The organism is Bacillus sp. SRB_8 (assembly GCF_003264205.1).
In the GTDB taxonomy this organism is placed as follows: domain Bacteria; phylum Bacillota; class Bacilli; order Bacillales; family Bacillaceae_G; genus Bacillus_A; species Bacillus_A mycoides.
On record NZ_NADT01000005.1, the window covers coordinates 1 to 57671 of the forward strand.

Here is a 57671-nt window from a genome sequence, read left to right on the forward strand (position 1 = left end):
GTTGCTAAGAGTGAAACTAAGGGTACGGGTAATGGTAATAGTAATAGGATTATTCCTGGTACTCCGGGTGTTGTAACAGGAGGAAACTCTACTAAATTAGGAAAAAATATGATGACAGAAATGGGGCTTAAACGTTCAACTAAATGGAGTGGATATCAAGCACAGCATATTATTCCTTCTGAAATGGCAGATAATCCTGTAATTGAAAAGATAGGTATGAACTTTGATGACTCATCAAACGGTATTTTTCTAAGAGTACCAGATGATAATATAAGTACAATGGCTAGACACAGAGGATATCATTCTGTTTACAATGAAGTAGTTGCAAGAGCGTTAAATAAAATGGATATTAACCAAAGTATTGATAGTTTACAAAAGCAGGTATATGATTTGCAAAAAAATTTAAGAAAATTACAGGGGAATGGTTTACCATTGTATCCAAGCCAAGGTGCAACAGTAGAACTTTGGGAAAGAAAGCTAAAACAATTGGAAATACAAAATAAATAAATATCAGTAAGGTGGTAAGGTGTAATGGAAAATAAAGATATTAGTTTGCTTGAAGAATTACTTTATAATACAAATAAAGAGGATACAATTAGCCGAATAAAGAATATAGATAATCCAATAATCCTTCATTGTTTTGCAGCAAATTATAATTGGAATAGTGGATTTGATATACCAAATGCAATTCTTGAAAATAAAGATTGTGACTTAGGAACGGGATTACTAATGTTTCATTATGCGGATGGATATCGACTATTAGAAAGTCCGGAGGAAGTTTTGAATTCTCCATTACAAGAATGGAAGATTTTTATATTAAAAATTCAAAATAAAATTATGAATTTGGAGTTTAAAACACAAAATGTATCATTTAACCCTGAATTAACAAAAATTCAAATATTCAAGTTGAAAAAAAGCAACCCAAGTATTTCAGATATTCTTATTAGTGAGTCACCAGGAAATATAATTGATATTCCTAAAATATAAATAAGCATAAAAAACTCATTACAGTAAAATAAATGAGTTTGGTTATAATGTTATTTATGGGAGGACATTATTTCTTGAGGCAAAAATAATAAAGCAACAAGTGAGTTTTGGGAACAGAATATATTTAAATTTGGTTACATCCCTGCTAAGTAAACCAGTACAACCGCCACAGTACGCTTATGTCAGCATATAAAAATATTAAAGACGAGAATTTCAGATATTATATTTTAAAGCAAAAAGCAGATGTATTTCATGCGATGAAGAGCTTTTTTAAAGAAGAATCAGGAGAAAAAATGGCATAATCCCTTTTAAAGGGATTATTTTTTTGTAAACTTTTTATTTTTTTAGTTGATAATGATAATGAAAATCATTATCATTTATTCGAGAAATGATTACATTTTGATTTATATATTTTGGAGGAGATGTAAAGTTGGAAAGAAATAAAAGAAAACATATAAATGCGATGATTATCGCTGCGGCGCTATCGCTTCCATTTGCTACGTATTCAACGCCTGCTTTAGCAGCTGTAGCAATTGAGGCGAACAAAACTGGACATGCTTTAGAAGATGGTACATATGATGCTGTTATTAAAGCGTATAAAGATAAAACGAATGAAGAGTCTATGGCAGCTGTTTATATAAAAGATCCTAAATTAACCATTGAGAATGGGAAGAAAATTGTAACGGCAACGTTAAGTGATAGTGATTTCTTCGAATACTTGAAAACAGAGGATATTGATACTCCTGGTGTATTCCATGATGTAAAAGTCATATCAGAGGATAAAAAGAAAAATGGGACGAAGGTTATTCAATTTGAAATTGGAGAATTAGGAAAAAGATATAATATGCAAATGCATATTTATATTCCGACAATGGCCTATGATAATAAGTACCAGGTGCAGTTTGAAGTAAATGCGTTAAATCTAGAAAACAATGTTCCAAAAGATCAAAAGGAAAATAAAGAGGATACAGTGGATCAACAAGATGAAAGTGCAAATGTAATAGTTGATAAGAAATTACAACAGCATATTAATAAATATAATTTAGAGAGAAAAAATATAAATGAACCTATAACGAAGGAAGATTTATTACAAATTAAAACATTATCCATATACTCAGGTGAGGGGATAAATGAAATAGCTGGTTTAGAATATATGACAAACTTAGAGAAGTTGACATTAAGAGAGTCTAATGTAACAGACATATCTGTTATCTCGGGATTGAGACATTTGAAATATTTAGATTTATCCTCTAATCCAATTGAAAGCATTCAACCCGTTTCTAAGCTAGAGAATCTTGACATGCTCTTTTTAAGAGATAACAAAATTGCAGATCTTACACCGTTAAGTCAAATGAAAAAGATTAAAATATTAGATTTAATTGGTAATAATATAAAGGATCTTACACCATTATTTACAGTGTTATCGTTAGAAGAAGTATACTTAGCAAATAATCAAATTAGTAATCTTTCGGGTATTGAGAAGTTAAAGAATGTGAATCTATTATGGATAGGAAATAATAAAATTAGTGATGTTGAGCCTATTAGTAAAATGAGTAATCTTATTGAACTAGAAATTGCTGATAGTGAAATAAAAGATATATCATCATTATCTAAATTAGTAAAAATACAAGTATTGAATTTAGAAGAGAATTATATCTCTGATATATCGCCACTGAGTAATTTAACAAATTTACATGAGATAAATCTTGGAGCGAATGAAATTTCTGACATAAAGTCTGTTGAGGAATTGGGTAAGCGAACTTCAATAGATATTCAAAGACAAAAAATCTTTTTAGATGAAGCAAGCGTAGATGAAGAAATAAAAATTCCAGTATACAATTTTAAAGGAGAGCCACTTCAAAATATTAAATTGAAAAGTGAGGGGGCTACGCTGAGTAACGGATTTATAAAATGGAATAGTCCTGGAGAAAAAATATATGAATTTAAACTAGATACGAATCCTGCTGAAAGTAAAATAAGATTTAATGGGACGGTTATACAAAGTATAGTTGAAAAACAAACAGAAAGTAAAAATGTAATTCTTGATAAAAATTTACAACAACATATTAATAAAAAGAATTTTGGTAGAGAGAATCTAAATGCCCCTATAACAAAAGAAGATTTATTGCAGATTAAAACATTAGAGATACTTAAAGAAAAAGGAAAAGAGATAAAAGATCTAACTGGTTTAGAATATATGACGAACTTAGAAAACCTCACTTTAGAAGGAGTAGGGTTGAAAAATATTGAGTTCATTTCAAACTTGAAACAATTGAAAGACGTGAATGTATCTCATAATAAAATTGAAGATATAACGCTGTTATCTTCACTGGAAAATTTACAGTGGTTAAACCTTGCGGATAATCATATTAAAGATGTATCAGTTCTTGGTTCAATGTTAGACCTACTCAGTTTAAAATTAGCTGGAAATGAGATTCGTGATGTAAGGCCGTTAATACAATTAGGTCAATGGTTTTCAATTGATGCCGGAAGACAAAAAATCATTTTAAATGAAGCGAAAGTAAATGAAGAAATTCAAGTTCCGGTATATGACTTAGAAGGAGAAACTATTGAGAATATTAAACTAACAAGTGAGGGTGAAACGTTTAATAACGGAGTAATGAAATGGAGTACTCCAGGTGAAAAGGTATATAAATTTGATTTAGATTCGGATGAAACTAGTATAAGCTTTAATGGAACAGTTATCCAGAATATAGTTGAAAAAGAAGAAGTGACAGAACCAACAAAAGAAGTTGAAGAAGTAAAAGAGCCGGTAAAAGAAGTTGAAGAAATAAAAGAAGAAGTAAAAGAGCCGATAAAAGAAGTTGAAGAAACAAAAGAAGAAGTAAAAGAGCCGGTAAAAGAAATTGAAGAAACAAAAGAAGAAGTAAAAGAGCCGATAAAAGAAGTTGAAGAAACAAAAGAAGAAGTAAAAGAGCCGATAAAAGAAGTTGCAGGTACAAAAGAAGAAGTAAAAGAGCCGGCGAAAGAAGTTGCAGGTACAAAAGAAGAGGTAAAAGAGCCGGTAAAAGAAATTGAAGAAACAAAAGAAGAAGTAAAAGAGCCGATAAAAGAAGTTGAAGAAACAAAAGAAGAAGTAAAAGAGCCGGCGAAAGAAGTTGCAGGTACAAAAGAAGAGGTAAAAGAATCAGCAACTGGATTGGATCAAGAGCCAAAAGGGAATAATCAAGTTGGTCCAGTAAAAGTGGTAGGACAAGAGAGTGCGAAAGAAAAAGATTCAAATAAACAACATGCTAATAAGCAAGAGGAAAATCAGAAGTCTTTAGCAGCAACTGGTGGTCAAGCTAACACACCGACCTTACTTTCTGGATTAGCACTTGTTCTTTCAGCATTAAGTATGTTTGTATTTAGAAAGAGATTATTTAAGAAATAAATAACGTTTTATCTTATTATTATACAAAATGATTATATAAGTTTTTGAGAAGCCCTTATTATAGAAATTTCATGTTGAAATATGCTTATGATAAGGGCTTTTTGAATAGGGGAAGGATATTAATAGGAGGATGTTTCGATTGCTTAAATAATGGAGCAACTGTAGCGGAAACTGTAAGGCCCTTTCGTTCACTATATGTTCAAAATGTATGAAGAAATAATATGAAATATTGCATTTTATATCATTTTATCCAGATAATATGTTAATTTTTTGAATGGAATATATAAATAGGGGGGCAATAATATGAACAAGAAATCAAAGATCAATAAAGTGTTGCTTAGTATTAGTACAATGGCGCTATCGCTCGGAGCAATTCAAACGAATGTATCAGCAGAAGAAAAGGTACCGTATAATGTATTGCATTCGAAACCAGTTGGAATTGAAAAACCAGTAGATGAGATCGGACACGCTTCTAAAGCCGAGGAAACATTATCATTTCAAGAACGTTTAAAAGTAGGAGATTTTTCACAGCGACCAGCATCTATTACGAAGAAATCGGCAGTAAAGCAAGCTAAAGAAAGCTATTCAATGGCTGATTTAAACAAAATGAATGATCAAGAATTAATTGAAACGTTAGGCAGTATTAAGTGGCACCAAATTACAGACTTATTCCAGTTTAATGAAGATGCAAAAGCCTTTTATAAAGATAACGGAAAAATGCAAGTAATTATAGACGAATTAGCTCATAGAGGTAGTACATTTACGAAAGATGATTCAAAAGGAATTCAAACGTTTACTGAAGTGTTACGTTCAGCTTTTTATCTTGCATTTTATAATAATGAATTAAGCGACTTAAATGAAAGAAGCTTCCAGGACAAATGTTTACCAGCGTTAAAAGCTATTGCGAAAAATCCCAACTTTAAGCTTGGAACAAATGAGCAAGATACAGTCGTATCTGCATACGGAAAATTAATTAGTAATGCATCAAGTGATGTTGAAACGGTGCAATACGCATCGAATATTTTAAAACAATATAATGATAATTTTAATGCATATGTAGACGATCGTATGAAAGGACAAGCTGTATACGATATGATGCAAGGCATTGATTATGATATACAGTCTTACTTAAATGAGGCTCGTAAAGAAGCGAATGAAACGATGTGGTATGGAAAAGTAGATGGGTTTATTAATGAAATAAATCGTATTGCTCTTCTAAATGAAGTAACGCCAGAAAATAAATGGCTCGTTAATAATGGAATTTATTTTGCTAGTCGTTTAGGTAAGTTTCATAGTAATCCAAATAAAGGATTAGAGGTTGTTACACAGGCAATGCATATGTACCCGCGTTTAAGTGAGCCGTATTTTGTTGCAGTAGAACAAATTACAACAAACTATAATGGGAAAGATTATAGCGGGAATACGGTAGATTTAGAGAAGATACGTAAAGAAGGAAAAGAGCAATACTTACCAAAAACGTATACATTCGATGATGGATCTATTGTATTTAAAACTGGGGATAAAGTGTCAGAAGAAAAAATCAAGAGATTATATTGGGCTGCGAAGGAAGTAAAAGCGCAATATCACCGTGTGATCGGAAATGACAAAGCTTTAGAACAAGGTAATGCAGACGACGTATTAACGATAGTAATCTATAATACTCCAGACGAATACCAGTTAAATAGACAATTGTATGGATATGAAACAAACAACGGTGGAATTTATATTGAAGAGACAGGGACATTCTTTACATATGAGCGTACGCCAGAGCAAAGTATTTATAGTTTAGAAGAGTTATTCCGTCATGAGTTTACTCATTATCTTCAAGGGAGATATGAAGTTCCCGGTTTATTTGGAAGAGGAGATATGTATCAAAATGAAAGATTAACTTGGTTCCAAGAAGGGAATGCAGAATTTTTCGCAGGATCTACTCGTACAAATAACGTTGTACCAAGAAAGAGCATCATTAGTGGATTATCATCTGATCCTGCAAGTCGTTATACAGCAGAGCGTACACTATTTGCTAAATATGGTTCTTGGGATTTCTATAACTACTCGTTCGCATTGCAATCTTACTTATATACTCATCAATTTGAAACGTTTGATAAAATTCAAGATTTAATTCGTGCGAATGATGTGGGAAATTATGATACGTATCGTGAGACTTTAAGTAAAGATTCTAAGTTAAATAAAGAGTATCAAGAGTATATGCAGCAGTTAATTGATAATCAAGATAAGTACAATGTGCCGGAAGTAGCAGATGATTATTTAGCTGAACATGCACCAAAAGCACTAACAGAAGTGAAGAAAGAAATTAGTGAAACGTTGTCTATGAAAGATACAAAAATGACAAAGCATACATCTCAATTCTTTAATACATTTACATTAGAAGGCACATTTACAGGTAGTGTAACAAAAGGTGAGTCAGAAGACTGGAAAGTAATGAGTAAAAGAGTAAATGAGGCTTTAGAACAATTGACGCAAAAAGAATGGAGTGGCTACAAAACGGTTACAGCATATTTCGTCAATTACCGTGTGAATAGCTCTAATCAATTTGAATATGATGTAGTCTTCCACGGTATCGCAAAAGATGACGGAGAAAATAAAGCTCCGACGGTTAATGTAAACGGACCTTATAACGGGCTTGTAAAAGAAGGAATTCAATTCAAAAGTGATGGGTCAAACGATGAAGATGGAAAAATCGTTTCTTATTTATGGGACTTCGGGGATGGAAGTACAAGTACAGAAGTTAATCCAGTACATGCATATGAAAGAGAAGGAACTTATAAAGTAGCGTTAAGAGTAAAAGATGATAAAGGTAAAGAGAGCAGAAATGAAACAACTGTTACGATTAAAGATGGGAGTTTAACAGAATCTGAACCAAATAATCGTTCAGAGGAAGCAAATCGTATTGGGTTAAACACTACTATAAAAGGTAGCCTTATCGGTGGGGATCATACCGATGTTTATACATTTAATGTCGCATCAGCGAAAGATATCGATATTTCTGTTTTAAATGAGTATGGAATCGGGATGACATGGGTACTTCACCATGAATCAGATATGCAAAATTACGCAGCTTATGGTCAAGCTAATGGAAATCGTATAGAAGCAAAATTTAATGCAAAACCAGGTAAGTATTACTTGTATGTATATAAATATGATAATGGCGATGGAGCGTACGCATTATCAGTAAAATAAGTGCTTTTCCAATGTATGTTTAACTTTACTTTTTGTGGAAAATAGTATATTATATAGATATACAATATATCGGTTATTTACTAGGAGGAGCCTGTCACAATAGGTTTCTCCTGTTCTTTTTTAGAGGCCTGTCTTACAGGCTTTTCTTTAAAAGATAAATAACTGAAAATTAAGAACGATAATCTTTGAAAGAGGTGGGGCATACATATAACAAAAAAAGGGATTGTTTAAGAAAGGGGGATAAGAAATGGTCTTGTTTGGTTATCCACTTGAAACAATTTATTTATATGGATTTATTATTGCTACTATACTCACTGTTATTTATATTTTCTTTGGAGATATATTTGAATCAATATTTAGTTTTGGGGGCGGATCTGTATCCGTTGTAACTTTATTACTTAGTTTTTTTGCAATGTTATGTGGATTTAGTTATATAGGAGAATATTTATTTTCCTTTAATAGCATTATTACTTTTGGTGGCTCATTTGCTATATCCTTTATCGGTGTTTTCATAATGAAAATATTAATTTTAAAACCGATTGCAGAGGCAGAGCAAAATACAATGCACCGCATGGATGAATTTATTGGACGAAAAGGAGAAGTAATTATATCGATTCCGAAAGAAGGATTTGGAGAAGTATTAATCTCATCCCAATTTGGGAGTAATGCAATACCAGCGAAAACAATTGGGAAAAAAGATATTTCACAAGGAACCGAGGTCATTATTGAAGGAGTTCAAGATGGTGTTTTGCTTGTACAAAACATCGCTTATTCTTTAAAGAAACCAAAATTATAAGGGGGAATTTACATGACGATTCCATTAATTATCGGTGGAGTTTTACTCGCAATTTTACTTCTACTCATTTTAGTATTCATTACGAAGTATCGTACAGTTGGTCCAGATGAAGCATTAATTGTAACAGGGAACTGGCTTGGTGGTGGAAAGAATGTCGTTACCACTGATGATGGAAAGAAGATTAAGATTATCCGCGGTGGCGGTACTTTCGTTGTTCCAATTATGCAACGGGCAGAACTTCTTAGCTTATTAAACTACAAATTAGAAGTTGGAACACGTGATACGTATACGAAACAAGGTGTACCGATTACAGTAAACGGTGTTTCTATTATTAAAGTAGGATCGACAATTGAAGAAGTTTCTACAGCAGCTGAACAATATTTAGGAAAAGAAACGGAAGAGTTAAAAGTAGAAGCAAAAGAAGTTTTAGAAGGGCATCTACGTGCTATTTTATCTTCTATGACAGTAGAAGATGCTTATAGTAATAGAGAGCAATTCGCACAAAAGGTGCATGAAGTGGCTTCTACTGATTTGAAGAAGATGGGACTTCGCATCGTTTCCTTTACAATTAAAGAAATAATGGATAAAAACGGTTACTTAGATGCACTTGGTCAGCCGCAAATTGCAATGGTTAAGCGTGATGCAACAGTTGCAAATGCAGAGCGTGAAAAAGAGGCACGAATTGAAAAAGCTCGTGCTGAGAAAGAAGCAAAAGAAGCGGAATATCAACGTGATGCACAAATCGCTGAAGCTGAAAAACATAAGGAATTAAAAGTACAATCTTATAAGAGAGACCAAGAACAAGCTCGCGCAGATGCAGATCTTTCTTATGAATTACAACAAGCGAAAGCACAACAAGGTGTTACAGAAGAGCAAATGCGAGTTAAAATCATTGAGCGTGAAAAGCAAATTGAGTTAGAAGAAAAAGAGATTGCGCGTCGTGAAAAGCAATACGATGCAGAAGTAAAGAAAAAGGCAGATGCAGATCGCTATGCTGTTGAACAATCAGCCGAAGCGGAAAAAGTAAAACAAATGAAAAAAGCAGATGCGGATCAATATAAAATTGAAGCAGAAGCAAGAGCACGTGCAGAAGAAGTACGTGTAGAAGGTTTAGCAAAAGCAGAAATTGAAAAAGCGCAAGGTCAAGCGAAAGCGGAAGTACAAAAAGCGCAAGGTACAGCGGAAGCAGATGTTATTAGGTTAAAAGGTTTAGCAGAAGCAGAAGCGAAACAAAAAATTGCAGAAGCATTTGAATTATATGGGCAAGCGGCAATTATGGATATGGTTTTAAAAATGCTTCCAAGTTATGCGAAAGAAATTGCAAGTCCACTTAGCAATATTGATAAAATTACAGTTGTTGATACAGGCGGCGGTGGTAAGAATAGCGGTGCGGGGAAGGTTGCAGGCTATGCGACTGATTTAATGGCAACAATGCAGGAAACACTAAAAGCTTCTTCTGGTATTGATTTAAAAGAGTTATTAGAAGGGTTTGCAGGAAAAGGGGCAGTACAACAATTAGCAAATGATAAACCTGTTGTATCTGTAGTAGAAGATAAGGAAAAAGAAGTAGAGAAAGATAAGGAATAGTAAGGTGAAAAGCCCCTCTAGTAAATAGATATTAGAGGGGCTTTTGTGTGTTTATAGGACTCTCTGCTAACACTAAGGCAGAGTAGTGAATAATGATATAAAAGTAAAGAAATAAATGTGGTATGATTAAGTTGAAAAATCTGTATATTCTTTGAATTCTATCTTCAGTAATGTTAGGGGAATGATTTTGAAATTGAAGAAATTGAAACTGCAACCGAGAATTACATTAACTATTAGTACACTTATTCTTGTTGTACTGCTGTTAACGAGTTATTTATTTTACTACATATTATCTGAAACAGTAGAAGAACAAATTGGAAAAAGGGCGTTGCATGTTGCGAAAACAGTTGCTGCTATACCGGAAATCGGGGAAGCTTTTCAAAAAGAAAATCCAGCTTCTATTATTCAGCCAATTGCAGAAAAAATTCGAATCGAAACAGATGCTGATTTTATTGTAGTTGGAAATAAAGATGGTATTCGTTATGCGCATCCTAAGCGAGATAAAATAGGAGAGAGAATGGTTGGCGGAGATAATGAAGGGGTTCTATTAGAAGGGGAATCTTATGTTTCGAAAGCAACGGGATCATTAGGGCCTTCACTACGCGGAAAAGTCCCGATTCGTAATCAGGATAATGAAATTATTGGTGTAGTATCTGTTGGTTTTTCAATGGATGATATTCATGGAGCGATAGAAGTGTATGGAAAGCGTGTGTTTTGGATTACAATAACAGGTCTGTTAATTGGGATAATAGGCTCTGTATATTTAGCAAAAAGTATTAAGCGGATGATGTTTGGAATGGAGCCAGAAGAAATTTCATCTTTATACGAGGAGCATAGTACAGTTATTCAATCTGTACGTGAAGGGATTGTAGTAATCGATAAAAATGGAATGGTTAGTTTAGTAAATCAAGCGGCATACGATATCCTTTCTTTAGATAAACAACAAAATATAATGGGAGAATTTATTTTAGATGTTATTCCTAATTCATCGATACTGGATGTACTTCAAACCGGAGAAGAACAATTTGATCGCCAATTAAATATAAAGGGACAGGATGTTATTGCTAATCGTCTACCTATTAAAGTTAATCATAAAGTAACTGGTGTAGTATCCAGTTTACGCCTGAAATCTGAAATGGATCAATTAACAGCAGAATTGTCTCAAACGCGGCAATATACAGAGGCATTGCGGGCACAAACGCATGAATATAACAATTTATTGTATACGCTTTCGGGTCTTATCCAATTAGAGTCGTATGAAGATGCTTTAGAGCTTATTCATAAGGAAACAGCAGTATATCAAGAGTTCGTTCAATTTATTATGAAACGAATTCAAAATCCATGGTTAGGTGGGATTTTAATTGGATTTTATAATAGGGCGCGAGAGTTGAAGATTGATTTTATGTTAGATCGGGAAAGTAGTTTAGAAGAGTTAAGTCCGCATATTGAGAGTAATTACGTTGTTTCTATTTTAGGGAATTTGATTACGAATGCATTTGAAGCAATCGAAAGAAATCACGAACATAATAAGAAAGTAAGAATGTTTGTAACAGACATTGGAGAAGAAATATTAATTGAAGTGGAAGATTCAGGACAAGGTGTTCATGATGAAATAATTACAAGTATATTCTATAAAGGTTTTTCGACGAAGGCGGGCGAAAAACGTGGATATGGATTAGCGAAAGTCAAAGAGTTAGTGGAAGATTTAAATGGGAGTATTGCGATTGAAAAAGGGGATTTAGGTGGTGCTTTATTTATAATTGCATTACCGAAAGAGAGAGGCGAATTGTAATGAATGAGGGGATTGAAGTATTGATTGTAGAAGATGATATTCGGATTGCGGAAATTCATCGTCGTTTTACTGAAAAAATTGAAGGGTTTAAAGTAATTGGAACAGCAACGACTGGGGAACAGGCGAAAGAATGGTTAGAGTTTGTAAAGCCACAACTCGTTTTATTAGATGTATATTTACCTGACATGCAAGGGACTGAACTCGTCACATATATTAGGCATAATTTGCATGATACAGATATTATTATGATTACAGCCGCATCAGAGACGGATGTAGTGCGACATGCTTTACGAGGCGGAGTAACAGATTATATTGTAAAGCCACTTACATTTGATCGGTTTAAAACAAGTTTAGAAAGTTATCAAAAGAAGATTACGAAGTTAAAGAAAAATACTCAATTATCTTCAGAACAGATTGAACATCTATGGTCCCAAAGAGGGGTGCAGGCAAATCAAATAGAATATGCGCCAAAAGGAATCGACCCTTTAACGTTAGCAAAAATAAAAAAGCATATGCTAACTATTAATGAAGAGGGAATTACTGCAGAGATATTAAGTTCAATGGTAGGTGTAAGCCGATCAACTGCGAGGCGCTATTTAGAGTATTTGATCTCTGGAAAGAAAGTGCATGCGGAGCTTATATATGGAAGTGTGGGAAGGCCAGAAAGAAGGTATTTCCGCGTTTCTTCATAGGGGATTTTTACAACAATAAAAACAGTAGAGGATTATTACATTTCCTCTACTGTTTTTTCTAGTTTCATCTTATATTGGAATAATTCCAATTACAATTCCAGTAATCAACATAACCATTGTCGTTCCAACGGCCCAAAGTAAAGTGAATCGTTGGTGTTCACCAAAATCAACCTTGGCCATTCCGACTAATAAATAAGTGGAAGCAACGAGGGGACTCAGTAAGTGAACAGGTTGACCGAGTAACGAAGCACGTCCCATTTCTGCTGCACTAATTCCGTAAGCGGCAGCAGCTTTCGTTAAAATAGGTAATACGCCGAAGTAAAAAGCATCATTAGACATGAAAAATGTGAACGGCATACTTAGTAAAGCTGTAATAATTGGAAGCTGTGGGCCAAGTGCATCTGGTATAAGAGTAACAACACTTTGAGCCATCGCATCTACCATTTTTGTTCCAGATAGAATACCTGTGAAAATTCCAGCAGCAAAGACGAGAGAAACAACCGCTAATACGTTTCCAGTGTGAGACGCAATACGCTCTTTTTGTTGCTCTAAGTTTGGATAGTTAATCATAACGGCAATAGCAAAAGCGACTGTAAATAGAACAGGTAGCGGCATAACTTCTAGTATGAGACAGACAAGTAATGTAGCGGTCAATAAAAAGTTAATCCATAGAAGTTTAGGGCGTTTATGCACGGCAGCTTCAACAGTCGCAGCTTGCTCATCCATTGTTTGCATTTGTTTTAAATATTGTACATCCATAATTCCTAAACGTTTTCTTTCTTTTTTTCCAAGATAGTAGGCAACGAAAACTACCCAAATTGCACCAGCAATCATTCCTGGTATAAGTGGTGTGAAGAGCTCTGATGCATCAAGTCCAAGAGCACTCATAACCCGAGCAGTTGGTCCACCCCAAGGTGTAAGATTTGTAACACCTGCCCCTAACATAACAACCCCAGCTAATATAAGTGGATTCATTCCAAGACGTTTATATAGTGGATACATTGCGGAAACTGTAATCATATATGTTGTTGTTCCGTCACCATCTAATGAAACGATAATAGTAAGAATAGCTGTACCAACAACAATTTTTAAAGGATCACCTTTTACAAATTTTAAAATTTTACTAATAACAGGATCGAATAAACCGCTATCAATCATAATTCCGAAATATAAAATGGCGAACATAAGCATAATACCAGTAGGTGCTAGCTTTTGAATTCCTTCTAACATCATCGGGCCCATATTGGCATAAAAGCCACCAATTAATGCGAAAATAATTGGAACTAATATTAATGCTACTAAGGCTGACATACGTTTAGTCATAATCAAAAACATAAAGACGAATACCATTGCAAATCCAAGTAATGCTACCATGTAATCTCCCCCTCAAAAAATGATTGCGCTTTCAATATAAAACGAAAATTCAGATAAAAGGTTTTTTATTTATAATAAAAGGTTCAATTCGAATGGTAAATAATTAAAGAAATAACATTATTAGAAACATAATCTTTATTTTGATCATTTTGTTCATGAGGTAATTTTGAATTTTTAAAAAGATAAATGCCTTCGTACAAGAATGGTAGAATAAGGTGAAAACGAGAAGCGCGTGAAGTAGGGAGTAGATTTTGAATGGAAACAAGAATAGAAGAGATTTATAGTTCATGTAAAGGAAAAGTAGAGGAGATTTTTATTAATGAATCCTCTTACGTATATGAATGGGAGAAATTAATGATGATCCGAAAAAATGATGGTGAGCTTGAGAAAATCGGGATAGGGATTAGTGGAAATATAAGATTAGTAAATGTAGAAGTTGGACAGGAAATTGATACGGATACATTATTAGTTAAGCTGGAAGATGATTTATTAATTACTGGTTGTGAATGATGAGGGATGTGTAGAAGTAACTGCACATCTCTTTTTTGTTCCATATATTACAAAAAGAACATTGTTTTTTCACAAATCTCACACAACCTTCTGCTATTCTTTTCGTGGAGTATACGGTTTTTAGGGAGGAATATTAATGAGGGTAAAATATGTCGTACTTGTTATATGTGTATGTTTCATCTTTATGGCAGTAGGATGTGGAAAACAGGAAATAAAAGCTGTGGCAATTAATGAGAAACATGATAAATGTGATATTTGCCAAATCGGGGTAATGGATAATCAATTTGCAACAGAAATCATTTTAGAAAGTGGAAAAGCGTTAAAGTTTGATGATATCGGTTGTATGTATAAATGGATGGAGATCAATTCAGGTGAAAAGACGAAAGAAAAATTTGTTCGAGATTATGATTCGAAAGATTGGGTTTCGTTAGAAGATGCTACTTACGTATATGATAAAACAATAACGACACCGATGGCTTATAATGTCATTTCATTTAAAAATAAAAAAGATGCAGAGAGTTTTGTATCTAACTATAAGGGGAAAGTTCTTTCGTATAAAGAGCTATCAGAGCATAAATGGGAAATGAATAAAGAGATGATGGGAAAACCGAAAACAGGGAATCACGGTGGGCATCATTAATAATAGAAAAAGACAACTATATAGTTGTCTTTTTCTATTATTACTCAGGTGCAAATATAGAAAAGGTGTAAAAATTTTAGAAGAACGGTTACAATGGAATATAGTAACCTAAAGCAATCATTTATGTACTTTTTAGAAATATATACAAATGCGGTAAAAACGTGCTAAACTAATTGCTTCATAATGTTAATGATGAGGCCATCAGGCGTATCATTCCAATAGGTTGAGAAACATAGTATAAGTTTAAGATAATCCGATTAAAGAAGGAATCTAAAGGGCTTATGGATAAATGTACTCAAGAAGAGTTATTGTATGTGATGGAGGAATGGTTAAGAAAACATTATCTTTCATAGGAGCTGTAGTTGTGAGAAAACAAAAAATTTTATTATGTATGTTATTAGGACTTTTAATGACGGTAGTGGCTTGCGATAAGCAAGAGGAGCCAGAATCAAAACCGGTTCATGTGAAAAACGAAAAGAAAAAAGAAAAGCATAAAGAACAGGAAGAATCTAAAGAAGAAAAAAGTATAAATTTAATGGACAAACAGTTGCTACTTTCTGCGACGCTTGGAGACACAGAAACAGCTATGAAGCTGATCCAAGATGGAGCGAATATCAATGTAGAAGGTGACAACGGAGAAACGCCTGTCCTTGCAGCGACGTATCAAAATCATGTAGAGACAGTTAAAGCATTAATTGATGCGGGTGCTGATATTGAAATTCAAGACGAAAAACAAAGTAATCCATTTCTTTATGCAAGTAGAGAAGGATATACGGATATTGTAAAAGTATTAATTAATGCAGGAGTTAATACGAAGGAAACGACTAAGTCAGGTGGAACAGCACTTATTTCTGCATCTGAGCGTGGCCATGTAGAGGTTGTTAAAGCATTATTAGAGCATACAGATATTGATGTGAATTATAAGAATGAACGTGGTGGAACAGCTTTATTAGAAGCAATTGTATTAGGAAATGGTAGTGAAAGTCATAAGAAAGTAATTCAAATGCTTATTGACCACGGGGCAGATGTAAATATGGCCAATAAGGAAAATATTACGCCGCTGCAATATGCTGAAAAAAGAGGTTTTAAAGATATTGCGAATATGTTGAGGATAGCTGGAGCGAATGAAGTAGTACAGCCGCAACCACAACTGGCGGAATAACAAGCTGAAGAAATAAGAAGCACGAAATAATCCCATTTAGATAGACAGAATGAAGAAGTCATTTTAGTATGATGGATTCAGTAATGTGTATTTAAATGGGATTTTTGTTTTGAAAAAATGGATGGATGCTATATCGAGAAGGCTACAAATAGTAATTAAGGAGGGTATAAATGCGATTTTCAGAACTTGAGTTAATAGCAATTCAGGCAGAAGTTTTATTTGTTCATAATCAAGTAGGAAGAATAAAGTGTGTAAATGAAAATGGAAATCTGAAAGCACCACGTTTTTTTCTTAGCAGAACTCGTGAAGGGAATATAACGAGGTATCATTATAAACTGCATGGTGAAATGATAAGTAAGATTGAGAAATTAATTCGAGAATGCTCAAATCACATTGAGATAGCAAAGATCATTAAAGTATTAAATGAAGAGAGAACGGTGGAGAATATTTGGGTGGGTCCTGCTTTCATGTTCCCTAATAATTTACATAAGCCAACTAGAACAATACAAATAACAGAGAAGAATAAAGAGCTTTTGCGAGAAAATTTTTCTAATCTAATAGAACAGATGGAATGGAGGCGACCTTATTTTGCAATTGTAAAAAATGAAAAGGTAGTTTCTATATGTTGCAGTGCCAGAAGTACGCCCGTAGCTGCTGAGGCAAGTGTGGAAACTTTAGTGGAGTTTCAAGGGAATGGATATGGTGCTGATGTCGTTACAGCCTGGGCACTATCAATACAAGAGGAAAAGCGCATTCCGCTTTATAGTACTTCTTGGGATAACTTTGCTTCGCAAGCAGTGGCGAGAAAACTAAAACTCATTAACTATGGAATGAATTTACATATTGATTGAATTTTAAACATTGTTGTGTTCTGTTGGGGTTTATTCGTATATCTAGATTATTGTAAAAGTAATATGGTGAATATTAACATTCGATTAACATCTAATTAACAATTTATCAAAACTGACTTAATAAATGCGTAATATAGTAAAGGTAACAAAATAACTAGGGTAGAGAACATTTGAGAACACCCGCTTACATATAACGTGCCGCTTTCTTAAGTGTGCTCTATTCCCTAGAGTTCAAATAAGGAGAAAGGTGTTCTATGTAAGTAGGTGTTTTTAGTTTGGATAAAAATAGAAAAGCTAGGTGGAATAAATGTTTAAAGAACCTTATATTGCGATGATAAAGGATTGGAAAGGGTACAAAACATACAAAAAATTACCGAAAACAGTTTTTCTTATGACTGGTTCAATGCTGGAGTTACCAGAGCGTGTATATGAACTACAGAAACATGGACACGATGTATTTCTTCATTGTGATTTTATACAAGGCTTAAATACGAACACAGAGGAAGCACTTTTATATATTCAAGATGTTATCGGAGCACAAGGTATTATTTCGACAAAGGGATCGACAATTCGAAATGCCAATAAAATTGGATTGAAAACGATTCAACGCATTTTTATTGTTGATACTTTATCTCTTACAAAATCAATTGAAAATTGTAAAACGACTAAACCGAATGCAGTAGAGATTATGCCTGGCATTATGCCTTCTATTATTAAACAGCTAGCGGAGGAAATAAAATTCCCTATTATTGCAGGTGGGCTGATTCAAACGCGAGAGGATGCAGAAATCGCAATTCGTGCAGGAGCAAGTGCACTTTCAACGAGTCATTATGAAGTGTGGATACAAGAAGAAAAAAGGAGTGCAACCTTGTGATTGAATTGAAAAATGTTTCAAAGGTATATAAAAATGCGGAAGAGACAGCAGTTAAAGACGTATCAGTTCATATTAAAAGAGGAGAATTTTTTGTTTTAGTTGGACCTTCGGGATGTGGAAAAAGTACATTATTACGAATGCTGGCTGGTTTAGAAGAAATTTCTTCGGGAGATTTAATTATTAATGAACATGTTGCAAATGATTTAGAGCCGAAAGACCGTAATCTATCAATGGTATTTCAAAATTATGCATTATATCCACACCTAACTGTAGAAGAAAATATTTTATTTGGACTTAAGGTAAGGAAGGTACAAAAAGAAGAGCGACAAAAGCGATTAATGGAAGCTATTGAAATGGTAGGACTGAAAGAGTATGTGAAAATGAAACCGGGCCAATTATCAGGCGGGCAAAGACAGCGTGTTGCACTTGCTAGGGCCATCGTAAGTCAAGCACCGATTTGTTTAATGGATGAACCACTTTCGAATTTAGATGCGAAATTACGTGCACAGATGAGGATTGAAATTAGAGAAATTCAGCAACGATTAGGAATTACGATGATTTACGTTACTCACGATCAAATAGAAGCAATGACTATGGGAGATCGTATTATGGTTTTAAATAAAGGAAGTATACAACAAGTTGGAACACCGCTTGATATATATAACGAACCAGCAAACGAATTTGTTGCAAGCTTTATAGGTTCTCCTTCTATGAATATAAATGATGGGGAAGTGGATAAAGAAAAAGGCATATTACATATAGGGCAATTGCAAATCCCATTATCTATTGGACAGCTAAAGCAATTACCAGAAGGAACTATTCGAATAGGTATGCGTCCTGAGCATATTGCACTGTCTGAGGAAGGACAAGAAGTGACGCTGCAATCTGTAGAAGTATTAGGGAATGAATCTATATTAAACTTTGCGGTAAATGGAACAACTTGGAGTGCGAAAGTCATCGGACAGTTACTCCTGAACAAAGGTGACAAAGTAAAATTATTATTCTCGCAAGAAAAACTATGCTTCTTTCACCAAAATAAGAATGAACGATTAAAAGTGGTGGCTGAAGAAGAGTTGAAAGTGGTGGCGAAATAATGATTGAAGTAGGTAAGTTACCAGTTCAAACAACAGTGTCAAAAAAGAAGAGTTTATGGGGCAGAACGAAAGATTTAAGAATAGGATTATTGTTTTTGGCGCCATCTATTTTGTTATTTTCAATTTTTCTTTTCTATCCATTGTTTAGGACGATCTACTATAGCTTTTATTTAACAGATATACACGGAGAAGCTAATCTTTTCGTTGGCTTAGAAAATTATCAATATTTATTTTCGGATCCTGCTTTCTACAAAAGTATAAAGTCAACTTTATTATTTGTTTTATATACAGTTCCTATTAGCATTGTATTCGCCTTATTTCTTGCATTAATTGCAAATGAAAAAGTAAGAGGGATCGGGTTATTCCGAGTACTGTTTTCTTCAACGATGGGAATATCAGTAGCTGCTAGTGCAGTGATTTGGCTATTTTTATTTCATCCAAGTGTAGGGTTATTTAATAATATATTAGCCTCTATGAATCTTCCTGCAATCGCATGGTTAACGAGTCCAGAATGGGCACTGTTTTCTGTATCGGTTACAACGGTTTGGGTGAATACAGGATTTGCATTTTTAGTTATATTAGGTGGTTTACAAAATATTGATACGTCTTTATATGAGAGTGCATCTATAGATGGTGCTAGTTATTTATATAAGCTTCGCCGCGTTACATTACCGATGCTATCACCAACTTTATTTTTTATCGTGACAGTAACGTTAATTAGTGCATTCCAAAGCTTTGGACAAATTGATATTTTAACGCACGGTGGACCGAATGATGCAACGAATTTAATTGTGTACTCGATTTATAAAGAGGCATTTGTGAATCATCAATTTGGAACAGCAAGTGCACAAGCGATGGTATTATTTATTTTCATTTTTATTGCTACATTGATTCAATTTAAGTTTGCTGAGAGAAAGGTGCATTATAAATGATCGTTAAACAGTGGAAACAAAATTTCCTACTATACATGCTGCTCATTATTAGTGCAGTAATGGTGTTTTTTCCTGTACTGTATGCGTTTTTAATAAGCTTTATGACACCAGACGATATTCAAATGAGAAGGTTATTTCCAACTCAATTTACTTTTGATAATTTCATTAATATTTTTCAAAAAGTACCTCTTTTTACATACTTATATAACAGTTTAATTGTATCGACAGTTGTTATGCTTGGACAACTTATCGTATCCAGTTTAGCAGCTTATGCTTTTGTTTTTCTTCAGTTTAAAGGTAGAAACTTAATTTTCTTCTTGTTTATTTCAACAATGCTTATTCCGTGGGAAGCAACGATGGTACCGAACTTTTTAACGATTCAAAACTTCGGATGGATTAATAGTTTTGCTGGGATGACGGTGCCGTTTTTTGCAACAGCTTTTGGTATTTTCTTACTACGTCAACATTTTATGACACTTCCGAATGAACTGAAAGAAGCTGCTTTTATTGAAGGGATTGGAAATGTAAGGTTTTTATTCAGTGTTGTAATTCCGTATTGTAAAACGAGTTTTATTACGCTTGGAGTATATAGCTTTTTAACAACGTGGAATATGTATTTGTGGCCGCTCTTAGTAACCACTGATGAAAAAGTAAGAACGGTTCAAATTGGTGTAAAGCAGCTTCAATCTCAAGAAGTTGCAACTGATTGGGGCAGTGTAATGGCCGGTGTTACGGTTATCGTCATTCCAACGTTGATTTTACTATTTTTAGGGCAAAAGCAATTACAAAAAGGATTAACAAAAGGTGCAATTAAATAAGCATACATAGGAAAAGGTGGGATTGAGATGAGTTTATTGAAAAAAAGTGCTGCTCTTTTAATGGCAGCCACAATGGCATTAACCGGCGCAGCTTGTTCAAATAGTAAAACAGAGGGGAAACCTGAAGCACAGGCAAAAGTAGCTCCAGTTGAAAAGAATGGTGATAAAACTGTAATTCGTTTCTGGCATGCAATGGGTGGAAAAACACAAGGTGTACTAGATGGGCTTGTTGCAGACTATAATAAGTCGCAGAATAAATATGAGATAAAGGCAGAGTTCCAAGGAACATACGAAGAGTCTTTAACGAAATTTAAAACGATGTCTGCAACGAAAGAAGCGCCAGCTCTTGTTCAATCGAGTGAAATTACAACGAAGTATATGATTGATAGCAAAAAGATTACGCCTATCGATAGCTGGATTAAAAAAGATAAGTACGATACATCAAAATTAGAAAAAGCAATTACGAACTATTATTCAGTTGATGAAAAAATGTATTCTATGCCGTTTAATTCATCTACACCAGTATTAATTTATAATAAGGATGCTTTCGCGAAGGCTGGATTAGATCCGGAGAAAGCTCCGCAAACATATGATGAGTTAAAAGAAGCGGCGAAAAAGTTAACGATTAAAGAAGGCGGAAATGTAAAGCAGTATGGATTTTCAATGCTGAATTATGGTTGGTTCTTTGAAGAGTTGTTAGCGACACAAGGTGCTTTATATGTAGACAACGAAAACGGCCGTAAAGATGCTGCAAAGAAAGCGGTATTTAACGGAAAAGAAGGTCAAAAAGTATTTGGGATGTTAGATGAATTAAATAAAGCTGGTGCACTTGGAAAGTATGGAGCAAGTTGGGATGATATTCGTGCTGCGTTCCAGTCTGGACAAGTTGCTATGTATTTAGATTCTTCAGCTGGTGTTCGTGATTTAATTGATGCATCTAAGTTTAATGTAGGCGTTTCGTATATTCCGTATCCAGAAGATTCGAAACAAAATGGTGTTGTTATTGGCGGTGCATCATTATGGATGACGAATATGGTTTCAGAAGAAACGCAGCAAGGTGCTTGGGACTTTATGAAATATTTAACGAAGCCAGATGTACAAGCAAAATGGCATACTGCAACAGGATATTTCTCAATTAATCCAGATGCATATAATGAGCCGTTAGTAAAAGAGCAGTATGAAAAGTATCCGCAGTTAAAAGTAACGGTAGAGCAATTGCAAGCGACGAAGCAATCTCCAGCAACTCAAGGGGCATTAATTAGTGTATTCCCAGAATCAAGAGATGCAGTTGTAAAAGCATTAGAAGCAATGTATGACGGAAAGAATAGTAAAGAAGCTTTAGATGAAGCTGCAAAAGCAACAGATAGAGCAATTAGTATTTCAGCTCGTACGAGTCAAAAATAAGAGAAAGCCGCATCCTTTTTCAGGATGCGGCTTTCTTTATTGGGAGATAAGGGATCAAAGAAATGATGAAGTCTTATCTCTTTTATATGAGTAAAGGGTCTAGAATGAATTTTGTCTTTTTCATTATTTGTGTAACTCCATTGCAACTTGTTTCCCATTTACAAAAACCTCTGCCACCGCTACTACAACTTCCATCACTTTTTTCATATCTCATCTCTCCTTGTTTTTTGTTTCATTTCTTACTTTTAGTATAAGGAAATGCAGTAATTGCAACCATCGAATTGGATGACAAGAGACTTACATTGTTGTAAGGATAATAGTTTTAGTTTGTAATAAATGTGATTCAGAAGTTTCTGTCGTTTTGAATTATAATTAGAAAGAGAATGGTTTAGAAAGAAGGGGAAGAAATGAAGAGAATACTTGTTATTAGTGATATTCATGGAGAAATAGAAAAGTTCGAACAATTATTGGAAGAAGCTCACTACGATGCAAAACAGGATCAACTAATTTTGTTGGGGGATTATGTAGATCGTGGTCCAAATGCGCGTGCAGTAATTGAAAAGGTAAAAGAGTTAAAAGAAGCGGGAGCCCTCGTTCTAAAGGGCAATCATGAAGATATGATGATTAAGGCGTTAACGACAGATGAGGAACGTTCATGGAACCATTGGGTAAAAAGGAATGGTGGGGATAAAACGTTATATAGCTATGGATTTGTAGAAGAAGACATTGCGGTTAATGAGGAAAACTTCCAAAAACCGATTTTACAATCTCATATATTAGAGGAACATGTAACGTTTATTCAAGAATTAGATCATTACATTGAAACAGAAGAGTATATCTTTGTACATGCTGGTGTTGAGCCGATGAATCGAGTTTCTGAATCAGAACCATATACATTAATGTGGATCCGTAATGAATTTCATAATGGATATAGCGGCGAAAAGGTTGTTGTATTTGGCCATACGGAAACAAAAACGCTTCATGGTAGTGAGAATTGCGGAGTGTATTTTGGTAGTAATCGTATTATTGGAATTGATGGCGGGGCTGTGTATGGTGGTCAGTTAAATTGTTTGGAGTTGCCAAGTAAAAAGGTATATGTAGTAAAAAATTGAAAGAGATAAGAGGAATCTTATTTCTTTCAATTTTTTATTAAGCAAAATTTAAGAAAGAGCCTTTATAATAAAGGTTCAAAATTTTATATCTAGCAAAACTTTAGAAGGAAATAGTTGAAAATGAAATTACATAATATGATTACATTATTTCGTTATGAAGAGAAGAGATGCAATAATAAAGAGAGTTGAAATAGATTGTGGAAGGTGAGAATATGCGCTTACTTGTAGTAGAAGATAATGCCTCGTTATTAGAGTCTATCGTACAAATTTTACGTGATGAATTTGAAGTGGATACGGCAATGAATGGGGAAGACGGCTTGTTTTTGGCGCTGCAAAACATTTATGATGCAATTTTGCTTGATGTGATGATGCCAGAAATGGACGGATTTGAAGTGATTCAAAAAATACGTGATGAAAAGATTGAAACGCCAGTCCTGTTTTTGACAGCGAGGGATTCTTTAGAAGATCGAGTGAAAGGATTGGACTTTGGTGGAGATGATTATATTGTTAAACCGTTTCAGGCCCCTGAATTAAAAGCGAGAATTCGTGCATTACTACGCAGAAGTGGTAGTTTAACAACACAGCAGACCATTCGCTATAAAGGGATTGAATTGTTCAGAAAAGATAAAGACATTCAAGTAGATGGACAAGGTATTAAGCTGACATTAAAACAATATGAGCTACTAGAGTATCTCATTCAAAATAGCGGAAAGATTTTAATGCGTGAACAAATTTTTGATCGTGTTTGGGGATTTGATTCTGATACGACAGTAGCAATTGTAGAAGTGTATGTACATCATTTACGTAAAAAATTAGAACCATTCGGTTATCAGAAAGATATTCAAACCGTTCGTGGTATTGGATATATATTAAAAGAACAATGAGAAAGGGAAGCATGTTTCAAAAGACACGTATTCGTCTAACTATATTGAATTCGTTAGTATTTATCCTATTAATAGGTGTATTAGGTAGTATTATTTATTCGTACACATACAAGCGTACTTATAATGAAGTGGATCAATCTATAAAAATGATAACTCAGTATAGAGAAAAATTTGATGTTAAAATGCCACCACCAAGAAAACGTATAGAGAATATCAAAATTCGAGACCCACGGATAACTATAATAACTTGGAATGGAAAAATAGTGGAGATAGAAGGCGATAACCATAAATTTCGCTCTAACTTTGAAGGGGATTTGGAAAAGTTTTCTCCAAAAAAGGTAGGGGATTTGCAAGATATTGAAGTGCAAGGACGATATTTTAGAACGTTTGCGTTTCAAGAAGATGGAAAAATAGTTCAAATTATACGTGATACAACAGCTGAAGAAGAAATGATAAATACTTTATTTTTAATTCTCGTTATAGGTTGCAGCATAGGAAGTCTATGTGCAATAGGAATCGGCTTTTTCCTAGCGGGTAGAGCACTCATACCTATTCAAAATTCATGGGAGAAACAGCAGCAATTCGTTTCTGATGCATCGCATGAATTAAGAACACCGCTTGCAGTTATTCAATCAAAAACGGATGTATTATTCCAGTCCCCATCCGCTACGATAGAAGAAAAAGCCGTGGATATCTCTACAATTTCAAAAGAATGTAGGCGGCTATCGAAACTCGTTAGCAATTTATTGTTGTTAGCACGTTCGGATTCTAATCAAATTGAGATGGAAAAGAAAACATTTGAACTGGATAAGTTGTTAGAAGAAATTATAAATCCATATAAAGAAATTGCCTCTTATCAAGAAAAAGCGATGATATTAAAAGTAGAACGTGATATAACGTTTATGGGTGATAGAGAGAGAATCCATCAAATGATGGTCATATTGTTAGATAATGCGATGAAGTATACGAATGAAGATGGGCATATTCAAATTGATTGCACACAAACGAGTAATTCAATTCGTATACGGGTGAAAGATAATGGGATAGGAGTTAAAGAAGAAGATATTCCAAATTTATTTGATCGTTTTTATCAAGGAGACAAAGCAAGAAGTATGTCAGAAGGAGCTGGGTTAGGTCTTTCAATCGCTAATTGGATTGTAGAAAAGCATTATGGAAAAATATCGGTAGAGAGCAAATGGGGAGAAGGAACTTGTTTTGAAGTGATTTTCCCTAAAAATCAAAGAATATAAGTGAGAAGACGATCTTGTTTTTACAAGGTCGTCTTTTTTTTAAGGGAAAGTTAAGAAACAACTTGTATCATGTATTACATCATGGAAACTTGTGATGGAAAGAAAAGATGTAAGTTTTTTTGAATGAACTGGATAAATCATAAGGTTATTTCTAACAGAGATGAAGTTTATGTATAGTATAAAAAAATTTATGGGAAAGCTGGAAAAAGAAAGCGTGAGAGGGAGGAAGAAGTCTTGAAAAAGAAAATGATGACGGTATTCACTATTGGAGTAATGAGTTTAAGTATATTAGGGGGTGCCTCCCCTTCTGGAATGACAAAAGGAAAGACAGATTACACGCAGCGTAGTAAAGAACAATTAAATGATGGGAAAATACATGCAATGCATACGGAAGAAAAAGCGGAAAAGTTAGGCATTGAAACGGAGGGGAAAGAACAAATTACGTTAGAAAAAGAAATTCATGAGACGGAAGTAGGAAGAGAAGCTAATCAATTGGGTATCTCGGCAGAAGGGAAAGATGTTGGAATTCTTTCAGAAGAAATTTATGAAACAAAAGTGAGGCAAGAAGCGTTGAAACTAGGAATATCTATAGAGAATACGTCGATTGTGAGTTTAATTGATCAAATTAATAAGATTAAAATTAATAATGAAGCAGAAAAGCTTGGTGTTTCAACTGAAGGAAAAGAAATAGAAGAGATTGAGGAAGAAATCTATGGAACGAAAGTTAGAGAAGAAGCAGAAAAGCTAGGTATTGCTCAACAAGGAAAAGAGATGGAAGAGTTAGCACAAGAAGTGTACGAACAAAAAGTACAGGAAGAAGCAAAAAAATATCATATTGATTTATATGGCAAAGATATATATCAAGTATTAAGAGAAATAAATGAGCAAAAGGTAATAGAAATAGCAGATGAGCTAGGTATGGATAAAACGAATTTGAAGATTCAAGATTTAGCGGAGAAGATAAATCTTGAACAACCTGAAAAGGGAAAAGAGCTTAAGTTTGTTCCTATGGTTCAAACAGATGCTGATGCGTTTTATTCGTATTTAACGAATTAAAAAGGGCGTGAGAGTGATACGAAAATGGAAGTGGTATATATGTATGGCCTTACTATGTATAGGGGTATGGGGTGCATATACAAATGGAATTACAAAGTATGTAGAGAAAGTAAAGGGGTTACTATTTTCAAGTGTACAAAGTCAAAAACGAATAGAGTTTAGTAATAACGATGAAAAAGTCATGTTATCAAATGTGCCTTTAATTCAGCAATTACCAGAGTTAGATAGAGGCTGCGAAGTAACAAGTTTAGCGATGATGTTACAATACGCAGGTGTTTCTGTAGATAAGATGAAATTAGCGAATGACATCAAAAAGGTAAATTTTTTAGATGATGGTGTAAGAGGAAATCCGAATGAAGGCTTTGTTGGGAACATTTATACGTTTTCTGAATCGGGATATGGTGTATATCATGGACCACTTTTTCAATTAGCGAAAAAATATTTACCGAATAAAGCTGTGGACTTAACAGGGAAGAGTATAGAAGAAATTTATAAGAGTGTAAAAGCAGGGCACCCGGTAGTCATGATTACGAATGCAACATATGCTCCTTTAGATGAAGATGAATTTACTACATGGGAAACAAATAGTGGGGATGTTTCTATTACGTATAATGAACATTGTATTGTACTTGTTGGGTACGATAAGGAATCTGTATATATTCGAGATCCCCTCGATGATAGCTTAGATGTAAAAGTGCCAAGAGGAAAATTTGAACAGGCATGGGTGCAGATGGGGAGTCAGGCAATTAGCTATGTAAATAACTCCAAATAAATTAGGAAGAAGAGCATGAACTATATAACTATAAGGTGAAGGATAAAGATTTAAGGAATTGTAAGAGAAGTTTTGCAGATTTTTTTGAAGAGAAGCTGTTAAAAAACAAGAGAACTTTAGCTTATTATATATGCTAAAGTTCTCTTGTTTTTTAGGATTAAAATGTTTAGGAGAAGTGGATATGTAAAAATGCATAATTGACGAAAAAATTACATGTTATCATTATATATTGTTTTATATATGTTGATTGTATAAAATTACACAAGTGTTCTATTACATAAAGGAGGCTTATTATGCAAAATATATTTAACTGGGTTAAAAGTATGAGTATCAAGAAAAAATTAATCATTTCATTTTTTATTATTTTAACTATACCAGGACTTATTATCGGTGGTGTTTCATATCAAACTGCCAAAACAAATTTTGAACATCAAATGACCGATAAAGCAAAGGAGAATATTTCAGTTTTAAATACTGTTATTTCTCAAAATATAGAAGAGAAATTTGTTGATGCGACGTACTTTGCAGACATCTTAACAGAGGATACATATCCAAACGGACAAGAAGAAATAGTAAGAACGAAGTTAGCGCAATATATAAAACTTCATCCAGAAGTAGAAGGTATTTATATTGGAACACAGGCGGGAAAGTTTATAAGAGAACCATTTATCCAAATGGCTGATGGGTATAATCCAACAGATAGATCTTGGTATAAAGAAGCACATGAAAATAAAGGGAAAGTAATTGTTACTGCACCATATCAATCAGCATCTACTAAAAATATGGTAGTGACAATTGCTAAAGAAGTAAAAGATGGTAAAGGTGTTATAGGTATTAACTTGAATTTGGATAACATCCTCAAGGTTTCAAAAATGATTAATATTGGTGAAAAAGGTTATGCAGTTATTTTAGATCAAAATAAGCAAATTGTTAGTCATCCGTCTAGAAAGCCAGGTTCAAAGGTTACTGATCCTTGGATTAAACCAATTTATGAAGACAAACAAGGAAATGTATCTTATACAGAACAAGATGATAAAAAGAATTTAATCTTTACAACAAATGAGAAAACAGGATGGAAGGTAGTTGGAGTTATGTTCGACGAAGAAATTACCCAAGCTGCGAATCCAGTGTTTTATAAGACTTTGATTGTCATAGCTATCGCTATTGCATTTGGTAGTGTACTAATTTATTTCATTACAAAGTCTATTACAAGACCATTAAGAAAAATAGCTGACTCGGCACATAAAATTAGTAAGGGAGATTTGACAGAGAAAATTACAATCCATTCCAAGGATGATATAGGGAAACTAGGGAATGCATTTAATGAAATGTCTACGTCTTTACAAGATGTAATCACCCAAATTAGCTTTTCAGCAGAACATGTTGCAGCATCGGCAGAAGAGTTAACAGCGAGCGTACAGCAAGCGAATGATGCGACAGATCAAATTACAATTGCAATGGAACAAGTATCAGATGGGGCTGAATCACAAAGCCAAGGTGTTGAAGAAGGCGCGGCTACATTACAACAAGTAAATACAGCAATTCAAGATGTAACTGGAAGCGCAGAGTCAATTTCTATTTCCTCATTACATGCGCGAGAAAGAGCTGAAGAGGGAGAAGATTTAGTTGAACAAACCGCAAAACAAATGCAGTCTATTTCTAGGTCGGTATCCGAGTCAGATGCTATTATTAAACTTCTTGATGAGAAATCAAAGCAGGTAGGAGCTATTTCTGAAGCAATTCAAAATATTGCTACTCAAACGAACTTATTAGCTTTAAATGCGGCTATTGAGGGGGCAAGAGCAGGTGAGCAGGGAAGAGGATTTGCTATTGTAGCTGATGAAGTTAGAAAATTAGCAGAGCAATCAGGAGAATCATCTGGAGAGATTGCAAATTTAATTGCAGAAATTAAGGCTGATATTGAACATACTGTTAAGGCAATGGATAATGTGAGTGGGGAAGTTCAACAAGGCTTAGATGTTGTAACAAAAACGAAAGTAAGTTTTACAGAAATTTTAAGTTCTACTACTCATATTGTTTCTCAAGTTAATCAAATGGTAGAAACAACGAAGAGAATCGCTGGAGATGCAAATGAAGTGACAAACGCTATTGATGAAATTGCAGCGGCTGCAGAAGAAAATACAGCTAGTATGCAAAGTATTGCAGCTTCAACAGAAGAACAAGTAAATTCGATGGAAGAGATTAGTTCGGCTTCGCAAAACTTAGCTGAGATGGCCGAAGAACTACAAGCAATGACTAGTAAATTTAAAGTATAATAACAGCAAATAAGTAAGGTGAAAATAATATCACCTTACTTATTTTTCTATTCAGTAATTAGGGGAGTCATTAACGGGATGAAAAAAAGAAAAAGACTATGGAATTTATGGAAAACGATTACATTGTTAGTTTGTACAGTTGTAATTTTTTCTTTACTTGTGACAGATATATTAATTAGTCATAATGTAGAACGGACAACGGAGGAAAGCCAAGCAGAGAAAGCGAAAACAATTGCACACATTGTGGCGAATGATTCAGTTGTAATCAATGGTTTGATTGGGAAAGCAGATACTTCAGCAATCCAAACGTATACAAATAGAATATTAAAAAATACAGGTGTTCAATTTATTGTAGTTATGGATATGGATGGAATAAGAAAATCTCATCCAAATCCTCAAAAAATAGGTCATCATTTTATTGGGGGAGATGAAGGACCTGCATTGAAAGGGAAGGAACATGTATCGCTAGCAGAAGGAACTTTAGGTATTTCAATGCGAGTGTTTGTACCAATATTTTCTGAAACAGGTGAACAGCTTGGAGCAGTAGCTGTCGGTATTTCAGCAGATAATGTAAAAGAAAGAGTTAAGCAAAGTAGACATATTATTTATATTGGTGTCGGAGTTGGAGTATTAGTTGGGATTATAGGAGCAATATTGCTAGCTAGACATATAAAGAAAAGTTTATTTGGTCTTGAGCCGCATAGGATAGCAAAAATTCTTGAAGAAAGAAATACGATGTTGCTTTCGGTGAAAGAAGGTATTATTGCTGTAGATAAAGAGGCGAATGTAACTTTAATAAATAATGAGGCAAAACGATTATTTAAGAAAAGTGGACTTGAAGAAGACTTTATTGGTAAAGATGTTGAATTGTATATGCCAAATTCACGTATAAAAGAAGTGTTGCAAACAGGCGAGGTACAATTAAACGAAGAACAAAATATTTACGGGATTACGATTGTCACAAATCGTGTTCCTTTATATGTAAAAGGAGAAATAGTTGGCGCGATCGCAACATTTCGTGATAAAACAGAAATTAGAAAATTAGCAGAGGAACTAACTGGTATTAGGCTATATGCGGAAGCGTTACGGGCACAATCTCATGAATTTATGAATAAAATGCATGTCGTATTAGGGCTAACACATATGAAACAGTATGAAGAATTGCAGAAATATGTAAGTAGTATGGTATCAGAGCATCAATATGAAATTGGTGGGGTTATGAAAAGAATAAAAAGTCCAGTATTTGCTGGTTTTTTACTAGGTAAACTTAGCTATGCTAGGGAGAAAAATATAAAGTTAATTATAAGTGAAGATTCTTACTTGCCGGAAATATATGATGAAAGTATTACTCATGAACTTATTACGATTGTAGGGAACTTAATAGATAATGCATTAGAGGCAGTGATACATTGCAAAAAGAAACAAGTTGAAGTTGGGATACAATATCAGAATGCATTAACTATCACAGTACAAGATACGGGGAAGGGTATAGAAGAAGACGCAGTGGATGCATTATTTACAAAAGGTTATTCCACAAAAGGGGATAATCGCGGTTATGGTTTGTATCTTGTAAAAGAAAGTATACAGCGAATAAATGGGGAGATTCACATTTCCTCCTTATTAGGAGAGGGAACAACGATAACAATTGAAATACCTAAAGGTAGGGATGAGAAGCAAATATGATTAAAGTTTTAATTGTAGAAGATGATCCGATGGTTGCGATGTTAAATACGCATTATTTAGAGCAAGTGGGAGGATTTGAACTTGTTCATGCAGCTAAATCAGTAAAAGAGGCGATAGAAGTATTAGAGAAATCACGAGTAGATTTAGTATTACTTGATATTTTTATGCCTGAAGAGACTGGATTTGAGCTGTTAATGTATATTCGGAATCAAGAAAAAGAAATTGATATTATGATGATTTCAGCTGTACATGATATGGTGAGTATTAAAAAGGCATTACAATATGGCGTAGTAGATTATTTAATTAAACCATTTACATTTGAACGATTTAAAGAGGCATTAACTGTATATCGAGAAAAACTTACTTTTATGAAAGAACAACAAAAAATTAGTCAATCGGAATTAGATTCATTAATTTTGCAAAAAGAAAAAAGAGAATCTTTTGTTAATAAAGAACTTCCAAAGGGATTAACGAAGCAAACATTGCAATTAATTTGGAAGAAAATCGAATCACTTAATGGACAAGCATTTACAACTGATGAAATGGCGCAATTAGTAGGGGTTTCGAGAGTTTCTATTCGAAAGTATGTAATGTTTTTGACTGAAATCGGAGTATTAGAGAATGAAATGGTGTATCAAAATGTGGGAAGACCGGTGAGTAAATTAAGGTGTATTGACCGGAATAAAATAGACTTTTACGTATAAGCGGCTTATTATAAGTCGCTTATACTTTTTTTAATTACAAAACCAATTACAAAACTTACAAAAACTATTTTTACTATTGAAAGCGTTTTAATATTGTTATTAAGAAAACAAGGGGGTGCCATATGGGAATTCAAAAAAATGTGGAAGCGGTATCATTTTCTGAAGGCAATGAATTGAAAAGTGAATCTTTCGCTTCTAAAATTATGAACGTTAAAATCGGTGTTATACCTTTACCGTTATATGTAGTATTGGCTGCTATTATTTATGGAGCATCTGTATATAATAAATTACCAGCAGATATGATTGGTGGTTTTGCAGTTATTATGATCATGGGTATTTTCTTAGGTGATATTGGAATGAGAATTCCAATATTAAAAAATATCGGTGGTCCAGCAATTCTCTCATTATTTATTCCATCGTTACTTGTATTTTTTAACTGGATGAATCCAGCTTCAATGGAAGCTGCGACTATGTTAATGAAAAAATCGAACTTTTTATATTTATATATTTCTTGTTTAGTAGTTGGAAGTATTTTGGGAATGAACCGTAAAGTGTTAGTGCAGGGTTTCGTTCGTATGTTTATTCCTTTAGTAGTAGGAACGTTAGCTTCTGTAGCAGTGGGCTTATTAGTCGGTTCACTATTTGGATTTGAAATGAAGCAGACATTTTTCTTTATCATCGTACCAATTGTGAGTGGTGGTATCGGAGAAGGGATTTTACCATTGTCGCTAGCTTATAGTGATATTTTAAATGAATCATCAGCAACGTTTGTATCACAGCTTATTCCGGCAGCTATTATTGGGAATATGTTTGCAATCGTGAGTGCAGGGTATATGAAGCGTTTAGGTGAGAAGAGACCTGAGCTTAGTGGTAACGGTGTATTAGTAAAAACAGACAATCAAGCAGATTTATTAAAGGAGCAAAATACAGAAAAACCAATTGATTTCTCATTAATGGGAGCAGGATTATTGATTGCATGTACATTCTTTATTTTCGGAGGATTCGCTTCTAAGTTTATCGGTATTCCAGGAGCAATCATTATGATTTTTTCAGCGGCAATTGTGAAGTACTTTAATCTAATGCCAGCAAAAATGGAGCAAGGAGCATTCCATTTATATAAATTCATTTCAAAGAATTTAACATGGCCATTAATGGTCGGTTTAGGATTGCTATATATTCCGTTAAAAGACGTAGCAGCAGTTCTTTCGGTAGGATATGTTGTTGTGTGCGCATCGGTTGTTCTTACAATGGTAGCGTCAGGTTTTCTTGTAGGGAAAGTGATGAAAATGTATCCAGTTGAATCAGCGATTGTAACTGGATGTCATAGTGGTTTAGGTGGAACTGGAGATGTTGCTATTTTATCAGCTTCAAATCGTATGGAATTAATGCCGTTCGCACAAATTTCAACGCGTTTAGGTGGGGCTGCAATGGTCGTAACAGCGACAATTTTATTAAAAATGTTTTCATGATCAAACAAGCTAGCTATATTCATATAGCTAGCTTGTCAAATTAAGGGGAGATTATAAGTATGTTAGAAAAACAAATTAATGAAAGATCATTGTTATTGCATAAAGAATTAGTAGGGAAAATTGAAATTACAAGTAAAGTAGAAGTGAATACAGCGGACGATTTAAGTTTGACTTATACACCGGGGGTAGCAGAGTCTTGTAAAGCAATTGCGGCAGATGAGGAAACAGCTTATGACTATACAGCACGTGGTAATATGGTTGCAGTTGTTTCAGATGGAACTGCAGTACTTGGTTTAGGGAATATTGGACCGAAAGCGGCTATGCCTGTTATGGAAGGGAAAAGTATTTTATTTAAGAAATTTGCGAATGTAGATGCTTTCCCGTTATGTTTAGGGACGACTGATGTGGATGAAATCGTTACCCTTGTTAAAAATTTAGAGCCTACATTTGCAGGAATTAATTTAGAAGATATTGCAGCACCACGCTGTTTTGAAATTGAAAGACGATTAAAAGAAGAAACGAATATTCCTGTATTTCATGATGATCAGCATGGGACGGCTATTGTCGTTTTAGCAGCTGTTATTAATGCACTAAAAGTTGTAAGTAAACAAATGAATGATGTGAAAATTGTTATTAACGGTGCGGGTTCGGCAGGAATTGCAATTGGAAAATTATTATTAAAAGCTGGCGCAAAATACATTACGTTAGTTAGTTTAGAAGGTATTGTTTGTGAAGGTGAAACATGGATGAACGAAGCGCAAATCGAAGTTTCAAAGAAGACAAATCGAGAATATGTACGTGGAACATTAAAGGAAGCGATTCATCAAGCTGATATTTTCATCGGTGTATCTGCTCCAAACGTATTAACGAAAGAACTTATACAGACGATGAACGAGAAACAAATTGTTTTTGCAATGGCGAATCCAATCCCAGAAATATTCCCAGAGGACGCATTAGCAGCTGGAGCTGCTGTAGTTGGAACTGGTCGTTCTGATTATTCAAATCAAGTAAATAATGTATTAGCGTTCCCTGGTATATTCCGTGGTGCATTAGACGTACGCGCGACTGATATTACAGAAGAGATGAAATTAGCAGCAGCATATGGGATCGCTAACATAATTACGGACGAAGAGCGTAATGCGAATTATGTAATTCCAAATCCATTAGATAAAAGAGTTGTTCCAAGTGTTGCAGAAGTAGTAGCGAAAGCAGCCATTGATTCAGGTGTGGCACAGATTACGAAAATGCCAAGTTATAAATAGTCAAAAGCAGCGCCTTAAAAAGGCACTGCTTTTTTTGAGATAAGAAATCAAAATAATGAAGAAGTGTAAATTTATTCAAGCCCCGTTCATTATTTATTTAACTCCATTGCAACTTGTTTACCATTTATTAAAACCTCAGTTATTGCTACGATCACTTCTATCATTTTTTTCATCTCTCATCTCTCCTTGCGTCATTTCTTACTTTAAGTATAAGAGAAGAGAGATAATCCACCTATCGAAGTACGTGACGTAGAAATTACATTGTTGTAAGGAAGTGTTTCAGTTTTGTCACTTTATTCGGCATTGATTACAAATTGATCATAATATCTTTCATTCACATATATGTTTAATACCCATAATCCAGATGAAGGTAGTGACATTACGAGAGGGAGTTCCTTTACGGTTGTATCGACTGTATTTGAAGTAGTCCAAGTTTGTTTGGAGGTTTCTTTTTGAAAGAGTACTGGTGTTGGAGTTGTAGTTCCTTGTTTTAACGCGATAATAGATAGTTTTCCAGTTGGCATTTCAGGATCCAGGAAGAACCACATTATTTCATTTTGCTCATTTGCGATAATAGAGCTATCAGCCATTGCAATTTTTCTTTCAATGCCTTTTAACGGTATTTTTCCTTCTACGAATGATGGTGCTTCTTCCCAATTTACATCTTTTAAGACACTAAGGTGAAAAAAGGAAGGTGCGTTAATTTGAGAGGATGATGTTTCTAGTACTTCTTTTTTAGGTACATTTGAATCGGGTTGCATTTGCGCGCAGCCAGTAATGAGGAAGGAGAAAAGTAGCATAGTTCCGATTTTTTTCATGGTGCCACACTCCTAATTTTTATTGTTAGTGTAATTGTATTTGCTAGCAGGCGGGACAATTCCTTTAAATCATAAAAAGAGGTCGTAAGTTTTGTACGACCTCTTTTGACATTTTCTATCCCGCATTAACGGGCAGTAAAACTCCCACCTCAAAATTCAGCTGGAGCAAAGAAGTTAGGTGGGAGATTAACTGCCCGTAAACGCCCGATTGGTTCAACTAATAATCAGTGGGGATGAACAAAACCCCCACTGATTAAAGTTTCACTTTATATTTGCTCAGTTGAAAAGGTTGGTTCTCTCTCTTTTTGAGGCATTGTTAAGAAAATAACAGAAAGAACAATACATACTCCGCCTAATAATTGATATGCTCCAAAAGACTCATTAAGCCAAGCGATTGAAACGATGGCAGCTACAAGTGGTTCAATGCTAGATAAAATACTTGTTTCTGTTGCTGCTAAATATTTAAGACTCCCGATATAAAGAAGGAAAGAAAGAGTGCCACTTATAATGATAAGAATAAGCATAGAAAAAGTTTGAAGTGTGAAAGTTTGCGAAATCTGATTCCATCCAAAAGAACGATTACAAATAAGCAGTGCAATCCCTCCAATTAACATCCCCCAGCCAATTACTATAGTTGTTCCGCATTCTTTAATAAGGGAAGCCGGATGAAGGGTATAAAACGCAAAACCAATCGCTGTTAATAGACCGAAAGTAATAGCTGCTTTAGATAAAACAATATTTTCAATTGAACCGTTTGTAATAATAAAGTATGTCCCTGTTAGAGCAGTTATAATTGCGAGTATTTGCATAGAAGCAGGGAATTTCTTTTGCTCAAACGCAACGTAAATAGTAATAAGAACAGGGCCTAGAAATTGAAAGAGTGTTGCTGTGACCGCATTACTAATATGAACTGTTTCGATAAAAGCGTACTGCGCACCAAGCATGCCAAGAATAGAGAAAATAATAAGCTGTATAGAATGTCTAGGGTGTCTCCAAATTTGAAATATGTTTTGTTTCTTTATTAGTAAGAAAGACAAAATAAATACTCCTGCAAGCAACAAGCGAATTGTTAAAAAATCAAGTGATGATACGTTAGTATGTTGAAATAGCCATTGAATCATCGGTCCAGATAATCCCCATAATGTGGCTCCTGTAATAATCATAATGAGTCCGATACGTCTACTTTTGTTCATGATCATGCATCTCCTCTTTAGTATTTGATTTTTTATGTGTGACATGATAAAAGGAATTATATATAAAATCTGGTACTGTAAAAAGTATCAGATTTTAGTTTTATTAAGGGGTCAGATATTATGTTAGAATTAACGCCTAATTTAAATATGAATAGTAAGAAGGCATTGTATGTGCAGTTGTATGAGTATATAAAAAAAGAAATTAAAGATGGAACGATTCCGGCTTTTACGAAATTACCGGCTAAGAGGAAGCTAGCAACATATTTACAAGTAAGTAAAAATACAGTAGAGGCAGCTTATGAGCAACTTCTTGCCGAAGGATATATTGAGTCGATTTCTAGAAAAGGTTATTTTGCATGTGAAATCGAGCAAATGATTCATGCGGAAGGTAGTGAAGAGGTAATAGGGGAAGTACCTTTTCAAGAGCAGGTGTATAAATTTGACTTCACTCAAACGGGTGTGGATACTAGCACTTTTCCGTTTCATGTATATCGAAAAATTACGAACGAGGTATGGCAATTTGAAAATAAAGATTTACTTTTTATTGGACATCCGCAAGGGGAGGTAAGTTTACGAGAAGCAATCGCGAGCTATTTGTATGAATCTAGAGGTGTGCGATGTTCGGCTAGTCAAATTGTAATCGGAGCTGGTACGCAAATATTAGTGAAGTTGTTATTTCAATTGTTAAAAGGAAGTGGTTATGCAGTTGAAAATCCAGGCTACCACCGAAAGATGGTTGTTTTTGAACAGGGTGAACAAAATGTTCAAATGTTATCTTTAGATAAAGATGGTATTTGTATTTCAGAGTTAGAAAATAGTTCAGCTAATATTGTGTTTGTTACACCTTCTCATCAGTTTCCATATGGGATGATTATGCCTATCACGAGAAGGATGCAGCTTTTACAATGGGCGAAGAAAGAAGAAGGTAGGTATATTGTTGAAGATGATTACGATAGTGAATTTCGTTATTCGGGAAAACCTATACCGGCACTGCAAGGGTTAGATACAGACGGGAAAGTTATTTATATGGGGACGCTATCTAAAGCATTGTTGCCATCATTACGGATGAGTTATATGGTGTTACCAAAGAAATTGATTAAAAAGTATCAACAACAATATTTATTTTACACACAAAGCGTTTCAAGAATGGATCAAGAGATCATTAGGAAATTTTTAAATGACGGGCATTGGGAAAAACATATTCATAAAATGCGTGTTGTGTACCGAAAGAAGAGAGACCGTCTTGTTTCGGTATTAGAAAAATGTTTTTCTAATCGCATTGAAGTAATAGGGGAAGATTCCGGCCTACATATTTTATTAAAAGTGCATAATGGGATGGAAGAGAAAGAATTAATGGAAGCTGCAGCTGAAAGGAGTATTAAGGTGTATCCTGCTTCGATATATTATAAGGAAGGGACTTCTCCCAAAAGTACAGTATTGCTTGGGTTTGCGACTTTATTAGAGGAAGAAATTGAAGAGGCCATTCAATTATTATATACAGCATGGTTTACAAGAAAGTAAAAAAACATCCTCATAAATGGAGGATGTTTTTTTATTACTTTTCTTCATCTAGGAAAAGAACCATATGCTCTTCATCCCAATATTGTCCGCTATATTTTAATGAACGTTCTTGCACGCCAAACGTTTTAAAGCCTAATGACTCATAAAGTTTTTTTGCACCATCGTTTCCGACAACAACATCAAGCATAACTTGCTCTACTTCTAAAGATTTAGCAAGCTCAAGACATTCTTTAATAAGTGCTTTTCCCGCTCCAAGTCCGCGTGCTTTTGGAGACACGTATACTGAACCGATTTTTGCTTTATGTTCTTGTTTTACATATGGTTTCGTTTCCAGTGTTGCAACTCCGATTAAAGTGCCATCTTTAAATGCACCTAGTGTATAGTTCTCATCTTGTGCTAATTTTTGGGCTTTATATTCAATAGCACACTCTTTATTAATAATATCTTCATAAGAAGAGCTGAAAGCCTCCGGATTTTGTTTTAATCCTTCTACTCGAAGTTCTAAGTAAATTTCTGCTTCGTCTTTTGTTAATACATGGATATCCAATTGTATCACCCTCCAAATCTTTGACAGTTATACCTATATTTTATATTGAAATAAGAATAATTTCAAAAGCTTAGCTTATAATAGTTGGTTTTATAAATAAAATAGCACCAGTAGTGTTGACTACTACTGGTGATTTCACGCATATATTATACAAATGGCAATTCAATTATAAATTCTGTTCCGACTTCTAATTCGCTTTTAACTTCAATAGAACCATTATGAAGTTCTACAATTTCTTTTGCAACAGCCAGTCCGATACCTTTTCCACCTGTAGCTCGTGTTCTGGATTTATCGACACGGTAAAAGCGATCAAAAACATGTGGGATATCTTCTTTTGGAATACCTTCACCTTCATCTTGTACACTTATTGTAAAAGTATTCGCACTGGTTAGTACACGTATTATTATAGAAGTGTTTTCTGGTGAATGTTGATAAGCATTGTGTAATAAATTTAACATAACTTGTTCCATACGTCTTTCGTCTATGCAAACTTCTAAATCATCTTTGCAATGTACATGGAGTTGCATTTGTTTGTTTGTTAATGTTGTTTTTGTTTTTTCAACCATTCGTTCTAAAAATGGTTTAAGAATTACTTTTTGTTTTTTTATAACAAACTGGTGTTGCTCTAATTGTACAAGCATAAATAAATCTTGTACGAGATCGGTTACACTATCCGTTTCGTCTTCAATGATTTGTAAGTATTCTTCACGTTCTTCTTTCGTTAGAGAATCTCTTTTTGCTACCTTTGCATAACCTTTCATATAGGTTAATGGAGTTAGTAATTCATGCGCTACACTAGCGAGAAATTCGTTTCGTTCTTTTTTCATATACGTAAGTTCACTAGATAAATCTTCAATCGTTTTTGCTAAGCTTCCAAGTTCATCATTTCGTTTAATTCCTAATTGAATCGGCTTATTTAATTTTGACATTTTTTCTGTCGCCCGCTTCATTTTTATAAGCGGTTCTGTAATAACACGAGAAAAAACAAAGACAGAAATAGTAGTTAAAATAATTGTCAAAACACTAATGATAAGAAATTGATTCATGAGTTTAAGTAACATATTTTCTAAGAAAGATGTCTTTAATAACATATATAACTTACCTTGAAATCCTTGAATTTCCAGCGGGCTTACTGTTGAGATGAATTTTGATTTTTTCCAGTTTTTTTCAACGATTAATCCACCTTCTGGGATAGTCTCAGTTTTACAAGTAAGTTGTTTTTGCATTTCTTTCGTTACGGGTTCTGAGGTAGAAATAATTTTGCCGTTATTGTCTGTTATAATGATAGCTATATCAGAGTTAGCAATTAATTCTGATTCAACTAAGTGTTCAGCCTCAGTGTTGATATCAAACTCGGGGTACACAGCACGTTTAGGTCGTTTACTGTGTTCAGCGCTTTCTGTGAGTTGCCTTTCTTTAGAATATGCACCCCACTTCGCGCGGTTTTTAATCATTTTACTATAGCGATTTCCTTTCTCTAAAAGAGCAAGAGTTTCCTCTTCAATGCGTATGTTTGAAAGGTTCTTATAAAAAGATACGAAGGCAATTGTTTCAATACATAAAGCTAATATTAAAAAGTATGTCCCAACTTTAAGGGAAAGTTTGCTCATTTTCTCACCATACCTTATTTCATATAGAGTGAAACTTTAATCAGTGGGGTTTTATCCATCCCCACTGATTAAAGTAATTATTCACTTTTCCATTTATATCCGACTTTATAGACGGTTTCTAAGTAATCTTCAACTGGAAATTCTTTTTTGCGTAATTTATCACGGATATTACGAATATGTGAATCGATAGTTCTGTATTCGATGTCTGTTTGATATCCCCAAATTTTTTCAATTAAATCATCACGGCTGTAAGCACGGTTTGTATTTTGTAAAAAGAGTCCAAGTAACGAGAATTCAATAGGAGTTAGTGAGATTCTTTCACCATAAACTGTAACAGTATGTTTCGTTTTATCCCACTCAATACCATTGAAGCTAACAAAGCCATCTTTCTTCGTACGGCGTAATATAGCCTCGATTCGCGCGACTAATACATGCTCATCGAATGGTTTTGTAATGTAGTCATCTGCTCCCATAGTCAGACCTTTGACCATATCATAATTTTGGTTGCGAGCTGTTAGCATAATAATTGGAACGTTGGAAATTTGACGAATTTGATAGCAAGTATCCCACCCATCCATATTCGGCATCATAACATCTAATAAAATAATATCGAAGTCCTTTTGTTCGATTAATTCTAGCGCTTCAAGGCCAGAAGTAGCTTTCATACAAAAATAGCCACGAGGGCTTAAGAACAGATCTAACAATCGTAACATACGTTCTTCATCGTCTACTAATAAAATTTTCACCATAATCTTGTGCACCCCAAACTATTCATTCTACTTGTATAGTTTACATGAAAATAATAAAAAACTCTTTTTATGTGATTGAATGGATGGCTGATTTTTTCAATCAGGGCAATTGACATAAAAAATGCACTAGTTTTGCACAACTATTTTTTATAATAGAAAACGTAGCGACACAAATACCCTATGTTGCGACATAACGTCATGTCATTTTATTTATAAAATGACAATTCCATTCTATTGTGTATGTGAGATAGAGAGGGTTTTCGTATTCACCTCGCATCGGATAAGAAAAATTTCCTATCTCACACTTTTTTTAATATAAAGGGGATTGTACACATGAGTAAAAAAGTAGAACGTTTACAAAAAGAAAAGCAAGATCGTAATGCGATTGTAATGTGTGTTGCGGTATCTATGCTTATTATGATAAGTTGTGTAAATAAATTTTTCGGGATTTTATAATAGAAAAAAAGCTTATTGCTTCTTAAGAAGCAATAAGCTTTTTTAATGTGTTCTATATAATAAACCAGGGTAGAATTGCCAGTCCAGAAGTTACAATTGCTGTAGCAAATATTAAAAAGATAGCTTGTTTGTTTTGTTTCATGTTACATTCTCCTCTACATATCAATTGCATGCTATACGTTTATTTAATAATTAGCGGGAGACGGATCCTCCTCGCTGAGTGAAGTTTCACTTTATATTTTTAGTATAACGAATGGAAAGGATTGGAACGATCGATAAAGGTGACATGAAGATTACATTGTTGTAATGAAAAAAGCATCTTAATTAATAAGAAGATGCTTTTGAAAAATTATATTAAAATGTTAATTATTTAAGAATAAAACCATATGCTCTTCGTCCCAATATTGGCCATTATGTTTTAAGGACCGTTCTTGCACACCGTAAGTTTGGAAGCCGAGGGACTCATATAATTTTTTTGCAGCAGTGTTATCAGCGACAACATGAAGCATAAGCTGTTCTACATGTAATTTATCGGCATTTTCAATAATCGCTTTAATTAAAGCTCGTCCTGCACCGAGGCCACGCGCTTTTGGAGAAACAAAAACTGAGCCGATTTTTGCCTTATGCTCCTGCTTAATAAATGGCTTTGTTTCTAGAGTAGCAATACCGATTAAATCATTATCTTTGAAGACACCTAGAGTATACTTATCCGGATTGCTTAATCGCTTTGCCATAGCAGCGACAGGGTTTTCCTGTTTAAGAACATCTTCATAAGAAGAGCTAAAAGCCTCAGGGTTTTTCATTAAACCTTCCATACACACTTTCAAATAAATTTCTGCATCCTCTGTTGTTAATAAGCGAATTTCCATAGTTGTAACCTCCTAGATTGATTCAAATTTAATTCATTAACTTTGTAAGATTAAGTTTAGTTAAATGTATTCTGTGACTATTCTTTCTTAATTTGTAAAAGAATGAAAAGATTATGCTACTATGTTTTCATTTTATTTATCCCGCTATTTGTGGGCAGTAAAACTCCTACCTCAAAATTCGGCTGGAGCAAAGAAGTTAGGTGGGAGTCGGGCTGCCCGTAAAAGCCCGATTGGTGAAGGCTAATAATCAGTGGGGGATGAACACCCCCCACTGATTATAGTTTCACTTTATGTAATGAAATTATATATTAACTTTATTAACTATTCAAGGTTTTAATATGTTACATTTTTATAACTAAAATTTCCGCTTTGTAAAGGAGTCATTTTTATCCAACTATTCGTGGGAGTCAGATTGCCCGTAAAAGCCCGATTGGTTGGGCTAATAATCAGTGAGGAGGGAAAAACCCTCCACTGATTAAATTTTCACTTTCTTTTACGTATTCAATCGTTTATTTTGTAGCCATTGATTCGTTCCGGATGTGTATAAATATTGCAAGATCCATTTCGAATAAATCCTACTACGGTAATACCTAAATCGTGGGCGAGTTGCAGAGCTAGTTTAGTTGGAGCTGATTTAGATAGAACAATTTCGCAACCTATTTTTGAAACCTTTAACAAAATTTCAGATGAGATGCGTCCGCTAAACGCAATGATTTTCCCTTGAACAGAGATATTGTTTCGTAAACAATGACCGTATATTTTATCTAGCGCATTATGTCTTCCGATATCCATTCTTGATAAAAGAATGTTATTTCGATCACATAAAGCGGTATTATGCACACCACCCGTTTGGCGAAATGTAGTTGAAGATTGTTGTAAGGAAGTCATTAGGTGAAAACATTCTTCCGGAGTAATAGTTATATGTATATCATGTAACTTTTTTGCTTTTGCTGCATCGTTGACGAAAACAAAACCTTGTCTACTTTTCCCGCAACAAGAAGTTACGTACCGTTTATTATATAAAGTTTGATAGAGCGGATTAATTTTTGATGATTTTACATGGACAATTCCGTTTTCTTTTTGGATCCATAATTCTTCAATATCTTTATAAGAAGAAATAATTCCTTCAGAAATTAAAAAACCGGTTACCATATCTTCAATGTAATTAGGAGTGCATACAACTGTTACGTATTCTTCGCTATTTAATTTAATTGTAATGGGAGATTCCGTAACAACCTCATCGGTTTGTTTTGAAAATGTACCAGATTGATAACGTACAATTGTATATGTTTCTTGAATAGGCCCCATATTAAATTCCCCTTTATATGTATTTTTCTCCATATTTATCATAAAACATCGAAAAAACAAAAGCATCTACTAACAAGAAGATGGCAGATTATTTTGGTTATTATTGTATATGTACGATATAATAGATTTGTAGAATAGCGACATTTTCAAGCTTTCGTAGTTATACCTTATAACATCTAGAATCGACTTCCAAAGGAAAGTATTTTAACAGGGCGCTTCAAAAATATGTACAACACAATTATGAAAACGGATTCATAATTGTGTTGTACAGTTAGTTGTAAGGAGAGGGGAAACTATGACAGAACAGACAGTCCGTGTAACCGTTGATGGTAAAGAATTTTTCGTATCAGGTGAAAAGACGATACTCCAATTGTTTAACGAAAGTAATTTAGAACATCCTCAAATTTGTCATGTACCAGAGGTAGATCCTATTCAAACTTGTGATACATGTATTGTAGAAGTGAATGGAAGTTTACTACGTGCCTGTTCGACAAAGTTGGAAGATGGCATGCATATTGAGAGGCAATCGGAACGTGCAAAGGAAGCACAAACTGAAGCGATGGATCGAATATTAGAGAATCATTTATTGTATTGTACAGTATGTGATAACAATAATGGTAACTGTAAAGTCCATAATACAGTACATATGATGGAGATTGAAGAACAAAAATATCCATATGAACCGAAAGTAAGTGCATGCGAAGTGGATACGTCGCATCCATTCTATCGATACGATCCAAATCAATGTATTGCTTGTGGGCAGTGTGTAGAAGTATGCCAAAATTTACAAGTAAATGAAACTTTATCGATTGATTGGAGTTTAGACCGTCCACGTGTTATTTGGGACAATGGTGTGAGTATAAATGACTCGTCTTGTGTTAGCTGTGGGCAATGTGTAACAGTTTGTCCTTGTAATGCATTAATGGAAAAAACGATGCTAGGAGAAGCTGGATTTATGACTGGTTTAAAACCAGATGTGCTAAATCCAATGATTGATTTTGTAAAAGATGTAGAGCCTGGATATAGCAGTATTTTAGCAGTTTCAGAAGTAGAGTCCGCGATGCGTAAGACGAAAATTAATAAGACAAAAACAGTTTGTACATTTTGTGGTGTAGGTTGTTCATTTGAAGTATGGACGAAAGATCGTCAAATTTTAAAAGTGCAACCTGTTTCAGATGCACCGGTTAATGGTATTTCCACATGTGTAAAAGGAAAATTCGGATGGGACTTTGTGAACAGTGAAGAGCGTATTACAAAGCCGTTAATTCGCCAAGGGGATATGTTTGTTGAGGCTTCATGGGAAGAGGCTCTTGAAGTTGTTGCATCTAATATGCAACATATTAAATCAGAGTATGGTAGCGATGCGTTTGGTTTTATTTCTTCTTCGAAAGTAACAAATGAAGAAAACTATCTTATGCAAAAACTAGCTCGTCAAATATATGGAACAAATAATGTAGATAACTGTTCCCGTTATTGCCAATCTCCAGCAACAGACGGTTTATTTAAAACTGTCGGTATGGGCGGAGATGCTGGAACAGTGAAAGATATTGCTGAGGCAGGTCTTGTTATTATTGTTGGGGCAAATCCAACAGAAGGACATCCTGTACTTGCAACTAGAGTGAAGCGTGCTCATAAATTACATGAACAAAAACTAATTGTCGCAGACCTTCGTAAACATGAAATGGCGGAGCGTGCTGATATATTTGTTCACCCGAGTCAAGGGACGGATTATGTATGGCTTGCTGGGATAACGAAATACATTATCGATCAAGATTGGCACGATAAAAAATTCATAGCTGAAAATGTAAAGAATTTTGATGAATATAGCAAAATGCTAGAAAAATATACGCTTGATTATACTGAGGGAATTACAGGGATTTCTAAAGCTCAGTTAAAAGAAATGGCTCGTATGGTATATGAAGCAGATGGTACTTGTGTACTTTGGGGAATGGGTGTAACTCAAAATACAGGAGGAAGTACAACGTCAGCAGCAATTTCAAATTTACTTCTCGTTACAGGTAACTACCGTCGTCCTGGTGCCGGTGCGTATCCGTTACGCGGGCATAATAACGTACAAGGTGCTTGTGATATGGCGACATTACCGAACTGGCTTCCGGGTTACCAAGCTGTTTCAGATGATGTGCATCGTGCGAAATTTGAAAAAGCATACGGTACTACGATTCCGAAAGAACCGGGATTAAATAATATCGCAATGTTACTTGCGGCCGAAGAAGGAAAACTGCGTGGTATGTATGTTATGGGAGAAGAAATGGCTTTAGTAGATTCAAATGCCAACCATGTACAACATATTTTAGCGAATTTAGACTTCCTTGTTGTTCAAGATATGTTCTTATCGAAAACAGCTCGTTTCGCCGATGTTATTTTACCAGCAGCACCAAGCTTAGAAAAAGAAGGAACGTTTACGAATACAGAGCGCCGTATTCAAAGATTGTATGAAGTATTGAAGCCACTTGGTGATTCTAAGCCAGATTGGTGGATTTTACAAAAAGTAGCTCGTGCACTGGGCGGAGACTGGAATTATGGAAGTCCAAGTGAAATTATGGACGAAATTGCATCGCTTGCACCGTTATACTCTCAAGCGACGTACGACCGTCTAGAAGGCTGGAATAGTTTATGTTGGGGTAGCCATGATGGTAGTGATACACCATTATTATATGTAGATGGATTTAACTTCCCAGACAAACTAGCACGTTTATCACTAGATGAATGGGTTCCGCCAGTTATAGCACCAGATGAGTATGATTTACTATTAAATAATGGCCGTATGCTAGAGCATTTCCATGAAGGGAATATGACGAATAAGTCGGCTGGTATTTTATCTAAAGTGTCTGAAGTATTTGTTGAAATTTCACCTGAACTTGCTAAAGAACGCAATGTGAAAGATGGTGGTCTTGTAGAGTTAGCATCACCATTTGGAAAAATCAAAGTACAAGCGCTTGTTACAGATCGCGTAACTGGAAATGAGTTATATTTGCCGATGCATGCGACAGTAAATGAAGAGGCAATCAATATTTTAACAGGAACAGCAACAGACATTTATACGTGTACACCAGCTTATAAACAAACAATGGTGAAACTGCGCGTATTACGTGAAAAAGGAAATCGTCCGTTACCATCTTCAAACCCGAGAGATAAAAAACGTCATCCGCAAAATGGTGTTGAAATCGAGCGAAAGTGGCAAAGAAAACAATACGTATCACTTGTGGACCAGAATTAGGGGGCGGAGATAATGGCAAAAGAGATTACTTTAATTAAAAAGAAGATTGTAACAGAAGAAGAAAAAAAACAGCAAGTAACAGATGAGTTGTTAAATGATCTAGCTGAAAATAGAGAAGCAGTAGAAGAGACGATGCAGCTATTAGCGCAGTTGCAAAAAGCTGGAATTTTAGATGCAGCAATTAGTTTACTTGCTGCAAAAGAAGATGTTTCCAAAATAGCTGTTGAACAATTGAATCGTGAACCAGTAAAGAATGCATTAAACAATATGATGGGGGCAGGAGAGGCATTATCTTCAGTGGACCCAGAAATAACGAAACAAATAACATCTAGTTTAGTCACTGGATTACAATTTGCAACAGAGGAATTAAATAGTGGTAAAAAAACAAAAGTGATGGATTTCTTTAAAGTGTTAAAAGATCCAGATATCAATAGAGCAATTACATTCGGTTTTAGCTTCTTGAAAGCATTTGGTCAAGGGTTAGAGAAAAAATAGAGTAAATGAAAAAGTGATGGCAAGTAGCCATCACTTTTTCATTGTATGTATAAGAGTGTTCATGTTAAGCGGAATATATTATTATTAAAAAGATGGGTTGGAAATGGAAATATGGAATCCATCTCAAATATCGTTTTAGAATGTGGAGGAATATATGCAACACCGTAAAAGACTATCTATACCAGGGGTAATGGGACATTCCTTTCAAACAGTTAGATTTGCTTTTTGGAATGTATTAACCTTTCAACTTGCTTATAAATTATTAGCAGCGATTGTATTTGTCCCGCTATTTGGGATCATTTTTAATAAGTTATTGTATTTTGGTGGTTATGCAAATGCGACGAATGATGAATTATTAGCGTTTTTAAAGACACCATACGGTATTTTGGCAATCGTAATTTTATCATTGTTAGCACTGTTTCTTATCTTTACGGAATTTGCGGTGCTTATTATCATTTCGTACTTCGCTCATAAAAGACAAAAGGTGAAATTACGTCCGATTTTATATAAAACCGTAACGTATTTACCTACTCTTTTCACATATTGCTTACCAGGATTTATTTTATATGCTGTCGTATTGTTACCTCTTTTAAATCTTGGATATGAAACGGCATTAATTCCGCAAATTCAAATTCCTAACTTTATTACAGGAGAACTGTTTAAGACAACGATGGGACAAGTTGGTTATTACACGTTCTTTGCTGTAGTTGCGTATTTGAACCTTCGCTGGATTTTTGTTCTACCTATTGTTGTTTTAGAGCAAAAGCCGTTTCGCACAGCAGCACGTAAAAGTGCAATGTTAGTAAAAGAAAGTTTTTTTAAAGTACTATTCTTTTTAGTAGGATTTTTTATTTCAATAGGGATTGTGTACGGTGTATTTTTTGGAATGTATTTATTGTGTCTATGGGGCATGTATGAATTTACAAATCCACAGGGAACATTTGCATTATTAGCAGAATCAACAATGTCTGTATTTTTAACGAGTACATTGTATTTATTTAGTTTTATCGTGACGCCATTTTATATTATGGCAATAACACGATTGTATTTACAAAAGGTTCCGGTTGAAGATGTTTTATTAGAAGAAGGATTAGATTATTCGAAAACAAAAGCAGATAAATGTTTCTTCCAAAAACATCGTTGGAAATTTATTGGTGTATATATTGTAGGAATTATTACTGCCGGAATGGTCGTTGCCTTCATTGTAACGTTTATTTCAAATTCATATAAAGAACCAATTATTATGGCTCATCGTGGTTATATTTCAAAAGGTGTAGAGAATACAAAAGAAGCTCTGCAGGGGGCTATTGATGCCAAAGCAGACTACGCTGAAATTGATGTACTGCAAACAAAAGACGGTGAACTAGCAGTTATACATGATTTGAAGCTAAAACGTCTTGCGAATGCTAATGTTCACGTGTCAGATTTAACGATGGAGGAGTTAAGACAGCTTACCCTTAGTCAAGATGGGTTTTCAGGACAAATAAGTACACTTGATGAGATCATTAAGCTGGCAAAAGGAAAAATCAAACTTAATATTGAAGTGAAGCTTCATGGTGGCGAAAAAGATTTCGTAAACAAAGTATTAAAAGCGATTAAAGATAATGAATTTGAGAAGCAATGTGTCATTCAAACGTTACACTATCCGCTTATTAAAGAGTTTAAACGTGCAAATCCAAATATAAAAGTAGGATATATACTGTATGCGAGTAGAGCTAACTTAAAGAATGTGAAGGCTGATTTTTATGTAGCAGAAGAATACATGTTAAATAAGAAATTAGTAAAAGAAGCAAGGAAGCTAAACAAGCCAATTTACGTATGGACAGTAAATGATATGGAAAGTTTAAAGGCATATTATAAGTTAAACGTGGATGGTATCATTACCGATTATCCTGAAGACGCACGTGAAACAATTAAGATGTTAAAAGAGCAAGAAGATCGTGAAAGTGATATATTTGATAAAATTACCGAGACGACAGAAGATCTATTTTCAAAGTTATTTATGATCTATCCAGCTGCTGGCTAAATGCTAGTAGCTGTTTTTTATGAAAAGAATATATTTCTAAAGTATTGTACAAAGTAATAAGTGTATATGTATACGTAACTACTTAGTTTTTTTGCATTGTTACATTATTGTCAAATAATAAATAATTACTATGCGTTTTGAATGGATATAATGTAAATAGAGTGATAGATAATGAGATGGTACAAATAACCCAATAGAATCAATGTTTCGTATATTTACACTATTCTAAATATATAAACTTTAAAAAAATGGTATGTTAGCGTTTTCATAACTTTTAAGTTATGCTAGAATAAGGACATAAGTTATTAATTATTACAAAAAGAAAAAAGAGTTCCTTTTTTCTGTTAATTATAAGGGGGCATTTCATTATGCGTATTGGGGTACCAGCAGAAATTAAAAACAACGAAAACCGTGTGGCAATGACACCAGCAGGTGTTGTACATTTAGTTCGTAACAATCACGAAGTATTCATTCAAAAGGATGCAGGTGTAGGATCTGGTTTCACAGATGCTCAGTATGTTGAAGCGGGAGCAAAAATTGTTGATACAGCTGAAGAAGCTTGGAACATGGAAATGGTTATGAAAGTTAAAGAACCAGTTGAAAGCGAATACAAACACTTCAGCGAAGGTTTAATCTTATTCACATACTTACACTTAGCTCCAGAACCAGAATTAACAAAAGCGTTAATCGAGAAGAAAGTTGTTGCTATCGCATATGAAACAGTACAATTAGAAAACCGTTCATTACCATTACTTGCACCTATGAGTGAAGTAGCTGGTCGTATGGCTGCACAAATCGGTGCACAATTCCTTGAGAAAAACAAAGGCGGTAAAGGTATCTTACTTGCAGGTGTTCCAGGAGTTAAACGTGGTAAAGTAACAATTATCGGTGGTGGACAAGCTGGTACAAATGCTGCTAAAATTGCAGTTGGACTAGGTGCGGATGTAACAATCATCGACTTAAGTGCAGAACGTCTTCGTCAATTAGATGACATTTTCGGAAACCAAGTAAAAACTTTAATGTCTAATCCTTACAATATTGCAGAAGCTGTAAAAGAGTCTGATCTTGTAATCGGTGCAGTATTAATCCCAGGTGCAAAAGCGCCAAAACTTGTAACAGAAGAAATGATTAAATCAATGGAACAAGGTTCTGTTGTTGTAGATATCGCGATTGACCAAGGTGGTATTTTCGAAACAACTGACCGTATTACAACTCATGATAACCCAACTTATGAAAAACACGGCGTTGTTCACTATGCAGTTGCAAACATGCCAGGTGCGGTTCCACGTACATCAACTCTTGCATTAACAAACGTAACAGTACCATATGCAGTACAAATTGCTAACAAAGGCTACAAAGAAGCTTGCCTAGGCAACACTGCATTATTAAAAGGTATTAATACATTAGAAGGCTATGTAACATTCGAAGCAGTTGCAGAAGCTCACGGTGTAGAGTACAAAGGTGCTAAAGAATTATTAGAAGCAGAAACAGTATCTTGCTAATAGAAGCATTATACAAAACAAAATCGAACAATATATAAAACAACATGATAAGAGCTAAGAGATAATACCTCTTAGCTCTTCTTGGTAAAAGGGGGCATTCATCGTGGCCAACCTATTTAAAAAGAAATCCGTTACGCAATTGTTAGGGGAAAGTAAAAGTAAAACTTTGACGAAAACGCTAGGGGCATTTGACCTAACAATGCTAGGGATTGGTGCGATAATTGGTACAGGAGTTCTAGTATTAACTGGATTAGTAGCAGCAAGAGATGCTGGTCCAGCAGTTATTTTTTCATTTATGATTGCAGCAATTGTTTGTGGATTTGCAGCTTTATGTTATGCAGAGGTTGCATCTGCACTTCCTGTTTCAGGTAGTGTGTACACATATTCATATGCAACAATTGGTGAGTTTGTTGCCCATTTAATGGGATGGACATTGCTATCCGTATATGTCGTAACGACTGCCGCAGTAGCTGGCGGATGGACAGGTTATTTCAATAATTTAGTGAGTGGATTGGGACTTGAAATTCCTAAAGCATTGTTAACGATTCCATCGCAAGGTGGTATGGTGAACTTACCCGCAGTTATCATTACGTTGGTGATAACTTGGTTATTATCACGAGGTACAAAAGAAAGTAAGCGTGTGAATAACATAATGGTATTAATTAAAATTGGTATTGTTGTTTTATTCATTGCAGTTGGTGTATTCTACGTGAAACCAGAAAACTGGATACCATTTGCACCGTACGGCTTAAGTGGAGTCTTTGCCGGAGGAGCAGCAGTATTCTTCGCTTTCTTAGGATTTGATGCATTAGCAACTTCTGCTGAAGAAGTAAAAAATCCGCAACGTGATCTACCGATTGGTATTATTGCTTCATTAGTCATTTGTACAATCATTTATGTTGTAGTTTGTCTCGTTATGACAGGTATGGTTTCTTACAAGGAATTAGATGTACCTGAAGCGATGGCCTATGTACTAGAAGTTGTAGGACAAGATAAAGTGGCTGGTGTAATTGCTATTGGAGCTGTAATTGGTATTATGGCTGTAATTTTCGCATACATCTACGCTACGACACGTGTATTCTTCGCGATGAGCCGTGACGGTTTATTGCCAAAATCTTTTGCGAAAATTAACAAGAAGACAGAAGCACCAACATTTTCAGTTTGGTTAACAGGAATTGGTAGTGCTTTAATTGCTGGATTTATCGATTTAAAAGAATTGTCAAATTTAGCGAATATTGGAGCGTTATTAACATTCGCGATGGTTGGTGTAACTGTCATCATTCTTCGTAAAACGCATCCGAAATTACAACGTGGATTTATGGTACCATTTGTACCAATCTTACCGATTATTTCAGTTGCATGCTGTCTATTCTTAATGGTAAATCTACCGTTAAAAACATGGATATACTTCGGTGTTTGGTTGGCAATAGGAGTAGTTGTATACTTTGTATATTCGAAAAAGCACAGTCATCTAAAAGAAGATGGAAGTTCGCAAGATAGTTTAGAAAAAGCTAATTAAAGGGATATAACATAGTAAGCCTTGTGCGTCTAGGGAGCGCGCAAGGTTTTTTCTTTTGGGGAAATAAAAGGGGTCAATGTTACTTTGTCGAACTTTTTATGTCGGAATATGAAAAAAGGGGTGGAAAGATGGAGACGAAAGTTGTCGTTGGAGCAGAGGGATATAATAATAATCCAGGTTGGTTACATACGAATGAAGAAGAATTAAATTTATTAAAAAGAGAAACGTGGATTAATAAATTTCCGTCTAATTCTTTATCAGTAATTTTGGCTGAGCACGTATGGGAGCATTTATCGTATGAAGAAGGTATAGAAGCAGCTAAAGTTTGTTATGAGTTTTTAGAAGATAGTGGATATATTCGCTGCGCAGTGCCGGATGCATTTTTCCCAAATGAAGAGTATCAGCGTGGTGTGCAAGTGGGAGGACCTGGCCCGTTAGATCATCCAGCTGCAAGCCATAAAATTGTACATAACTACAAAACGATTATATCTATGTTTGAAGCTGCAGGTTTTCAAGTAAAGCTTTTAGAATACTGTGATGAGAATGGCCAGTTTCATTATAGTGATTGGGAAGAGAACGGTGGATTTATTTATCGATCGAAACGTTTTGATCATAGAAATCAAGATGGTAAATTAGGATTTGCTTCGTTAATTGTGGATGCAGTAAAAGTTAATAAAGTGAAACTTTAATCAGTGGGGGGCTTCATCTCCCACTGATTATTAGCCCTCACCAATCGGGCTTTTACGGGCAGTTAATCTCCCACCTAACTTCTTTGTTTCAGCTGCATTTTGAGGTGGGAGTCTTACTGCCCGTTAATGCGGGATAAATAAGAAGGGATGCACGGTAGTTTTCGTGCATCCTTTTTGTATGAAGGGCATGATAGATGCGGAGAATATTTATATGTTTATTTTGAAATGTGAACGAAATGTTTTAAAAAATGTATGAGAATTCATTGACACATATGAATAGACGCTCATATAATAAAGGTATAAGACATATGAATAGTTGTTCATATGTTCAAATAAAGAGGTGAGCTGTGATGGCTGAAAATAAAGTAGAAACGCAACAGGAAGCATGTTCTCAAACGGTAATTCACGAGGAAATCGTGGATCAAGTAAAACAAACAATTCCGACTGATGAAAGTTTAAGTAAAGTAGCAGAATTATTTAAAGTATTAGGTGACCGTACACGTACGAGAATATTACATGCATTATTTGAAGCTGAAATGTGTGTTTGTGATTTAGCTTATTTATTAGGAATGACGCAATCTTCAATCTCACATCAGCTTCGTGTATTAAAGCAAGCAAAGCTTGTAAAGAACCGTAAAGAAGGAAAGGTAGTTTATTACTCATTAGCTGATCAACACGTAATTCATATCTTCGAGCAAGCGTTTGAACACGTAAACGAGGAAGAATAAAAAAGCGAGGAGGGAGAACGATGGCAGAAGCATTAGTGAAAAAGAAACTTATGCTAGAAGGTTTAGATTGTGCAAATTGTGCAATGAAAATTGAAAAAGGTGTTGGGAATATAGAAGGGGTAACATCTTGTTCCGTAAACTTTGCAACAAAAACGATGCTTTTAGAAACACCGCAAAATAAAGAAAATCAAGTTGTTACGGAAGCGAAGCAACTTGTTACAAAATTAGAGCCACATATTAAAGTGCAAGAAGAGCAAAAAACAAAATCAGTAAAAGAAGTATTTGTATTAGAAGGCTTAGACTGTGCAAATTGTGCAATGAAGATTGAAAATAAGGTAAAGGAAATGCCAACAATTTCAGAAGCGACTGTTGATTTCGTATCAAAGAAATTACGAGTAGAAGTTGCAAATAAACGAGAACTTGAATCGACTGTACAAAATATAAAAAATGTTGTTCAAAAGTTAGAGCCTGATGTAAAAGTTGTTCGTGAAGAGGAAAAAGGACACGACCATGATCATGGTGATGGAAATGTGAAAAAGATGATAGGAAGATTAGTAGTCGGTGGAATTTTGACAGGAATTGCTGCGTTAGCCGGATTACCGCAAATGATAACAATTCCATTATTCGTCCTTGCTTATTTATTAATAGGTGGAGATATCGTTTGGAGAGCGGTAAGAAACATAACTCGCGGCCAAGTGTTCGATGAAAACTTTTTAATGGCAATTGCAACTTTAGGAGCTTTCGCGATTCAACAATATCCAGAAGCGGTAGCAGTTATGCTATTTTACCAAGTAGGGGAACTGTTCCAAAGTATTGCAGTAAATCGTTCTCGAAAATCAATTACGTCATTAATGGATATTCGTCCTGACTATGCGAATGTGAAAGTTGGAAACGAAACGAAACAAGTATCACCAGAAGATGTGCAAATTGGTGAGTATATTATCGTAAAACCAGGTGAAAAAGTACCGTTAGACGGGAAAGTAGTTGAGGGAACATCAATGATGGATACTTCAGCGTTAACAGGTGAGTCTGTACCGAGGGAAGTAGAAGTTGGTAATGACGTATTAAGTGGTTTTGTAAACCAAAATGGTGTATTAATTGTCGAAGTTACAAAAGAGTTCGGTGAATCCACTGTATCGAAAATTTTAGACTTAGTACAAAATGCAAGTAGCAAAAAAGCGCCAACAGAAAACTTTATTACAAAGTTTGCACGTTATTATACTCCTGTTGTAGTTATAACAGCAGCAATAATGGCATTTATTCCACCACTTATTTTAGAGGGTGCTACATTCTCCGATTGGATTTATAGAGCTTTAGTGTTCTTAGTAATCTCTTGTCCATGTGCGCTCGTTGTATCGATTCCTCTTGGATTCTTTGGCGGTATTGGTGGGGCATCTAAAAGTGGTATTTTAGTAAAAGGAAGTAACTATTTAGAAGCATTGAATGATGTGAAATATATCGTTTTTGATAAAACAGGAACATTAACAAAAGGTGTCTTTAAAGTTACGAAGATGGAGCCTAGTGAAGGTATCACAGCTGAAGAGCTATTAGAATATGCAGCATTTGCAGAAGTATATTCAAATCATCCGATTGCACAATCTATTCGAAATGCATATGGAAAATCAATCGATGAAAATGCTATTGAAGACTATAGTGAAATTTCTGGTCATGGTACGGTTGTAAAAGTACAAGGAAAAGAAATTTTCGCAGGTAATGCTAAATTAATGAGCAAAGAAAACATTACATTTAAGCAACCAAATACAGTAGGTACACTAGTTCATGTTGCTGTAGATGGTAAATATGCAGGTTATATTGTTATCTCTGATGAGGTAAAAGAGGATTCAAAACAAGCAATTCAAAAGTTAAAAGAACTAGGTATTAAGAAGACAGTCATGTTAACTGGTGATGCAAAATCAGTCGGAGAAGCTGTTGGTAAAGAATTAGGTTTAGATGAAGTTCATGCCGAATTATTACCACACCAAAAAGTAGAAGAAATCGAAAAAATTGATGCAGCAAAACGCGGTAAAGAAAAGATTGCATTCGTCGGTGATGGTATTAATGATACGCCAGTACTAGCAAGGGCAGACGTTGGTATTGCGATGGGCGGCTTAGGATCAGATGCAGCAATTGAAGCTGCTGACATCGTTATTATGACTGATGAGCCTTCAAAAATTGTGACAGCAGTAAAAATTGCAAAACGTACACGTAGCATCGTATGGCAAAATATTATATTTGCATTAGGGGTAAAAGGGTTAGTGTTATTACTCGGCGCCTTTGGTATTGCAACAATGTGGGAAGCAGTCTTCTCAGATGTTGGTGTGACGTTACTTGCAGTATTAAATGCAATGCGTGTACTACGAGTAAAAGATTTATAAAAAAGAGGACGCAATTGCGTCCTCTTTTTTATTGGTTATTTTGTTTTTAAATAATTTAATATATAAATTTACAAAAATATAATATTCTTCTTATTATTTTAATATATTTTTTACAAATATCCATATAGTATTGAAAAATGGAGAAGTGGGGGAGGGACAAAACCCCACTGATTAAAGCTTCACTTTATTTTTGTATATTTTTTTCAACCTGTTCTCGAACAGTTTGAATATAATTCATTTTATGATCCCAACATTCTTGGCTTAAATCGACAGGGTACTCTTCTGGGTTTAAAGTTCGCATATACTCTTCCCAAAATAGTGAGAGGCTGCGTTCATTATACTTTTGAATATCTAATATATTAGGTAATTCATACGCTCTTTTACCGTTAATGAAAATATCTTGATGTAGTTCGCGTGCTTCAAAGCTTGTTACGAATTTACTTATATATGTATGAACTGGATGAAACATTTTTAAACGCTCTTCTTTTCCGGGTTCTTCTGACTCTAAAGCAATATAATCGCCCTCTGCATGATCGTTAACACGGTTAATAATACGATAAACTCGTTTAAGTCCTGGGGTTGTAATTTTTTCAGGATTAGATGAAATCTTAATCGTATCATTTAATTTTCCGTCAGTATCTTCAATAGCGACTAGTTTATAAACAGCCCCTAATGCTGGCTGCTCAAAGGATGTAATCAGCTTTGTACCAACACCCCATACATCAATTTTTGCCCCTTGAGATTTCAAGTGCATAATCGTATATTCATCTAAATCGCTAGAAGCGATAATTTTTGTGTTTGTAAATCCAGCTGCATCAAGTTGTTTTCTGGCCTCCTTTGATAAATATGCCATATCACCACTATCAAGGCGAATGCCATAAAAATCGATACGATCCCCGAACTCTTTTGCAACACGAATCGCATTTGGAACACCAGATTTTAATGTGTCGTATGTATCGACAAGAAATACACATTTTTTATGTGTTTCAGCATATTTTTTAAATGCAACATATTCATCGCGATATGCTTGAACGAAAGAATGGGCATGTGTGCCAGCTACAGGGATGCCAAATCGTTTCCCTGCGCGAACGTTACTTGTAGATGAAAAACCACCAATAAAGGCAGCTCGTGTTCCCCAAAGGGCAGCATCAAACTCATGAGCGCGTCTTGTACCGAACTCTAAAAGCTCATCATTATTTGCAGCGTGCTTCATACGTGCAGCTTTTGTAGCAATTAATGTTTGGTAATTTACAATATTTAAGAGGGCGGTTTCAATTATTTGTGCCTCGCCAAGCGGTGCATCAACACGTAATAATGGTTCGTTATTAAAAACAACTTCGCCTTCTTGCATACTACGAATCGTGCCAGTAAATTTCATGTTTTGTAAATAATGAAGGAAGTCTTCTTCAAATTGCAGCTCTGCTAAATAAGCGATGTCACTTTCGGTAAAGC

The 57671-nt window shown here is 34.7% G+C and carries 46 protein-coding genes and 2 pseudogenes (1 of these 48 running past the window's edge); 39 read left to right on the forward strand and 9 right to left on the reverse strand.

Annotation, left to right across the window (positions count from 1 at the left end):
* The 9 genes and pseudogenes from B5P40_RS04400 to B5P40_RS04440 form a co-directional block, all read left to right on the forward strand.
* Positions 1-507 (forward strand): AHH domain-containing protein (locus B5P40_RS04400; protein WP_258402109.1); only part of this gene is annotated, 507 nt, incomplete at its 5' end.
* Positions 508-531: 24 nt separating this feature from the next.
* Complete coding sequence (locus B5P40_RS04405; protein ID WP_078176232.1) at positions 532-987, forward strand: DUF4274 domain-containing protein; 456 nt, start codon at positions 532-534, stop codon at positions 985-987.
* 149 nt (positions 988-1136) lie between these two features.
* Positions 1137-1289: pseudogene (locus B5P40_RS04410) on the forward strand (sporulation protein YhbH); the annotation flags it as partial.
* 128 nt (positions 1290-1417) lie between these two features.
* Positions 1418-4381, forward strand: coding sequence for a leucine-rich repeat domain-containing protein (locus tag B5P40_RS04415; RefSeq protein ID WP_113708906.1), 2964 nt, complete (start codon positions 1418-1420; stop codon positions 4379-4381).
* Positions 4382-4684: 303 nt separating this feature from the next.
* The gene (gene colA, locus B5P40_RS04420; protein ID WP_113708907.1) at positions 4685-7582 is read left to right on the forward strand and encodes a collagenase ColA; all 2898 of its coding nucleotides are present in this window, start codon (positions 4685-4687) and stop codon (positions 7580-7582) included.
* Positions 7583-7829: 247 nt separating this feature from the next.
* A complete protein-coding gene (locus B5P40_RS04425) occupies positions 7830-8378 on the forward strand; it encodes an NfeD family protein (protein WP_002188231.1) in 549 nt (182 codons plus the stop codon).
* Positions 8379-8390: 12 nt separating this feature from the next.
* Complete coding sequence (locus B5P40_RS04430) at positions 8391-9965, forward strand: flotillin lipid rafts scaffold protein FloT (RefSeq protein ID WP_113708908.1); 1575 nt, start codon at positions 8391-8393, stop codon at positions 9963-9965.
* Between the two features lie 181 nt (positions 9966-10146).
* Positions 10147-11757 carry an ATP-binding protein gene (locus tag B5P40_RS04435; RefSeq protein ID WP_113708909.1) on the forward strand — a complete coding sequence of 537 codons (1611 nt, stop codon included), beginning with the start codon at positions 10147-10149 and terminating at the stop codon, positions 11755-11757.
* Positions 11757-12449 (forward strand): response regulator, encoded by a 693-nt coding sequence (locus B5P40_RS04440; protein WP_002029668.1) that lies wholly within the window; start codon positions 11757-11759, stop codon positions 12447-12449. Before B5P40_RS04435 ends, B5P40_RS04440 begins: the two co-directional genes overlap by 1 nt.
* A gap of 69 nt (positions 12450-12518) precedes the next feature.
* Here B5P40_RS04440 and B5P40_RS04445 read toward each other — a convergent pair whose 3' ends face one another.
* A complete protein-coding gene (locus tag B5P40_RS04445; protein WP_113708910.1) occupies positions 12519-13823 on the reverse strand; it encodes a CitMHS family transporter in 1305 nt (434 codons plus the stop codon).
* Positions 13824-14078: 255 nt separating this feature from the next.
* Between B5P40_RS04445 and B5P40_RS04450 the strand changes: the two genes are divergently transcribed.
* The 20 genes and pseudogenes from B5P40_RS04450 (at position 14079) to B5P40_RS04540 (ending at position 34576) form a co-directional block, all read left to right on the forward strand.
* A complete protein-coding gene (locus B5P40_RS04450) occupies positions 14079-14333 on the forward strand; it encodes a hypothetical protein (RefSeq protein WP_002029671.1) in 255 nt (84 codons plus the stop codon).
* Positions 14334-14469: 136 nt separating this feature from the next.
* Complete coding sequence (locus B5P40_RS04455; protein ID WP_002140312.1) at positions 14470-14973, forward strand: nitrous oxide reductase accessory protein NosL; 504 nt, start codon at positions 14470-14472, stop codon at positions 14971-14973.
* A 289-nt stretch (positions 14974-15262) separates the two neighbouring features.
* Positions 15263-16135, forward strand: coding sequence for an ankyrin repeat domain-containing protein (locus B5P40_RS04460; protein WP_113708911.1), 873 nt, complete (start codon positions 15263-15265; stop codon positions 16133-16135).
* 170 nt (positions 16136-16305) lie between these two features.
* Entirely contained in the window at positions 16306-16986 is a 681-nt protein-coding gene (locus B5P40_RS04465) for a GNAT family N-acetyltransferase (protein ID WP_002125110.1), read from the forward strand.
* 307 nt (positions 16987-17293) lie between these two features.
* The gene (locus tag B5P40_RS04470) at positions 17294-17860 is read left to right on the forward strand and encodes a glycerol-3-phosphate responsive antiterminator (RefSeq protein ID WP_113708912.1); all 567 of its coding nucleotides are present in this window, start codon (positions 17294-17296) and stop codon (positions 17858-17860) included.
* Entirely contained in the window at positions 17857-18954 is a 1098-nt protein-coding gene (locus B5P40_RS04475; RefSeq protein ID WP_113708913.1) for an ABC transporter ATP-binding protein, read from the forward strand. Before B5P40_RS04470 ends, B5P40_RS04475 begins: the two co-directional genes overlap by 4 nt.
* Positions 18954-19886: a carbohydrate ABC transporter permease gene (locus B5P40_RS04480; protein WP_113708914.1), complete on the forward strand. Its 933-nt coding sequence runs from the start codon at positions 18954-18956 to the stop codon at positions 19884-19886. Before B5P40_RS04475 ends, B5P40_RS04480 begins: the two co-directional genes overlap by 1 nt.
* Entirely contained in the window at positions 19883-20704 is an 822-nt protein-coding gene (locus B5P40_RS04485; protein ID WP_002125118.1) for a carbohydrate ABC transporter permease, read from the forward strand. The genes B5P40_RS04480 and B5P40_RS04485 overlap by 4 nt, the downstream gene beginning before the upstream one ends.
* A 27-nt stretch (positions 20705-20731) precedes the next feature.
* On the forward strand, positions 20732-22108 hold the full coding sequence (locus tag B5P40_RS04490) for an ABC transporter substrate-binding protein (protein ID WP_002029681.1): 1377 nt from the start codon (positions 20732-20734) through the stop codon (positions 22106-22108).
* A gap of 407 nt (positions 22109-22515) precedes the next feature.
* Positions 22516-23220, forward strand: coding sequence for a metallophosphoesterase family protein (locus B5P40_RS04495; protein WP_060750505.1), 705 nt, complete (start codon positions 22516-22518; stop codon positions 23218-23220).
* 212 nt (positions 23221-23432) lie between these two features.
* Positions 23433-24104 carry a response regulator transcription factor gene (locus tag B5P40_RS04500; protein ID WP_113708915.1) on the forward strand — a complete coding sequence of 224 codons (672 nt, stop codon included), beginning with the start codon at positions 23433-23435 and terminating at the stop codon, positions 24102-24104.
* Positions 24105-24115: 11 nt separating this feature from the next.
* On the forward strand, positions 24116-25354 hold the full coding sequence (locus B5P40_RS04505) for a sensor histidine kinase (RefSeq protein ID WP_113708916.1): 1239 nt from the start codon (positions 24116-24118) through the stop codon (positions 25352-25354).
* 234 nt (positions 25355-25588) lie between these two features.
* Positions 25589-26410, forward strand: a complete 822-nt coding sequence (locus tag B5P40_RS04510; RefSeq protein ID WP_002188240.1) for a hypothetical protein — start codon at positions 25589-25591, stop codon at positions 26408-26410.
* A gap of 43 nt (positions 26411-26453) precedes the next feature.
* Positions 26454-27182: a C39 family peptidase gene (locus tag B5P40_RS04515; protein WP_113708917.1), complete on the forward strand. Its 729-nt coding sequence runs from the start codon at positions 26454-26456 to the stop codon at positions 27180-27182.
* A 434-nt stretch (positions 27183-27616) separates the two neighbouring features.
* Positions 27617-28519 (forward strand): annotated as a pseudogene (locus B5P40_RS34325) (HAMP domain-containing protein); the annotation flags it as partial.
* A gap of 120 nt (positions 28520-28639) precedes the next feature.
* Positions 28640-29458, forward strand: a complete 819-nt coding sequence (locus B5P40_RS34330; protein ID WP_445594770.1) for a methyl-accepting chemotaxis protein — start codon at positions 28640-28642, stop codon at positions 29456-29458.
* A gap of 78 nt (positions 29459-29536) precedes the next feature.
* The gene (locus tag B5P40_RS04525; RefSeq protein WP_002188243.1) at positions 29537-31141 is read left to right on the forward strand and encodes a sensor histidine kinase; all 1605 of its coding nucleotides are present in this window, start codon (positions 29537-29539) and stop codon (positions 31139-31141) included.
* Entirely contained in the window at positions 31138-31845 is a 708-nt protein-coding gene (locus B5P40_RS04530) for a response regulator (protein WP_002188244.1), read from the forward strand. The genes B5P40_RS04525 and B5P40_RS04530 overlap by 4 nt, the downstream gene beginning before the upstream one ends.
* A 122-nt stretch (positions 31846-31967) precedes the next feature.
* On the forward strand, positions 31968-33314 hold the full coding sequence (locus B5P40_RS04535) for a 2-hydroxycarboxylate transporter family protein (RefSeq protein ID WP_002125134.1): 1347 nt from the start codon (positions 31968-31970) through the stop codon (positions 33312-33314).
* Positions 33315-33373: 59 nt separating this feature from the next.
* On the forward strand, positions 33374-34576 hold the full coding sequence (locus tag B5P40_RS04540; protein ID WP_002188246.1) for an NAD(P)-dependent malic enzyme: 1203 nt from the start codon (positions 33374-33376) through the stop codon (positions 34574-34576).
* Positions 34577-34869: 293 nt separating this feature from the next.
* On the opposite strand, the gene B5P40_RS04545 is transcribed toward B5P40_RS04540, so the two are convergent.
* Both B5P40_RS04545 and B5P40_RS04550 read right to left on the reverse strand, forming a co-directional pair.
* Positions 34870-35394 carry a DUF4871 domain-containing protein gene (locus B5P40_RS04545; protein WP_002167075.1) on the reverse strand — a complete coding sequence of 175 codons (525 nt, stop codon included), beginning with the start codon at positions 35392-35394 and terminating at the stop codon, positions 34870-34872.
* A gap of 266 nt (positions 35395-35660) precedes the next feature.
* Positions 35661-36587 (reverse strand): DMT family transporter, encoded by a 927-nt coding sequence (locus B5P40_RS04550; protein ID WP_002188247.1) that lies wholly within the window; start codon positions 36585-36587, stop codon positions 35661-35663.
* Positions 36588-36707: 120 nt separating this feature from the next.
* Between B5P40_RS04550 and pdxR the strand changes: the two genes are divergently transcribed.
* The gene (gene pdxR, locus B5P40_RS04555; RefSeq protein WP_002188250.1) at positions 36708-38108 is read left to right on the forward strand and encodes a MocR-like pyridoxine biosynthesis transcription factor PdxR; all 1401 of its coding nucleotides are present in this window, start codon (positions 36708-36710) and stop codon (positions 38106-38108) included.
* A gap of 34 nt (positions 38109-38142) precedes the next feature.
* On the opposite strand, the gene B5P40_RS04560 is transcribed toward pdxR, so the two are convergent.
* The 3 genes from B5P40_RS04560 to B5P40_RS04570 form a co-directional block, all read right to left on the reverse strand.
* The gene (locus B5P40_RS04560; RefSeq protein WP_113708919.1) at positions 38143-38655 is read right to left on the reverse strand and encodes a GNAT family N-acetyltransferase; all 513 of its coding nucleotides are present in this window, start codon (positions 38653-38655) and stop codon (positions 38143-38145) included.
* Positions 38656-38801: 146 nt separating this feature from the next.
* Complete coding sequence (locus tag B5P40_RS04565) at positions 38802-40265, reverse strand: sensor histidine kinase (protein ID WP_002188251.1); 1464 nt, start codon at positions 40263-40265, stop codon at positions 38802-38804.
* Positions 40266-40342: 77 nt separating this feature from the next.
* Positions 40343-41014, reverse strand: coding sequence for a response regulator transcription factor (locus B5P40_RS04570; RefSeq protein ID WP_002010439.1), 672 nt, complete (start codon positions 41012-41014; stop codon positions 40343-40345).
* 333 nt (positions 41015-41347) lie between these two features.
* Between B5P40_RS04570 and B5P40_RS33315 the strand changes: the two genes are divergently transcribed.
* Complete coding sequence (locus B5P40_RS33315; protein ID WP_002029704.1) at positions 41348-41470, forward strand: hypothetical protein; 123 nt, start codon at positions 41348-41350, stop codon at positions 41468-41470.
* Positions 41471-41832: 362 nt separating this feature from the next.
* Here the strand turns inward: B5P40_RS33315 and B5P40_RS04575 are convergent, their stop codons facing one another.
* Positions 41833-42339, reverse strand: coding sequence for a GNAT family N-acetyltransferase (locus B5P40_RS04575; RefSeq protein ID WP_113708920.1), 507 nt, complete (start codon positions 42337-42339; stop codon positions 41833-41835).
* A gap of 501 nt (positions 42340-42840) precedes the next feature.
* Positions 42841-43647, reverse strand: a complete 807-nt coding sequence (fdhD, locus tag B5P40_RS04580; RefSeq protein ID WP_113708921.1) for a formate dehydrogenase accessory sulfurtransferase FdhD — start codon at positions 43645-43647, stop codon at positions 42841-42843.
* Between the two features lie 295 nt (positions 43648-43942).
* Here fdhD and fdhF point away from each other — a divergent pair, with 295 nt between their 5' ends.
* The 8 genes from fdhF to B5P40_RS04620 all read left to right on the forward strand — a co-directional run bounded on the left by fdhF (position 43943) and on the right by B5P40_RS04620 (position 56219).
* Entirely contained in the window at positions 43943-46885 is a 2943-nt protein-coding gene (gene fdhF, locus B5P40_RS04585; RefSeq protein WP_002010447.1) for a formate dehydrogenase subunit alpha, read from the forward strand.
* Positions 46886-46897: 12 nt separating this feature from the next.
* Positions 46898-47380 (forward strand): helical membrane plugin domain-containing protein, encoded by a 483-nt coding sequence (locus B5P40_RS04590; protein WP_002140332.1) that lies wholly within the window; start codon positions 46898-46900, stop codon positions 47378-47380.
* A 154-nt stretch (positions 47381-47534) separates the two neighbouring features.
* The gene (locus tag B5P40_RS04595; protein WP_113708922.1) at positions 47535-49406 is read left to right on the forward strand and encodes a glycerophosphoryl diester phosphodiesterase membrane domain-containing protein; all 1872 of its coding nucleotides are present in this window, start codon (positions 47535-47537) and stop codon (positions 49404-49406) included.
* A 368-nt stretch (positions 49407-49774) separates the two neighbouring features.
* Complete coding sequence (gene ald, locus B5P40_RS04600) at positions 49775-50908, forward strand: alanine dehydrogenase (protein WP_002010453.1); 1134 nt, start codon at positions 49775-49777, stop codon at positions 50906-50908.
* A 103-nt stretch (positions 50909-51011) separates the two neighbouring features.
* The gene (locus B5P40_RS04605; protein WP_002029712.1) at positions 51012-52427 is read left to right on the forward strand and encodes an amino acid permease; all 1416 of its coding nucleotides are present in this window, start codon (positions 51012-51014) and stop codon (positions 52425-52427) included.
* A 128-nt stretch (positions 52428-52555) separates the two neighbouring features.
* Entirely contained in the window at positions 52556-53116 is a 561-nt protein-coding gene (locus B5P40_RS04610) for a class I SAM-dependent methyltransferase (RefSeq protein WP_044444461.1), read from the forward strand.
* A gap of 350 nt (positions 53117-53466) precedes the next feature.
* The gene (locus B5P40_RS04615; protein ID WP_002010461.1) at positions 53467-53844 is read left to right on the forward strand and encodes an ArsR/SmtB family transcription factor; all 378 of its coding nucleotides are present in this window, start codon (positions 53467-53469) and stop codon (positions 53842-53844) included.
* Positions 53845-53864: 20 nt separating this feature from the next.
* Complete coding sequence (locus tag B5P40_RS04620) at positions 53865-56219, forward strand: heavy metal translocating P-type ATPase (RefSeq protein ID WP_002140336.1); 2355 nt, start codon at positions 53865-53867, stop codon at positions 56217-56219.
* Positions 56220-56403: 184 nt separating this feature from the next.
* Here the strand turns inward: B5P40_RS04620 and B5P40_RS04625 are convergent, their stop codons facing one another.
* Positions 56404-57671 carry the 3' portion of a nicotinate phosphoribosyltransferase gene (locus tag B5P40_RS04625; protein ID WP_002169184.1) on the reverse strand. 196 nt of this gene lie beyond the right edge of the window, so only the last 1268 of its 1464 coding nucleotides appear in the window; its start codon lies beyond the right edge, outside the window; the stop codon is at positions 56404-56406.

What these genes read in the sequence shown, in the direction of transcription:
- B5P40_RS04405 (WP_078176232.1), top strand. Translation starts at nt 532, where the DNA reads ATGGAAAATAAAGATATTAGTTTGCTTGAAGAATTACTTTATAATACA.
- colA (WP_113708907.1), top strand. Translation starts at nt 4,685, where the DNA reads ATGAACAAGAAATCAAAGATCAATAAAGTGTTGCTTAGTATTAGTACA.
- B5P40_RS04425 (WP_002188231.1), top strand. Translation starts at nt 7,830, where the DNA reads ATGGTCTTGTTTGGTTATCCACTTGAAACAATTTATTTATATGGATTT.
- B5P40_RS04430 (WP_113708908.1), top strand. Translation starts at nt 8,391, where the DNA reads ATGACGATTCCATTAATTATCGGTGGAGTTTTACTCGCAATTTTACTT.
- B5P40_RS04435 (WP_113708909.1), top strand. Translation starts at nt 10,147, where the DNA reads ATGATTTTGAAATTGAAGAAATTGAAACTGCAACCGAGAATTACATTA.
- B5P40_RS04440 (WP_002029668.1), top strand. Translation starts at nt 11,757, where the DNA reads ATGAATGAGGGGATTGAAGTATTGATTGTAGAAGATGATATTCGGATT.
- B5P40_RS04445 (WP_113708910.1), bottom strand. Translation starts at nt 13,823, where the DNA reads ATGGTAGCATTACTTGGATTTGCAATGGTATTCGTCTTTATGTTTTTG.
- B5P40_RS04450 (WP_002029671.1), top strand. Translation starts at nt 14,079, where the DNA reads ATGGAAACAAGAATAGAAGAGATTTATAGTTCATGTAAAGGAAAAGTA.
- B5P40_RS04455 (WP_002140312.1), top strand. Translation starts at nt 14,470, where the DNA reads ATGAGGGTAAAATATGTCGTACTTGTTATATGTGTATGTTTCATCTTT.
- B5P40_RS04460 (WP_113708911.1), top strand. Translation starts at nt 15,263, where the DNA reads ATGTACTCAAGAAGAGTTATTGTATGTGATGGAGGAATGGTTAAGAAA.
- B5P40_RS04465 (WP_002125110.1), top strand. Translation starts at nt 16,306, where the DNA reads ATGCGATTTTCAGAACTTGAGTTAATAGCAATTCAGGCAGAAGTTTTA.
- B5P40_RS04470 (WP_113708912.1), top strand. Translation starts at nt 17,294, where the DNA reads ATGTTTAAAGAACCTTATATTGCGATGATAAAGGATTGGAAAGGGTAC.
- B5P40_RS04480 (WP_113708914.1), top strand. Translation starts at nt 18,954, where the DNA reads ATGATTGAAGTAGGTAAGTTACCAGTTCAAACAACAGTGTCAAAAAAG.
- B5P40_RS04485 (WP_002125118.1), top strand. Translation starts at nt 19,883, where the DNA reads ATGATCGTTAAACAGTGGAAACAAAATTTCCTACTATACATGCTGCTC.
- B5P40_RS04490 (WP_002029681.1), top strand. Translation starts at nt 20,732, where the DNA reads ATGAGTTTATTGAAAAAAAGTGCTGCTCTTTTAATGGCAGCCACAATG.
- B5P40_RS04495 (WP_060750505.1), top strand. Translation starts at nt 22,516, where the DNA reads ATGAAGAGAATACTTGTTATTAGTGATATTCATGGAGAAATAGAAAAG.
- B5P40_RS04500 (WP_113708915.1), top strand. Translation starts at nt 23,433, where the DNA reads ATGCGCTTACTTGTAGTAGAAGATAATGCCTCGTTATTAGAGTCTATC.
- B5P40_RS04505 (WP_113708916.1), top strand. Translation starts at nt 24,116, where the DNA reads ATGTTTCAAAAGACACGTATTCGTCTAACTATATTGAATTCGTTAGTA.
- B5P40_RS04515 (WP_113708917.1), top strand. Translation starts at nt 26,454, where the DNA reads ATGGCCTTACTATGTATAGGGGTATGGGGTGCATATACAAATGGAATT.
- B5P40_RS34330 (WP_445594770.1), top strand. Translation starts at nt 28,640, where the DNA reads ATGGAACAAGTATCAGATGGGGCTGAATCACAAAGCCAAGGTGTTGAA.
- B5P40_RS04525 (WP_002188243.1), top strand. Translation starts at nt 29,537, where the DNA reads ATGAAAAAAAGAAAAAGACTATGGAATTTATGGAAAACGATTACATTG.
- B5P40_RS04530 (WP_002188244.1), top strand. Translation starts at nt 31,138, where the DNA reads ATGATTAAAGTTTTAATTGTAGAAGATGATCCGATGGTTGCGATGTTA.
- B5P40_RS04535 (WP_002125134.1), top strand. Translation starts at nt 31,968, where the DNA reads ATGGGAATTCAAAAAAATGTGGAAGCGGTATCATTTTCTGAAGGCAAT.
- B5P40_RS04540 (WP_002188246.1), top strand. Translation starts at nt 33,374, where the DNA reads ATGTTAGAAAAACAAATTAATGAAAGATCATTGTTATTGCATAAAGAA.
- B5P40_RS04545 (WP_002167075.1), bottom strand. Translation starts at nt 35,394, where the DNA reads ATGAAAAAAATCGGAACTATGCTACTTTTCTCCTTCCTCATTACTGGC.
- B5P40_RS04550 (WP_002188247.1), bottom strand. Translation starts at nt 36,587, where the DNA reads ATGAACAAAAGTAGACGTATCGGACTCATTATGATTATTACAGGAGCC.
- pdxR (WP_002188250.1), top strand. Translation starts at nt 36,708, where the DNA reads ATGTTAGAATTAACGCCTAATTTAAATATGAATAGTAAGAAGGCATTG.
- B5P40_RS04565 (WP_002188251.1), bottom strand. Translation starts at nt 40,265, where the DNA reads ATGAGCAAACTTTCCCTTAAAGTTGGGACATACTTTTTAATATTAGCT.
- B5P40_RS04570 (WP_002010439.1), bottom strand. Translation starts at nt 41,014, where the DNA reads ATGGTGAAAATTTTATTAGTAGACGATGAAGAACGTATGTTACGATTG.
- B5P40_RS33315 (WP_002029704.1), top strand. Translation starts at nt 41,348, where the DNA reads ATGAGTAAAAAAGTAGAACGTTTACAAAAAGAAAAGCAAGATCGTAAT.
- B5P40_RS04575 (WP_113708920.1), bottom strand. Translation starts at nt 42,339, where the DNA reads ATGGAAATTCGCTTATTAACAACAGAGGATGCAGAAATTTATTTGAAA.
- fdhD (WP_113708921.1), bottom strand. Translation starts at nt 43,647, where the DNA reads ATGGGGCCTATTCAAGAAACATATACAATTGTACGTTATCAATCTGGT.
- fdhF (WP_002010447.1), top strand. Translation starts at nt 43,943, where the DNA reads ATGACAGAACAGACAGTCCGTGTAACCGTTGATGGTAAAGAATTTTTC.
- B5P40_RS04590 (WP_002140332.1), top strand. Translation starts at nt 46,898, where the DNA reads ATGGCAAAAGAGATTACTTTAATTAAAAAGAAGATTGTAACAGAAGAA.
- B5P40_RS04595 (WP_113708922.1), top strand. Translation starts at nt 47,535, where the DNA reads ATGCAACACCGTAAAAGACTATCTATACCAGGGGTAATGGGACATTCC.
- ald (WP_002010453.1), top strand. Translation starts at nt 49,775, where the DNA reads ATGCGTATTGGGGTACCAGCAGAAATTAAAAACAACGAAAACCGTGTG.
- B5P40_RS04610 (WP_044444461.1), top strand. Translation starts at nt 52,556, where the DNA reads ATGGAGACGAAAGTTGTCGTTGGAGCAGAGGGATATAATAATAATCCA.
- B5P40_RS04615 (WP_002010461.1), top strand. Translation starts at nt 53,467, where the DNA reads ATGGCTGAAAATAAAGTAGAAACGCAACAGGAAGCATGTTCTCAAACG.
- B5P40_RS04620 (WP_002140336.1), top strand. Translation starts at nt 53,865, where the DNA reads ATGGCAGAAGCATTAGTGAAAAAGAAACTTATGCTAGAAGGTTTAGAT.